The following is a 57,671-nucleotide window of genomic DNA, read 5'->3' as shown; positions in this document are numbered from 1 at the left end:
TCCAGTGCGTACACCACCCCATGCAACGCGGTGTGGAGATAACCCAACAGGCGCTCTGCACCAACCGTGCGCGGCGCTTTGGCCTTGAGGCGAAAGCCGCTGGCCGTGTCGTCAACCGTGAGCATCAGCGGGTAACTGAGGATGTCTTCACTGCTGAGCAACGCGATGCCCGGCACCAGGTTCAGGTTTGGGTCGGCGCTGGTGTGACGGTAATTGAGCAGGCTGTTGAACAACGGTGACGCGCCGCTGCAACGCTGGGCCAGCGCCAGCGAAGCCTGTTCATGGACAAGCAAGGCACTCAACTGGGCGTGGGTGTCATTCAGCGCACCGACCACCGTTTGCCCGGCCAGACGCACGCGCAGCGGCAAGGTATTGATGAACATGCCCAAAGCGCGGTCAGCGCCCTCGCCTGCCTGCAAACGGCCGAGCAGCACAGTGCCGAACACCACATCATCACGGCCGGCGACGCGGCTGAGTACCTGCGCCCAAGCCAGATGAAACAAGCTCGCGGCGCTGACCCCAAGGCCACGTGCCTGCGCGCGCAGGCGCAGGTTGAGCGCGTCGGTCAGCGGTTGTTCAAACGCCTCGATGTCGGCGCGGTCCGCCTGGCGCTCCTGCAACCCGAAGGCCAGGGTTGGCTCATCGACATCGCCCAAGCGCTCGCGGAAGAACGCTTCATGGGCCGCGTGGCGCGCGGGCGAGCGAGTTTGCGCGACCACATTGCGATAAGGCACCGGCACCGGCAGTTGCGCCTGTTCATTGAGCAAGTGGGCGCGAATTTCATCCACCAGAACGCTGGTCGAGGTAGCGTCGTTGACCAGATGGTGGAAGCGCAATCGGGCGATCCAACGCCGGTTGTGCGGCTCTTCGGCATAGTCCAGGGCCATCAGCGGCGCCTGGCGCAAGTCCAGTGGCGGTGAAGGCTCGCGCAGTGGCTCAACGCGCAATTGAGCCTTTCGCCACACCACTTGCATCGGCTGCTCAAGGGCATCCCACGCCAGGCTGGTGCGCAGAATGTCGTGGCGGTTAATCACCTGTTGCAGCGCCTGGGCAAAGGCATCGAATTGCTCGCGGCGCGCAAAGCTGAACATCGCATGTTGCTGGTACGGGTCGCGCGCGTCGGTGATGTGGTGGTAGAGCAAGCCTTCCTGCAACGGCGCCAGCGGGTAGATGTCCTGCACGTTCGCCGCGCCACCGGGGATGCCGGCGAGGATGCGTTCAAGGCTGGGTGAGTCCAGCTCGGCGAGAGTGAGCATGTCGGTGGTGATAGCGCGGCAACCTGGCGGAATCCGGTTGGCGGGCACCTCCACGTCGCTGCCGGAACTGGCCGCCGCAAGCGCCGCAAGGGTCGGCTGGCCGAACAGCACTTGCACATCGGCGCGCAAACCGGCCTGGCGCATGCGCTGCACCAATTGCACGGCTAGCAGCGAATGCCCGCCCAGTTCGAAGAAATGATCGTGACGCCCGACCTGCTGCACCTGCAACAGCTCGGTCCAAATCTGCGCCAGGGTACTTTCTGCGCCGTCACGCGGGGCTTCGAACACCCGCGTGACAAAGGCCGCCTTGGTCGGTGAAGGCAGCGCCTTGCGGTCGAGTTTGCCATTGGCGGTGAGCGGGAAAACCTCAAGCTTCACATAGGCAGCGGGCAGCATGTAGTCCGCCAGGGTGCCTTGCAAATGGGTACGCAGCGCTTCGATTTCGACGCCATAGTGTTCAACAAACCAAGCGAGCAACTGCCCTTCGCGGTACTGCACCACGGCTTCCTTGATCGCCGGGTGGGCGGCCAGCGCGGTTTCGATTTCCCCCAGCTCAATGCGCACACCCCGGATTTTCACCTGGTCGTCATTGCGGCCCAGGTATTCCAGGTTGCCGTCGGGCAGCCAGCGCGCCAAGTCGCCGCTGCGGTACATTCTGCCGCCGCTAAAGGGGTCGTCAAGAAAGCGCTCCGCCGTCAGTTCAGGGCGATTCAAATAACCGCGCGCCACGCCTTTGCCGCCGACATACAACTCCCCCGCCGCGCCAATCGGCACCGGGCGTTGTCGTTCGTCCAGCAGGTACACGCTGGCATTGGCAATGGGCGCGCCGATGTGCAACGGCTGGCCGACTTCCGCGCGCCCGGAGGTGGCGACCACCGTAGCTTCGGTGGGGCCATAGTTGTTGATCACATCAAAGGTCTGCGCGCGGTTGAACGCGCGCAGGCGGTCGCCGCCGATGAGCAAGGTGCGCAGGGTCGGATGGTCCATGCGCTGGCTGAAAGCGTACTCGGCCACCGGGGTCGGCAAAAAACACACGTCCAGCGGCTGCGCGCGCCACCAGCTCAGCAGCGCGTCGATGTCTTCGGCGCCGTCGTGTGCCGGCGGCAGGTGCAGCGTTGCGCCTACGCACAGCGCCGGCCAGACTTCCCAGGCCATCGCATCAAAACCAAACCCGGCGACACTGGCGGTGTGGCTGCCGGCATGCAGGTTGAACGTCCGGCAGTGCCAGTCCACCAGGTTCGACACAGTGTGGTGCTCAACCATCACGCCCTTGGGCAACCCGGTGGAGCCGGAGGTGTAGATGACATAGGCCAGGTTCGACGGTTTTACCGCCACGCGCGGGTTGTCGCCAAGGTCGGCGCCGGGGTGGTCGAGCAACAGCACCGGCACCTCGGACGCGGGCAGTCGATGCCGCAAGTCGTGCTGGGTGAGCACCGCCACGGGTGCGCTGTCGTGCAGCAAGTAATTCAGGCGCTCGGCGGGATGGGCCGGGTCCACCGGCACATAGCAGGCGCCAGACTTGAGAATCGCGAGCAGCCCCGCCAACGTGTCCAGGCCGCGTCGGGCGAGGATCACCACGCGGTCATCCGGTTTTACGCCCAGCGCCAACAGTTGATGAGCCAGTGCGTTGGCTTGCTGATCGAGTTGCGCGTAGGTCAGTTGCTGGCCCCGATACACCGCCGCAATCGCGTCCGGTGTGCGCGCGGCTTGCAAGGCGATACGTTCGTGCAGGGTGTGCGGTTCAGAGGTGGGCTGTGCGGTGGCATTCCAGCGTTGCAACTGCGCCTGCTCGGCAGGCGTCACCAGTGAAAATTCAGCCACGGGCAGCGCGGTATTTTCCAACCCCTGCTCCAGCAGCCAGGTAAAGCGCTGCGCCAACGCCTGCACATCGTCATGGCGGAAATAGGCCTCGTTGTACACGCAGTGCAGGCACGCGGTGTCCTGAAAACGGTTGCTGCGCAGGTGGATGGCAATCGGCAACGGTTCATGGTGGTTGGAGACTTTGACCGCGCGCGCCTGGACGCTGCCGTAACGCAGGTCGTGGTCATCCTGCTCGAAGGACACCGACAGGTCGAACAGCTGGCCGCGATCAGCACGGCGCAGGCCCAGCTCGCGGTTCATCTCGCTCAGGGGGAAACGCTGGTGACGGAAATCCTGCTTGAGCTGGTCGCGCACGCCACGCACCACGGCGCTGAACGCTAACGCCTCGTCGAACTGAAACCGCACCGCACTCACCTGGGCAAATAGCCCCACGGTGGAGCGAAAGCGCGCGTTGGAGCGGTTGAGAATCGGCAGCCCCACCACCCACTCGTCACGCTGGTGAGTGCGGGTGAAGTACACATACATTGCCGCCAATAACACATGGAACGCCGAGGCCTGGTAACGCTGGGCGACTTGCTCCATGCGGTTGAGCAACGCCAGCGGAAACGGCGCCACGAGGGTATTGCTTGGCGCCTGGGCGTTCAGCCTCGGCGTGAGCAACGGCTCGGGCAGCACCCGGTATTTATCCAGCCAATAGGCACGGTCGCGGGCGTAGCGGGCAGATTGCTGGTAGCGCTGATCGGTGTCGATAAAGTCGACATAAGACGGCGCCACCAGCTCCGGTTGCCGCCCGTGTTGCAGGGTGGTGTACAGCTGAGCCAGGGACTGCAGCATCTGGCCAAAACCCCAGCCGTCGAGGATCAGGTGATGGGCCTGGGTGCCGAGCCGGTAATGGTCGTCGGCGAGCTTGACCAGAAAAAAGCGAAACAGCGGCTCGCCCGTCATGGCATAGGGCCGAGCCATTTGCGCTTGCATCAGGGCCTGGGTCGCGCGTTGCGGGTCGGGCAAGCTGGAAAAATCGTGAAACGCCACGTCGGCCGCCAGCGTGGCCGCGAAGGTTTGGCGAGGCAAACCCTGCGCGTCGCTGTGCAGTTGGGTACGCAACGCATCGTGCCGGGCCACCAACAGCTCGACGGCGCGCCTGATCAACTCGGGCTCTACCGGGCCTGGAAACTCGACATAGCCGCCAATGTTGTACAGCGGCGAATCGCCCGCGCGCAGCTGGTCAAGCCAGATGTCCTGTTGGGCGGCGGTGAGGGGAAAGCTGGCCGTCGAGCTGCAGAGATGCGTCATAAGATCCTTCTCATGGGGGTCAGGCACTGGCCGCGCAGGTGGCCCAATACGCCGAAATTGCCGGATTTGAGCATGGGTGCATGGGGCTGTCTGACACCTGAAACCCGGACACTCAATGGGCCGGAAACGGGCTTGGCTGAAGGTTCATTACTGAAACGATTAAAAGGCTGTAGGACATTGGCTATATCTGGCCGATGCCGGGAGGTGGAAAACTTGTCGTAAGAATATTTTCTGTTTAACTATCAACTAGTTAATTCGATTTAAAGTTTATCTGTGGGTTTTCGTAGGCGAAACATCCCGTCAGAAGCGTCGAATTAATGACGTGGTTTTTATGGCAGGTTGTGTCCCTCGTTTCCGCTACATACGTAGGACATTTCGCTATGGCTAAATAAAATCTCGAACGCCGAGCTACGTTCAACGCGAGTTACGTTCAAGGAATACGGACCGCCCCACACAGACCGGGCGCACCCGTCGACGGTTTTCGACATCAAGGATGAGATGGCTATGAGTCTGACACGCAGCATTACCAACACCCACAGCCCGCAGTTTTACGCTGAAATGGGCGAGTTGATTTCAAACAGCGGCCAGGAAAACTTTGCCGCCAACATGCTGCACCTGGTGGACAAATGGGTGCCGATCGATCTAGTGGACCTGAGTGAGTGGACCCTCGATGAATTGCGCGACAACGTGCGCGACATCAAGCTGCTGGGCAGCGCCGGCCTGAAAAAGGACTTGTCAGCGCCGCAAACCCCGCACGCCCTTAAAGACCACCCGCTGCTGCGCGAAATGCTGAAAATGCAGGACCCGCTGCTGATCCAGATGAAGGCCAAGGCCGACAGCGCGCACCCACGCGGCACCTCGCACCAGTGCAATCTGGTGTCGCGCCAGGGTAATCGGCGTTGTGTGATTTCGTTGTATCGCCCGCCCACGCTGCGCGGGTTTTCCCTCGCGGAGCTGTCGTTTCTCAAGAGCCTGTCGGACACCCTGTTGCCGCTGATGGAACGTCATGCACAGATCCTGCGCCAAGCGCCCCATGCAGACGCCGAGCCCGCGCAGAACCTGTTGGAGCAATCGCAGTTGCAGCGCGAGTTCTACAAGCGTTTGTCACTCAGCGACATCACCCTGTCGGCGCGCGAGCAGGAAGTGTGCCTTGGCCTTTTGACCGGCGGCACCGTGCCGCAAATGGCGGAAAAACTCAGCGTGAAAAACAGCTCGATTGAAACCTACCTCAAACGGGCCGCCGCCAAACTGGGTGTGAGCGGCCGGCATGGCTTGGCCAAATGGATGGTTGGCGCCTGATGAACACACGGATAATCACCACCGCTGGCTTGGCATGGATGCTCGGCGGTTGTTCGCTGATCCCGGACTACCAGCGGCCCTCGGCGCCGGTGCCTGCGCAGTTTCCGCACACGGGGGTGTACAGCCAGGCGCAGGCCGGCACGGTGGCCGTCAAGCCGGACTGGCAGGTGCTGTTTCACGACCCGGCCTTGCAGCAGTTGATTGGTGACGCGTTGGTCAACAACCGCGACCTGCGGGTGGCGGCGCTGAACGTAGAGGCGTTCCAGGCGCAGTACCGCATTCAGCGTGCGGACCTGTTCCCGGCGGTGTCTGCCACCGGCCTCGGCAAGCGCCAGAAACTACCCGGCGACGTGACGGGGACCGGCCAGTCTGCGATCACGTCGAACTACTCCGCCACTCTGGGTCTCAGCGCCTACGAGCTGGATTTTTTCGGCCGTGTGCGCAGCCTCAGCGAACAGGCAATGCTCACTTATTTAGGCACCGAAGAGGCACGGCGCAGCGCGCAATTGAGCCTGGTCGCGAATGTCGCAAACGCCTACCTGACCTGGCGCGCCGATCAGGAGCTGCTGGCCCTGGCCCGGCAAACCCTGGTGGCCAACGATCACAGTTGGCAGCTGACCAACCGCAGCAAGAGCGCGGGCAAGGCCTCGGCGCTGGACGTGGTGCAGGCCCGCACGGCGGTCGAAAGCACCCGCGCCAGCGTGGCGCGGTATGAGCGCCAGGTCGCGCAGGACCTGAACAGCCTCGCCCTGCTCGTCGGCGGCCCGGTGGACGAGCACTTGCCGTCGCGCCCACTGGCGGATGACTTGGTGGCACGTGTACCCGCTGGCCTGCCGTCGGATCTGCTGCAAAGACGCCCGGATATCCTCCAGGCCGAATACCAGTTGCAGGCGGCCAACGCGAATATCGGTGCGGCCCGCGCTGCGTTTTTTCCCTCGGTGACCCTCACGGCTAACGCGGGCAGTACCAGCACGGAGCTGTCGGGGTTGTTCAAGGGTGGTTCGGGCACCTGGACCTTTCAGCCGCAGATCAACCTGCCGATCTTCAACGCCGGCAGCCTGCGCGCCAGCCTTGATTACGCCAAGCTGCAAAAAGACATCACCGTGGCGCAGTACGAAAAATCGATCCAGACCGCTTTCCAGGAAGTCGCCGACGGCCTCGCCGCCCGGCAAACCTTCACCGACCAGCTGGATGCGCAACGGGATTTCGTCGCCGCCAACCAGGCCTATTACGACCTGGCCCAACACCGCTACCGCAGCGGCGTGGACAGCAACCTGACCTTCCTCGATGCACAACGCTCGCTGTTCAGCTCGCAACAGGCGCTGATCGTGGACCGGCTGGCGCAATTGGTGGCGGAAGTGAATTTGTACACGGCGCTGGGGGGCGCGTGGGCCGACGCGCCGGTAATGACGGCGCGGCGTTGATGTGGGAGCGGGCTTGCTCGCGAATACGGAGTGTCAGCCAATACATCTGGCACTGAACCACCGCATTCGCGAGCAAGCCCGCTCCCACAGGGAATCTGCGGCACTTCAAAAATCTCCACTGGCAAAGCCATCGCGCCAGCCACTCTCTTACCAGCTACGCATCGCCAGGCTGTGGGGCGAAAACTTGGCGAACTGCCAGCGCAGTGCACCGCCCGAAACAATTACTCGCCAAACAATTCGACGATCAGGTTGAACAGCGTGGTCTTTACGGCGCTGTCCAGCTCGGTCCAGGCCAGGCCTGTGGTGGCCTGGAACGCACCCAACTCAAGATGACGCGACACGCAATTGGCCGGCAGCGCCCGCGCCGCTTGCAACGGCAGCACGCCGACGCCCAACCCGGCGGACACCAGCGCGAGCATGGTGGTGAACTCGCCCAACTCTGCAGCGATGTCCAGGGTAATGCCCACCGCCTGAATAAACTCATCATGAAAACCCGGTGCATACCGCCGCGCCAGTATGTACACCGGCACCGCCAGCAAGTCAGCGGGATGGATTGACTGGCAGGCGGCCAATGGGTGATCCATCGGCAACGCCACGCAGAAACTTTCACGCAGCACGGCGCGGGTCTGAACGCCGAGGTGGGCGGCAGGCAGGCGCATCAGGCCGAAATCCAGCAGGCCATTTTTCAGCGCGGCGGCTTGATCGGGGCCGGGCATGTCCTTGAGTTCCAGCTCGATACGCGGGTAGCGCTGGTGCACTGCGCGAATCAATTCGGGCAGCAATTGCGGCAACACCGACGACACAAAGCCCAGGCGCACGCGGCCGATCTCGCCACGGTTGGAGGCCCGCGCCGCATCGGCCGCACGGGCGGCCTGATGCAAGGTGGCTTGGGCTTCGGGCAGGAACGCGCGGCCCGCGTCAGTCAACGTGACCGAATGCCGGTTGCGGTCGAGCAGGCGCACGCCCAGGCCACTTTCGAGCAGTTTGATCTGCATGCTCAACGCCGGTTGCACGATGGATAACTGCACCGCCGCCCGGCCGAAATGCAGTTCCTGAGCGAGCACCACAAAGGCACGCAAGTGCTTGAGCTCCATCAAGCGTCTCCGGTTATCACGAACATTGATCACCCGATCACAAATGAAAATTGGACGCTGATTAGCGCCTGCGGTGAAGTAATACCCCGTCATACACGATAGGTCGGGGCTTGGCCTATAACAATGAAAACAAGGAGGCACCATGCTGGGCATGGCTAGCGACACGTATCGGCTGCGGAACGCATTGGTCACGATTATCGGATTGATAGTGTTGATCACCCACGTCAAGGCGAACCGGGTTGTCAGTGATGCATAGGAGAGGTAACCCATGAAAAGCGTTTTAGACAACTTCCGCCTGGATGGCCGGCTCGCGCTGGTCACCGGTTCCAGCGCCGGTATCGGCCTGGCGATTGCTCGCGGCCTGGCCCAGGCCGGCGCGCAGGTGGTGCTCAACGGGCGCAACCGCAGCACCTTGCGTGACGCGGCGGCGCTGCTGGCAGCGCAAGGTTTGCAGGTGCATACCCAGGCGTTTGATGTCACCGACAGCGCGGCGATTCAGGCCGCCGTCGCCGATATCGAAGAACGTCTTGGCCCGCTGGAAATCCTCGTGAACAACGCGGGCATGCAGCGCCGTGGCCCGCTCGAAGACTACAGCGAGCAGCACTGGCGCGAGTTGATAACCACCAACCTCGACAGCGCCTTCCTGGTCGGCCAGGCCGTGGCGCGTGCGATGATCCCGCGCAAGCGTGGGCGCATTATCAATATCTGTTCGGTGCAAAGTGAGTTGGGTCGCCCGGGTATTGCGCCGTATGCGGCGAGCAAGGGCGCGCTGAAGATGCTGACCAAAGGCATGGCCATCGACTGGGGCCCGCATGGCCTGACGGTCAACGGCATCGGCCCCGGCTACTTCAAGACGGAGCTGAACGCTAATTTGGTAGCCAACCCCGAATTCAGCGACTGGCTGGTGCAACGCACCCCGAGCCGGCGCTGGGGCGACGTCGAAGAACTGGCGGGCGCAGCGGTGTTTCTCGCCAGCGATGCGGCCAGTTTCGTGAACGGTCATATTCTGTACGTCGACGGTGGCATCACCGCGTCGCTGTAACTTTGGAGAACCTTATGCACGCCATTGTCTGCCACGCTTCAAAAGACCTGCGGGTCGACCCTCAGGATGAGCCGCAAACCCTCGCCCCCGATCAGTTGCGCGTGCGCATCGCCCGGGGCGGCATCTGCGGCTCGGATTTGCACTATTACCAGCACGGCGGCTTCGGCACCGTGCGCCTGCGCGAGCCGATGGTGCTGGGCCATGAAGTGTCGGCGGTGATTGATGCGGTGGGCAGTGACGCCGGTTTGTTCAAGGTTGGCCAGCGCATTGCGGTGTCGCCGTCACGCCCGTGCGGGGGTTGCCGGTATTGCCATCAGGGCCTGCCGAATCACTGCCTGAACATGCGTTTTTACGGCAGCGCGATGCCTTTCCCGCACATTCAGGGCGCGTTTCGCCAGAGCCTGGTGATCGAGACGCACCAGGCCCATCGGCTGGCCGACACCGTCAGCCTCGCTGAAGGTGCATTGGCCGAGCCGTTGTCGGTAGGTTTGCATGCGATCCAACGTGCGGGCGCCGTGTTCGGCAAACGCGTGCTGGTGACCGGCTGCGGCCCCATCGGCAACCTGCTGATCGGCAGCCTGCGCGCTGCCGGGGCGGGTGAAATTGTTGCGGTGGACTTGTCCGCCAGCGCCCTCGCCTGCGCCGAAAAAATGGGCGCCACGCGCACGCACAACATTGCCGACGGGGCCGACGCACTCAAGCGCTACGCCGCTGAAAAGGGTTATTTCGACGTGATGTTCGAAGTCTCCGGCAGTGCCCAGGCGCTGCGCAACGGCATGGAATGCATCGCCCCTCGCGGCGTGTTGGTAACCGTCGGTTTGGGCGGTGATGTGTCACTGCCGTTGAACCTGCTGGTGAGCCGCGAGATCGACCTGCGCGGAACCTTCCGCTTCCACCCGGAATTCGCCCAGGCGGTGGATTTGCTGAATCGGCGAGTGATCGATGTGCGCCCGGTGATTTCCCACACCGTGCCGTTTGGCGATGCGGTGCAGGCGTTTGAGCTGGCGGCGGACAAAACGCAGGCGATGAAGGTGGTGCTGGATTTCGGTGTGCCGGACTAGTTATCAAGCCCGATCTGCATTGCGGGCGAGCGCGTGCCCGGCGCGATGGACCTGCCAGTGGAGATGTTGAAATGCCGCTGATCCCCTGTGGGAGCTGGCTTGCCTGCGATAGCGGTGGGTCAGGCGGCATCTCTATTGGCAATGCCGCCGACATCGCAGGCAAGCCAGCTCCCACATTGGATCTCTATTGTTTTTGGGGATGTCAGCGCTCTTCCAATCGATCGCGCAAAAAACGATGGCTTGTGGAGAATAACCGCCGGTAGGTGAGCAGCACCGCACCGACGGTGCCCAGTGCCGAGGAAGCGGCGATCAGGAACATGATCACGATCTGATAGCGCACTGCGTCCACCGGGCTTTCCCCCGCCAGCACCTGGCCGGTCATCATGCCGGGCAGGCTGACGATGCCGACCACCGTCATCTGGTTCAGCGTCGGGATCATCCCGGCGCGCACCGCTTGACGTATCGCCTCTTGCGCAGCCTCCCAGCGTGAACCGCCCAGGGCCAGGATCATTTCGATGGTGTTGCGACCCGAGGTCAACTCCTGGGTCATGCGCTCAATGCCCAACGACACGCCAGTGAGGGTATTGCCGAGAATCATGCCAAGAATCGGAATCGCATACTGCGGCTCGTACCACGGGTGAATGCGGATGACCGCAAACAAGCCCACCGCCGTCACCAGCCAGGAACTGCCCCACACCGACAGGATGCTGTCGACCCGCTGCCCCTTGTACGTGCGCCGCCCGCGCCCGGCTGCCGAGATGCCGGCGATCAAGGTCATCGCGCACATCAGCGGCAGCACCACGTACCAGTAGGCGAACTCAAACACCCAGCCGAGCAGGTAACCGATCGCCAGCAACTGCACCACCGTGCGCACCGCTGCCCACAACAGTTGGCGCCCCAGGCCCAGGCGCAGCAGCAACGAGAGCGCGCCATTGATCAGGATCAGCGAGGCGGCGATGCCCATGTCCAGCGCCGTGAGGTTTTGGTAGTTCATGGCTGAGCCGCTCCGCTCAATACGCCGGCGTCCATGTGCAAATGGATGTCGCTCATGCGCTGCGCCTGCTCAAGGTCGTGAGACACCCAGATATAAGCGCGGGCCTTATCTGCGGCAAACCAGGCGTCGATCAGTGCTTCTACATCGCGTGACGACGTGGGGTCGAGGGCGGCCGTCGGTTCGTCCAGCAACAGCACTTCGGGATTGAGCTGCAGGGTGCGAATCAACGAGACCACTTGGGATTCGCCCCCCGACAGGTCGCCGGCGTTTTTTGCAAGGAAGTCCGAGGACTTGCCGGCATGCCCCAGCAGCGTGGTGACGACGTGCACATCGAAGCTGCGTGCGCGGAGTGTTTTGAGGCTGAACGGGAAACGCAGGTTGTCTTCCACCGTGCCCTCAAGCAGCGCCGGGCGTTGCGACAGGTAGCTGATATGGCTGCGGTAGTGGGGAATCTGCGCGTTGGCGATCGGCTGGTTGTTCCACAGGACCTGCCCCGAGGTGGGCGTGTCGAGCAATGCCAGCGCCCGCAGGAACACGCTTTTGCCGGAACCGGATGCGCCGGTGATCGACACGCGGTCGCAGGCCCGCAGGGTGAAATCGGTGGGTTGGAGCAAGGGCACGTGGCGGCGCTCGTCCGTGCGCGTGAGGGCGCGGGTTTCTATCAGTGCGCTCATGGACGCGGTGTTCCTCTCAAACCTGTTGGGCGCAATGGTGCGGCAGGCCCACGAAGATTTCATGAAAAAATTCAAACTATCGCCACCCCAGTCGTTCACACCCTTACGTACAACGTTAGGCAGGAGGCGACATGCAATACCGACAACTGGGCCATTCAGGTCTGCTGGTATCCGAAATCGTACTGGGCACCGTGCCATTTGGCGGTCGTGCCGAGTTCGAAAAATGCGGTTCGGTGGACGTGCCCCAGGCCAAGCGCATGTTCGACATCGCGTTCGACGCCGGGGTCAACATGATCGACACCGCCGACCTCTACTCCCACGGGCTGGCCGAAGAAGTGGTAGGCAAAGCCCTCGGCGACAAGCGCCATGACGTGCTGCTCGCCACCAAGGGCCGCAGCCCCGTGGACAAGAACCCGAACAACTCGGGTTCGTCGCGCTACCATCTGATTCGCGCCTGCGAAGCCAGTTTGAAGCGCTTGGGCACCGACCATATCGACCTCTACCAGTTGCACAACTGGGACGGCATGACGCCGATCGAGGAAACCCTCGAAGCCCTGCGGCTGTTGGTCGGTTCGGGCAAGATTCGCTACTTCGGCACCAGCAACTTTACCGCCTGGCAGATGATGAAAACCCTGGGCAAAGCCGAACTGCACGGCATGCTCAAACCCATCACCCAGCAAATTTACTACACCCCGGAATCCCGCGAGGCCGAGTACGAGTTGCTGCCGTTGGCGCTCGACCAGTCCATCGGCACGTTGGTGTGGGGCCCGATGGGCGAAGGCCTGCTGACGGGTTCGACGCGTCGCGGGCAGAAGCCTCCTGCCAACACCCGTCAGGGCAGCGACTGGCCGGAACCCTATGTACATGATTACGAGCGCGCTCTGGACATCATCGAAACCCTCGCCGCCGTCGGTGATGAACACGGGGTATCGGTGGCGCGCACCTGCCTGGCGTGGCTCAAGGACCGTCCGGGGATCACCTCGCTGATTGTCGGCGCCAGGACCGAGGAACACCTGCGCGACAACCTCGCCGCGACTGAATTGAAACTCAGCGAAGACCAGTCCTCGCGCATCGAAGCCGCCACGCGACGCCAGCCGCTGTACCCGTACTGGCATCGGTTTACCGCCGGGATTGATCGCTTTGACCCGGCTGAACAGCCATTCCTGAAAGAGCATCAAAAGACCATGGATGCCCGTAAGGACAAGTAAAAGCCCTGGCGAACACTGAACCTTTGAGGAGGGAGTTTGCTTGCGCTGGACTGCGTAGCAGTGCCATTTTTGGGGCCGCTTCGCGGCCCAGCGGGAGCAAGCTCCCTCGCCACAAGGAATTGTTGCCGCGCCTGAAAACTCAAGACCCGAACGTTGGCTGGGCGGAGTGTGTTTGAAACCTCGCCAACCCCATTGGGCAATGGACGACCGCCACCAACCCGTAAGGCGTGATCAGCGCTTGGGCACTAGGCCGATCGCGCACGCCACCACCGCCGGGTCGCCATCGCAGTGTGCTCGCGGGCTTATGGACGGCGGCACGATGCGGCCGTCAACCGCACGTAACACGGGGCGTTCGACGGTCGGCAGGCTGTGGGTGGGGTCGACAATTTCCATGCAGCGGCGCAACGAGTTGAAGTCCGGCGATTGCGAGAGAGACAAATGCAGGGTCTGGCTCACCGAAACCGACACCACCGAACTCAGCGCGCACTGGCCGTCATAGATCAGTGTGTGGCGGATTTGCGGGTTGTCATGGCAGTACTTCAGCAGGTTTACCTGCGTTGAACGCACCAGCGCCGTGTTGATGATCAACAGGTCGAACGCAACGCCCCCCGACCGCGTCAGCCCCATCAATTCATCAAACGAGCAGAGGGGGGCAATGCGGTGATAGCCCAGTTGATTGAGCATTTTCTCGATCTTGAGCCGTTGCAGGAAATCCGCATCGGCAATCAGAAGGCGTAACGCTTTATTTGACATAGGGTAAACCTGACAGTTGGGCATCAACGTCGATCATTCAACGGTGATCACGGTAACGGTCAGGTGCTAACGATGACTTTAAGGCGATTCTGAAACGGTAAGCAGGGGCACCCACCGACTTTTAAGAATCGCCTGAAAGCCTTGCCGATTTGCGCCCTCTAACATGGCTTGCGTCGCCCCACGTACCCATGGAATTCGCCTGTGTTGATGTCACTGTTCAGACTGCTGCTGCTCGCCGGCTTGATGCTCGCCCTCGCGCCTTCTGCCCGTGCGGCACTGAAGATCGAAGGCACCCGCCTGATCTATTTTGGCCAGGACAAGGCGGCGACCCTCGGCGTGGTCAACCAGGCATCCCAGGAAGTGGTGGTGCAAACCTGGATCACTGGCGAGGACGACTCGGCGGACCGCCGCGTGCCGTTTGCCGCGACCGAGCCGTTGGTGAGGCTCGGCGGCGGCGAGCATCACCAACTGCGCATCCTGTATGCCGGAGAAGGCTTGCCGACCGACCGTGAGTCGCTGTTATGGCTGAACATCATGGAAATCCCGCGCAAGCCGGAAGACCCCAACGCCGTGCAGTTTGCGATACGCCAACGCCTGAAGCTGTTCTATCGCCCGCAGCAGTTGACCGGCGGCTCCGCCGAGGCGGTGCAGCAACTGGTGTGGAGCAGCGCCGATGGGCACAGCATTACGGTGAGCAATCCGAGCGCTTATCACCTGTCACTGGTGAACCTGCACACCGACACTCAAGCGCTCAGCGACTACCTGTTGCTCAAGCCCCGGGAAAGCAAAACCCTCACGGCACCCGGCGTTCTGCCAACAGGCACCACCGTCCATTTCACCGAAATCACCGATATCGGCTTGCAGGCCCGCCACAGCGCGGCGCTCAAGTGATAGTTCGCGAGGAACTTGCACTTATGTCTCTCACCAAACGTTTTCTACCCTTGCTGCTGTGGGGCTGCGTTGCGCTGCCCGGCACCAGTTATGCATTGGCCTGCCGCGAGGATGGCACCAATTCGGTCATCACTTCCGAGGCGCTGGGTACCGCGCTGGCGGTCGCCGCCGATGCGCCCAATGGCTCTATCATCTGGGAGTCTGGCCCGCGCAGCGTGAATGTGATTTGCAAGGACGACTTCTTCCACGGGCGTGAAGAAGTGTACTTCTACGTCAACCCGGCGCGCGTCAGCATTGGCAAGGGTATCCGCGTGGGCATCCGCTACAACAACGTGCCGATCACTCAAAGCTCCGGCAAGGTCGGCACCGGGTTCTTTTCCGACCGAGGTTGCACCGCGTCCAATTGCGTGGGTTGGGACAAGGCCCGGTTCACCCTCAATTTCAGCGTATTCATAGAGAAGTACGACCCCACGCCACCGAGTGGCCAAGCCAGCCAGTTAACCTCCTACCGAGTATTTCAGCTGGATGGCGTGCTCGGGCTTAACCCTCGGCCCAACAGCAACTTTAACTACGTGGTCACCGGCATGAACGGCATCCGCTTCGTGCCGTGCACACCCGAACTGACCATCAGCCCCAGCACGGTGATTTTCCCCACCCCCTCGCGCAAGGCGTCGATCGGTGAGGTTGCCAGCACGGCGAATTTCAGTTTGAACCTGCGCAAGGGCTGCGACACGCCCTACACCGTCAGCGCACGCTTCGCGACCACGCCGGGGGGCGGAAGCGTGATCGACGGGTTGCTGGTGCCGCCCAACAACAGTTCGGTGGGCATTTTGTTGTCGCGCGCCGAGAGCGACAAGCAACTGCCGTTCAACACCTGGTTCACCCTCCAGGAGCTGATGGGGCTGGGCCAGAGCCACGATGAGTTTCGTGCCGACTTGAAATGGCGAACGCCGCCAGTGCCCGGCGCATTCGACGCCGCCGTGGTGGTGGATATGTACTACAAGTAGCGGCTTTTTAAGGATCGTCTTATGCCACCCGCACCGACGGGCGAATAATGTCTTGCGATGCGATTGAAAAGTTATCTGCTCCAGATCAACCCCGTCCTCTCCCGACCCGAAGCAGCCAGAAGGCTGCTTCGTATTTTCGCGACGGTGTTATTGATCGGCATCCTCAGCGGGGTCTATACGTTTCTGCTGTCGACCTTCAACAACGACATTTCCCAGCGACGCGGCTACATGAGCAGCGCGATTGCCGAGGCCCACACGTTTTTCACCAACCGTGAGGCCCTGCTCGAAAGCCTCAGCCTGTCAGCGGTGCGCAAGCAGTCGAGGCCCTACGCGCCCTCCCCGGAAGAACAACGCATGCTGCTGGGCGATACGCCAGGCAACCAGTGGAGCCTCTGGCTGACGGCACGCATGCGCGACTACCTCAAGGCCAAACAACTCAACTTGCTCTACGTGAACGCCGGCCCGAACCCGCAGGTCACCCGGCTGTACGACGCCACCGCGCAGGTGCTGCCGATCTCCACATACATGCTAAACCGCCTCAAGGCGCTGCAACACAGTGACCCGGCAACGCTCAACGAGCTGTGGCTCAGCGACACCACCGAGCAGCACGCACACCTGTACATTTTCATCCGCCTGGACGAACACGATGCCGAGTCAGGGTGGCTGGGCCTGGAGATGGAAAGCCGCGAGGTGTCCTCGGCGCTCAGCGATCAAAGCGCGGGCGAGTTCATGATGCTCAGCTCCCAGGGCCTGCTGGTGTTCACCAACAGCGCGGACGCGCGCCTGAGCCAGCAACGCTTCAGGCCCGGAGAAGAGAGCTTTTTCGGTTTCGTCGGCAACGGTTTCCTGCCCGATCACCTGGTGATTCGCAAACACTTGAAGTCTTCGGACTGGCAGCTGATGTACTCCATCGACTTGCGCGCCGTGATCAACGGCGTGTGGAAACAGCTGCTCGGTTCACTGCTGTTCTGCCTGCTCAGCCTGACGCTGATCTGGCTGGTGATGCGTCGGGTAGACCAGCGCTTTATCGTGCCCTCGATCCATCGGATCCAGGCGTTGATCGAAAGCGAGGCCTTCGGCCGCGACGTCATCCAGACCGCTCCCGTCGCCCTTTGCGTACTGCGCCGTACCGACGGCCAGGTGGTTCTGGAAAACACCCTGGCCCAACAATGGCTGGGCGACGGCCCCGAGCGCGAAGCGCTGCGCGCGGGCTGGATCGAGCAGGCCTTCGCTGGCGAGCCGGGCGAGCGCTCCGATTACTTTGAGACGGTCGACGGCCGTCACCTGTACCTGAGCAGCGCGCCGACCCGCTACAAAGGCGAAGACGTGCTGTTTTGCGCGTTCAGTGACATCAGCGCGAGAAAGCAAGTCGAGGCCGCGCTGGAAGAAGCACGGCACTCGGCCGATGCAGCCAACGCCGCGAAAACGCTGTTCCTGGCGACCATGAGCCACGAGATCCGCACGCCGCTGTATGGCGTGCTCGGCACCCTTGAATTGTTGGCGCGCACGCAGCTGGATGCCCAGCAAAAAGACTATCTGCACGCTATAGAGGGCTCATCTTCGACATTGCTGCAGTTGATCTGCGATGTACTCGACGTGTCAAAAATCGAGGCCGGGCAACTGGCCCTGGAACTGAGCGAGTTCTCGCCGCTGGACCTGGTGCACGAGATCATCCAGGGCCACGCCGCTGCCGCGCAGGGCAAAGGCCTGCAACTTTACGCCTGCTTTGATCCCAAGCTGCCCGAGCGGCTGATTGGCGACGTGACGCGTATTCGCCAGATTCTCAACAACCTGCTCAACAACGCAGTGAAATTCACCGACTACGGGCGCGTGGTGCTGCGGGTCAAAGTGCTCTGCCGCGAGGGCGAGCGCACCAGCCTGTTGTGGCAAGTCTCGGACACCGGCAAAGGCATTACTCAGGAAGACCAGGCGCTGATTTTCGAGCCGTTCTACCAGAGCGAAGGCAACACCCATGTGGTCGCCGGTACGGGTTTGGGGCTGCCGATTTGTCAGCGCCTTACCGAATTGATGAATGGCACTCTGCGCATGGTCAGCGAACTGGGGCTGGGCAGCAGTTTCAGCCTGACCCTGCCACTGGAAGAAGCGCCCACCGCGCCGATGACCCCGTTGCTGGCCGAGACCATTTACGTCGCCTCGCCGATCCCCGAACTGGCCCACGCCATCAGTGGCTGGTTACGCCGCTGGGGCGCCCGCGCACAGACCGGCCTGCCGACGCTGCCAGACACTCACCTGCTGCTGCAAGTGCACCCCGGCAACGTCGATCCGTTACTGGCGGCGGACTGGCCCGGCCCGGTGATCCATGTGAGCGGCAACGCCTGCAACACCCCGGAAACCGACGCGGGGGCGTGGCACGTCAACCTCAACCACTTGGGTGCGATTCATCAGGCGGTCAGCCAGGCCCAAGGGTTGTGGGTGGCCCGCAATGATGAACCGACGCGCCAGCGCAACCTGCAAAAGCTCAACCTGCACCTGCTGGTGGCCGAGGACAACATCATCAACCAACTGATTTTGCGCGACCAACTCGAAGAACTCGGCTGCACCGTGGAACTGGCGGCCGATGGTCAGGAAGCGCTGCAGCTGTACACCGCCGGCCAATTCGACGTGGTCCTGACGGACGTCAACATGCCCCACATCAACGGTTATGAACTGGCGCGCGAACTGCGGCGCCAAGGCTGCCCGTTGCCGATCATCGGGGCCACCGCCAACGCCATGCGCGGCGAGGCCGACCTGTGCCTGGCCGCCGGCATGAACCATTGCCTGGTCAAGCCCTTTGCGTTGCGAGCTCTATTCAACTCCCTGGCGCCTTATGCACGGATCACCCATGAAGCCTCTTAGTATTTTGATTGTCGAGGACCATCCCCTGCAGCACATCTACCTGCAGCACCTGCTGGGTGAGCTGGGGGATTTCATGCTCGAAACCGCCCAGGATGGCAAGGAAGCGCTGGCGCGTCTGCGCCAACGGGATTTCGACCTGGTACTGACCGACCTGCTGATGCCCGGCATGGACGGCGTGCAGTTTATCCAGTGCCTGGCCGGTCTGCGCTGCAAGCCAGCCCTGGCGATCATGAGCGCGGCCTCACGGCGCATGTTGATGGCGGCAAGCCTGGTGGCCAAGAACCTCGATGTGGAAGTGATCGGGCTGATCTCCAAACCGGTCGCCGTCGACGCGTTGCGCACGGTGGTGGACCAGCTCAAGAACAAGGCCCGCACACCCTCGCCCACGTTACCCGAGCACCTGGATATCGACCGGCACACGCTGGTGCAGGCCATGGGCAACGGCCAGTTCCAGGCGTGGTTCCAACCGAAAAAATCCCTCGCCAACGGGCGCATCGTCGCCGCCGAAGCGCTGGTGCGCTGGATGCACCCCGAGCAAGGCGTGATGCTCCCCGCTGCGTTCTTGCCGGCCATCAAGGCGTTTGAACTGGAAGAGCGCCTGTTGTGGCTGGTGCTCAAACAGGCGATCCATGCCCAGGAGCGTTGGCGCCAGCGCGGCTATGAAATTCCGGTGTCGATCAACCTGCCCACGCACCTGCTTAACAGCCATGACCTGGCCGATCGCCTGCTTGAGTTCGTGCTGCACTACGACGGTATCCCGGGGATGATCTGCTTCGAATTGATGGAGTGCTCGGTGCCGCAGGACATCAGCAACTTCTACGCCGGCGCCTGCCGCTTGCGCATTAAAGGCTTCGGGTTGTCCCAGGACGACTTCGGCAAAGGCTACAGCTCCTACCTCAATCTGGTGTCCACGCCGTTTACCGAACTCAAGATCGACCAGGCACTGGTCCAGGGCAGCCACGACAACGAAGGCATGGCCCAGGCATTGGCAAGCATCATCGCATTGGGTCGCAAGCTGGGGCTGACCGTGGTTGCCGAAGGCGTCGAGACGCCCCAGCAACTAGCGCTTTTGCGCAAGATAGACTGCAATCAAGTGCAGGGCTTTCTGATCTCCCACGCGGTTTCTTCCGATCAATTTCAACAACTTCTGAACAATGATGGCCCCGCGACATCTCACTAGCAGCTGGCGGTGGATTATCTGCCCGATTTAAGGACTAGACTCCTTCCAGTGCCGATTTTCCCTGCGCCTGCGGACCCCACTGATGAAGCACAACAACGCGGTTCTCGAAGCCTTTACTCGCAGCTCCTCTCGCTTGAACAAAGGCCTGATGGTGATGCTCGGGCTCGTGTTGCTGCTGGGCCTGAGCAACGTCTGGTCGCTGCAGCGCGCAGTGGATACTCGCTACGGCGCCATACGTTTTCATTTCGTGCGCCTGATGGAAAACCTCGAGCAGCAGGAGACGTACCTCAAGACCCTCGCGCACCCAGGCATCCAGGCCGAGTTGCTGCGGGCCACCGACGTTCAGGTCAGCCTGAAAAGCCGTATGGTCGATACCCGCCGCACGCTGTACGAAGGCCAGAAGTATTCATTCTCGGTACCGTTCAGCGTCAAGCTCGATGAACAGCTGGTGGACGCCGCCGCCAGGCCGCAGATTTTTGCCCTCGGCGCCCACCTCAGCAGTTATTACAGCGCGTTTTGGTCGTCTTCGCCGTACGAGGCGCCACAGACCTTTGTGTCTAACCGGCAGGCCCATTACTCCATCACCATTCCGTCCATCGGCTACCGCCACGGCGACAGCCCGAGCGACGCCGACAACCCGTCGGGGCTGATCAATGCGGTGCAGGACACCCTCGCGCAGGCGCCCCAGGTACTCGAGGCAGACCGTGTGTATTGGCAGGCGGGGCCTGCGCCCGAGCATCTGCTGGCGTACATCGGCATTCCCCTGGACGGCACGCACCAGGCGGTGGTTGGCACCTTGCTCGACCTGTCTCAAGCCGATGACATACAGCGCACGCTGGACCGTTCGGCGTTCGATGGCTTCACCCTGATCGCGCACGATGGCAGCACCTTCAACAGCACCGACGCCTTGGGCGCGTCACTCAGCGACGGCGTGCACTTCAGGGCGAACGGCTTTGAATTCAAGATTACCGAACCCGGTGAGCAGCCGTGGAGCGCGGTGTACACGCTCAGTTATGCGCATTTTTTCCACTATGCGCTGTGGCCGCTGAGCAGCCTGGCCCTGCTTTTTGCCAGCGTGATTGCCCTGGGCTGGGCCGGCAGCCGCTGGTACCGGCGCCAGGTCATCACGCCTGCACGCCTGGCCCACGAACGCATTGCCGAAAGCGTGGCCTTCAGCCGCGTGATCATCGACACCGCGCCCACCGGGTTGTGCGTGGTCCGGCGCAGTGACAACACTGTGCTGATCGAAAACCAGCGCGCCCAGCAATGGCCGGGGAGCGAGCGCCTGGTGGCGGCCCTGGCCGGTGTGCACGACAGCGCCGACAGCGGCGAGACCCACCTTGAAATCGAAGGCCGGCACCTGCAGATCGGCTTTGTGTCCACCCGCTATCAATCCGAAGACGTGCGCCTGTATGCCTTCAACGACATCACCCGGCACATCGACGACGCCACCGCCCTGGAAGACGCGCGCCGCGCCGCGGATGCCGCCAATGAAGCCAAAACGCTGTTCCTGGCGACCATGAGCCATGAAATCCGCACGCCGCTGTATGGCGTGCTCGGCACCCTTGAATTGCTCGGGCTGACTGAACTAGACCCGCAACAGAACACGTACCTGCACACCATCCAGCGCTCGTCGGCGACGTTGTTCCAACTGATCAGCAATGTGCTGGATGTGTCGAAAATCGAATCCGGGCAAATGGCAATCGAAGCCGTGGACTTCTGCCCGCTGGACATGCTCGAAGACACCCTGCACACCTACACGGCATTCGCGCAGCGCAAGGGTTTGCAACTCTACAGTTGCATCGATCCGCAATTGCCGGACTGCGTGATGGGCGACCCGATGCGCATTCGCCAGATCCTCAACAACCTGGTGAGCAATGCGCTTAAGTTCACCGACGTCGGGCGCGTGGTCATCCGCGCCAGGGTGACCGCGCGCGACACTGAAAGCGCCGACCTGGAATGGCAAGTCACTGACTCCGGCGTGGGTATTGCCGAGGCGCAGCAAGCCAAACTGTTCGACCTGTTTTATCAGGCGCCCGACACCTCCAGCGAAGGCGGCGCCGGCTTGGGCTTGCCCATATGCCGCTGGCTGGCGCAGATGATGGGCGGCGAAATCCGCGTCGTCAGCGAGCCAGGCCTGGGCAGCAGTTTCACCCTGAAACTGCGCTTGCCGCTGTGCTGCGGTGCACTGCCAAACCTGCCAGTGATAGAACCCAGCCTCACCCCGGTGTTTGTGCAGGCGCCGGTACGCGAGTTGGCGCAGTCGCTGTGTGACTGGCTCAATCGCCTGGGTGTTACGGCAGCCCTCGCCGCGCCCACACAGGCGCCGCACGGAGTGCTGGTGGACATGTTGCCAGACGAAAACGCTCCGACTGTGGCAGGCCAACGCGTGCTGTGTGTACCTGGCGCCCACAGTTTGCCCCTGCACACAGAAAGGGGTTGGGTGGTGGACATGCACGACGTGCGCGCGATTGCCGCCACCGTTTCACTGGCCCAGCATGGCCGGGATACGCCTGCGCCCATAGTCCGGCCGCAGAGCGCCGGGCAATTGGGCTTGCGCATCCTGGTTGCCGAGGACAACCCGGTGAACCAGGCGGTGATCAAGGAGCAACTGCAGGCGCTCGGCTGCTCGGTCACCCTGGCCGCCAACGGCGAGCAGGCGCTGCAGCTTTGGCAGCCGCAGGCCTTTGACCTGGTGCTGACCGACGTGAACATGCCGTTGATGAACGGCTATGAACTCGCCACGATTTTGCGCGAGCATGACCCCCACTTGCCGATTATTGGCGTGACCGCCAACGCCATGCGTGAAGAAGGCGTGCGTTGCCTGGCTGTGGGCATGAATGCCTGGATCGTCAAACCCCTGAGCCTGCAAACCTTGCGCGCTCATCTGATCAAGTTATGCAAAATCAGGCTACCGGCAGAGCCCCCAACCGAGCACTTCGAGGACAGCGTGCAGATGTCGGACGCGATGCGCCCGCTGTTCATCAGCAGCCTGAAGCACGACCTGCAACGCATCGACGAAGCGCTGGAGCAACGCAATGCGCACCAGCTCGCCCAATTGCTGCACGCCACTGCCGGGGCTCTGGGTGCGGTGCAGGCCCTGAGCCTGGCCAACGCGTGTATCGAGCTGGAAACCGCACTTGGCCGTGGCAGCCTCGACACCGCACTGGCGCTCAAGGTAAAGGCGCTGACACAGCGACTGTCGGCCGTTCTAGAAACACTCACGTGACGACTGAGCACTGAACTTCAGCCCGGGAACGCTTCCCTCACTTGAACCGGCATTACGGACGGCCCTTATGAAAAAATTCAACGTGGTTATCGCGGACGATCACCCGATTGTGCTGCTCGGGGTACGCGAACTGGTGGAGCGCGATACGCGCTTTCAGGTTGTGGGTGAGGCCGTCTGCTCGGCGGGCCTGATCGAGCTGTTGCAGCGCCAGGACGTCGACATTGTGATCACCGACTACAACATGCCGGGCGACTCGCCCTATGGCGATGGCCTGAAGCTGGTGGAATACCTGAAACGGCACTTCCCGCAGGTGCAGATCCTGATCCTGACGATGATTTCCAATCACCTGATCCTCACTCGCCTGCAGGAACTGGGGGTGGTCGGCATCATCCAGAAAAGTCAGCTGCACACCGAGATTCAACTCGCCCTCAAGGCGATTGCGCTACGGGGTGTCTATCGCAGCCTGGAACCGCCGAAAACCTCGGTGATCGAGACACTCACGGCCATCGACGAACGCTTTTCCACGCTGTCGCCCAAAGAGTTTGAAATCCTGCGTTTGTTTATCTCCGGCATGAGCGTGAGTGACATTGCGCGCAGCCAGCATCGCAGTTCGAAAACCATCAGCGCGCAAAAGATTTCGGCCATGCGCAAGCTTGAAGTGAGCAGTGACCAGGACCTGTTGGCGTATTGCCTGGCGCGTAATATTTTCAACTGATACACCCCTCGCAAGCCATTCCCCCGCAATGGCTTTGCCCCTCGTTTTGTGCTTTTCCTCCTGCATTTCAGGGCATTCGCCCCCTCTGCTTCGCGGCTTATAAGAATCGTCTTATTCGCCCGCCCGCCCCTGCCGCTTACTCTTTCCTGGCAGTTCAACAAAGCATTTTTTCAACCAACACTTACGGACATCATCATGAAGAAGTTTTCCCTGGCTGTTATCGCCTCGGCCATCATCGCCGCTTCCGGCAGCGCGTTTGCCGAAGACGCAGCGCCTGCTCCGACCCTGGGTGGCAGCGGTAAAATCACCTTCACCGGCATCATCAACAACGACGCCTGTTCGGTAGATGGCGCCAACTCCGACCGCAGCATTTCGGTCGACATGGGCAACGTTTCGATCAAGGACATGGGCACCGCAGAGAACCCGACTGCCGGCCGCGTGACTGCCAAGGATTTCAACCTGAACGTCAACTGCAACCAGGGCACCAAAGTCGCGATGATTTTTGATGCCAACAATGGCGGTTCGGGCCTGGTGACCGGCAAAAACGTACTGGCCCTGAACGCCGGTTCCGCGTCGGCTAAAAACGTCGGTATCGCCCTGCTCGACAGCAACGGTGGTCTGATCAACCTCAGCTCGCCAACCACCGCACGCATTGAAAGCACTATGCACGGCCAAGGCGCCGAGGGCGGCGACGCCACCCTGAGCTTCGCCGCTGCCTACGTGACCACCGGTGCAGCCGGTTCCGCTGTCGCGGGTCGTGGTGATGCCACCCTGCCGTTCATCCTGCAATACGAATAACCCGGCGCTCAGGCACCGAACGCGCGAGGCCCTGCGGCCTCGCCATTTTCTTTTGATTTCACCGGATAACCCTCATGCTGCCTCGTTCTTTTGCCGCGTGCCTGGGGCTGCTGGGCGTGCTTTTGGCGACCCCGGCAAGCGCCAGCATTTCATTGAATGCCACCCGAATTGTGTTTGATGGCGACCACAAGGAAGCCAATATCACCGTGCGCAACGGTAATCAGGATGTGTTGGTGCAGTCATGGGTCGATATGAACGACGCCAGCGGCAGCCGCGCGCCGTTTGCCGTGACCCCGCCGTTGGCACGCGTGTTTGCCAAGGAACAACAACTGCTGCGCATTCTGTACGAAGGCACGGGTATGCCCACGGACCGTGAGTCGGTGGTGTGGCTCAACGTGCAGGAAATCCCCAAGGCCAGTGCGGCCGAGAACACCTTGCAGTTGGCCATCCGCCAGCGCATCAAGATTTTTTACCGCCCTGCCGGCTTGCCCGGTTCGGCGTTGCAGGCGCCGGCGCAGCTTGCGTGGACATTGGTGCGCAGCGGCGCGCAGACCGTGTTGCAGGTGAAAAACCCGACGCTGTATCACGTGTCCATGGCCGATGTGAAAGTACACACACAACTGGCGAGTGACTCCACCATGATCGCGCCCGGCGAGCAAAAGCAGTTCCCGCTCGGCGCCCTGCCCGGCGATGGCCCGGTGCAGCTGTCGTTCTCCAGCATCAACGACTACGGCGCGCAGAATCAATACACCGCACGCCTGGCCCGTGGCGTTTCGGCCGCCGTCTACGCGACTGAGTCACGTCTGAACCCTTAAGAATTTCCGCTCACCCTCCGGCTTACTTCGCGGGCGCGTTCGCGTGCCCGCCTGTTGGCTGATCAGGGATGTCATAGGTCTTCGCATGTCTTTTCTTTCCAGCACCCGGCCCGCGCGTTGCGCACTGAAGTTGAAGACGCTGTCGCTGGCGATGTTCGCCAGCCTGCCGGCGCTGGCGTTGGCCGATGACGCTGCGGAAACCTTCAACACCACGTTCCTGCAGGGCTCGCAGTCACCCGTCGACCTGCAGCAATTGCTGTCGGCCAACAGCGTATTGCCGGGCAATTACCGCGTCGACCTGTACAGCAACGAAGTGCTGGTGGGCCGGCGCGACATCGACTTCAAGCGCAACCCGCAAAACGGCCGGGTAGAAGCCTGCCTGACCCTCGACCTGCTCAAGCAACTGGGCATCGACATGACCCGCTTGCAGGCCGAAGGTAAAGTCGACCCGCAGCACCCGCTGGAATGCTACCCCCTGGCGGACATGATCAAAGACGCCAGCGTGCGTTATGACAGCAGCCGCCTGCGCCTGATGGCGAGCATCCCGCAAGCCGCCATGCAACGTGGCCTGCGCGGCTATGTCGACCCACAGCTGTGGGATGCAGGCGTGCCGGCTGCGTTCATTAACTACCAACTCAACAGCAGCCGCACTGCCGGTGACTACAAGACGCGAATCAACAATAATCTGGGCCTGCGCAACGGCATCAACCTGGGTGCCTGGCGACTGCGCAACGAGTCCAACCTGAGCAGCGGCACCGGGCGCCCGAACACCTTCACCAGTAATCGCACGTACCTGCAACACGACGTGACGGCGATCAAGGGCCAGTTCAGCGCCGGTGAGATTTTCTCCGACACCGACCTTTTCGACAGCGTGCGCTATCGCGGCCTGAAACTGGCCTCCGACGAAGGCATGCGCGCCGACAGTGAGCGCGGTTATGCGCCGGTGATTCGTGGCGTGGCGCAGACCAACGCGACGGTGGAAATTCGCCAGAACGACTACATCCTCTACACCGCCAACGTGGCGCCTGGCCCGTTCGAGATCAACGATATCTACCCCAGCGGCTCCAACGGCGACCTGCAAATCACCGTGATCGAAGCCGACGGCAGCCGCCGCGTGACCATGCAGGCGTTTTCCAGCCTGCCGATCATGGTGCGCGAAGGCCAGGTCAAGTACAGCGTCTCGGCGGGCACCTTCAACAGCAATACCGACGGCCTGGCCACGCCGCGTTTTATCAGCAGCACTGTGGCGTACGGGTTGACCAGTAACCTCAGCGGCATCGTCGGCGTGCAAGCGAGTGAGGATTACAGCGCGCTGTCCCTTGGCGCGGGCAAAAACACCTCGCTGGGCGCGGTGTCGCTGGATGTCACTCACTCGTCGAGCAAAGCACGCGGGCAAACCACCCAAGGCAACAGCGTGCGCGCGCTGTATGCCAAAACGTTCGCCGGCACCGACACCAACTTCACCCTGGCCGCCTACCGCTACTCCACTGAGGGTTACCGCAGCCTCACCGACCATGTCGAAGACATCAGCGAAGGCGCCCGCGTGCGCACCGGCAACTCGAAAACCCGCACCGACCTGACCATCAACCAAAGCATCGGGCGCAACCGCGAATTCGGCAGCCTGTACATGAATGCCAGCGATCAGCGCTACTGGAACCGTGGCGGCTCGCAGAGTTTTTCCGCCGGTTACACCAGCAACTGGGGCGACTTGAGCTACAACCTGGGCGTGACGCGCACCAAGCAAATCGTCACCTGGGGCCAGCCGAGCAGCGACACCCAGGTGAACCTGTCCATCTCGTTCCCGCTGGGCAGCCAGGCCCGCGCGCCACGGGCATTTGTCACCACCAGCAGAACTCACGGCGACACCACCACTCAGGCCGGTGTCAACGGCTACGTCGCTGATGCCAGCGACACGTTCTACTCAGTGCAGGCCGGTCACAGCGATACCAGCGGCGACTCAGGCTCGGTCAATATCAACAGCCGCACGTCCGTGGCGGATGTGAGCCTCGGCTATAGCCAGGGCCAGGGTTACAACTCACAAAACCTCAACCTCGCCGGTTCGGTGGTGGCCCATGCGGGCGGAGTCAACCTGGGGCAGACCGTCAGCGAAACCTTTGCACTGGCCGAAGTGCCGGGCATCGCCGGGGCGAAAATCAGCAGCTACAGCGGGGTCGAGACCGGTTACAACGGCTATGCGGTGATCCCCACCGCGCAACCCTATCGGGTGAACTGGATCAGCCTGGACACCCGCGACCTGGGCGGCGACGTGGAAATCACCAACGCCTCCCAGCAACTGGTGCCACGCCGGGGCGCCATCGTCGTCGCGCGCTACAGCGGGTCCACGGGGCGACGTGTGTTGTTTGAATTGTATGACGCGCAGCATCAGCCGTTATCCTTCGGTGCCTCGCTGGAAGACACCGCGGGCAAGCAGCTGGCAATCGCTGATCCGAATGGCAATGCACTGGCGTTGGTGGAGCAGGACCAGGGCACGTTGATCATCAAATGGGGCGAGCAGCAATGCCGTGCGACGTATGCACTGCCAGCGCAGAACAAGGCGCTGAACTATGAACGCCAGGCGCTGGTGTGTGCGCCTTGATTGTGCGGCGGGTTCGCTGCCAGGTGCACCCACCCACGCTCAGATCTTCTGATTCTGGCGAATATTCCAGCCAAACTTCACCGGCCCGCCCTTCTCGTCGCGATGGGCCTCATCCCTTGATTCGCCCTTGATATCTCCCAGCATCAAAAACATATCAACTGCCATGGTTCTTCCCTGTTTATGTAGGCGTCGGTACTGACGTGGCGCGCACTTTTCGCTAATCCGGCGGGTGCTAACAAGACGCCAAAGCAGGATAAGGACGCACCTCACCTGAATTGGCGAACCTTCCGACATTCAGCCCTGCCTGCCCGTCTCTACTCTCTCGGCTCCCGCATAAAAGGAGTTTAGACATGGCGGCTTCCCTGCTGAAAGATGGATTCCCCTCAGCCCACCGCACGACACGCCAACGACTTGAAAGCAGCCTGGATCTGAGCCGGTTGTTCTCTGCCATTGACGCAGACCCGGCATTGATTGGCGCTGGAGTTGTGTACATCGACGAAGACTTCAACGTCGTGACCCTGCGTGATTTTCAGGCGATTTGCAGTGTGGTGCCCAAGAAAGTAGTTCTGCGTGAAGCGCCCCGCTACGTGGGGCCGGCAGAGTTCAAGCGGATGTTGGAGCATGAGCCGCGACAGTCGAAGTTAGTGGCAGAAGCGGTGAATACGGCGGTGACGTGTGCGGGGGCGATACTGAGCTGGGTCGTGGTTTCGAGTGGTGTGGCATTGATGCCGTTTACGGCAGGGACAAGTGCAATTATTTCAATCATCGGCAAAGCAGCTGCTGTTGCGGGCACTATTCAATGCATCGCTGGCGTTATACGGACGGGAACAGAGGCGACTTTTCCTCAAGTTAATGACTATCTGGATAACGAAGCTTGGTACCAGGCTGCGACAGCCATGCTGGACGGTGTTGCTTTACTAGGTGTTACCACATCGGCTTTGGTAACAATGAAAGTCATCAAGACAACCACTAACGTAACGGGGAAAACCACTTACCAAGCGCTCAAAGGCCTGACTCGGCAAGAGCGTACAAAGCTCAGCAATGAACTACTAAGAATCCAGCACCCGAAACTGACGCTCAAACAGCTAAAACTGGAAAAAGCTGCCGGCCGGGTTCCCAAACGTATTAGCGCCACACAAATGCAACGGGCAACCGTCATCCATATAATGGATGTCGCAGCAGCCTCGCTGAGTTTCACCAGCAGTGCAGCGAACGGAAATGTGAGGGCATTAGCGATTGGCATCTACGAGGAAGTCATACAGTGAGCAAAAAAGGCAACATAAAAAACCGTTGTTACTCAGCGGCTTTTATTGAAGATCCTTGGCAATTGCTCAAGCGGTACATGCCGTTAATCGCGGGTGACATGCTTGCCGGCTGCTGCTCGATTGCATTAACCACGATCCTCGCGATGCTCACCTATCTCTCTACTCAAACCGTAGACGTTATGGCCAAGACCGTTTTTTTGTGCAGCATCGGATTGGGTGGAGTGTTTGCCCTAGCCAAAGCAGAAGTGTTGTACGGTCGTATTCATTGGGTCTGGATAAATGTGAGCGTCTATTTTATTTGCTTAGTGGCTTCCCTCCCCACAATCGTTTACCAACCCAACACCTATCTCTACGCCGCCGCCCTCCTGAACCCCTTGATCGGCTTGCTCATCCTCAACAGCAACCGCTGCCGCGAAATGCGCCACAAAATGGTAGAAATCCGCCAGAAACGCCAAGACATCATCGCGACCCTGAAAAAACAGGGCCGCTGGAAATGGTGGACCGCCGGGAAATATTAAACTGTGGGAGCGGGCTTGCTCGCGAATGCGGTGGGTCAGTGGATGGATTTGGTGGCTGACCCACCGCATTCGCGAGCAAGCCCGCTCCCACAGTTGGATCTCCATTTTGTCTGGAGAATCGCAATCTGCTCTTAAAAAAGCGCCTTTGATTCAACCACTCAGGTCGGCTACTAGGCCGACCTGAGTGGTGTAGATCAAAAGCGGTCTGGTGTAGAAGCTGCCTTTTGTGGGAGCTGGCTTGCCTGCGATGGCATCTACTGGATGTAACTGAATGACCGAGGTGCCTGCATCGCAGCGGTGCGACGATTCGACAAGCCAGCTCCCACAGAGAAGCAGATTTGTGAAGAGATTAGAGGCTTACTCGGTCAAAAATGTGGGAGCGGGCTTGCTCGCGAATGCGGTGTGTCAGCCAATGCATCCATCAACTGACCCGCCGCATTCGCGAGCAAGCCCGCTCCCACAATTGGATTTTCATGTAGCCGTCAGAAAGTGACCTGGTCTTTTACAAGGCGTCCATCGCATTGCACAACCCGGCCTTCTCCAGGCGCTCCGGCATTCTGCCGATTTCAGTGTTCAACCGTTCCAGCGACAGCAAGCAGTTTCCACCCTCCAGCAGCATCAGCTCATAGTCCTGCCCTGCTTTGGGCGTAAACCGAAAAGTTTGCTGGCAGCTGTAGGAGTACCCGCTGGAAACACTGCCTTCGCTCTGAAAATTCATCGCAAAAGGCTGATTGGCAGGGATCTTCAGCTCGGTGCGCACGCTTTTGCCGCCCACCTGCCTTTCACTGGGCGGCATGCCCAGGCTGCGTCCATTGTTCTGGTCAGCAAAGCCTTTCTCCAGCACCGCCATCACGCCTGAGCCCGGTACGCGCCAGTCGATGCAATCACGCCCGGGCACGCCTCGGGCCATGCCGTTGGTAATGATCCGCAGGCGTGCGGTATCACCCGACGTGGGTTCGACATAAGGCGTGGAATAAGCGCGAATATTCGAGATATTCCCGCAGCCGCTTAACGTCAGGGCAATGCCTGCTACCAGCAGAGGTTTCATCGAAAAGTCCTTTTTTGAGAGGGTGTCAGCGGCAGTGATAAGGGCTCTCGCCACTCAACTCCTTACCGGTGACGGTGTCGCGAATAATCACCGTGGCACCCGGCGCATTCAGGCACATGGCATTGCGCACCGGGTAAATTAATGCGCCGCTTCACAGGCTTTGAGCGGACGGTCAGTGCCTTGGGTGCACATGTCAAAGCCGTCGCTGCGGGTATAGCCTGCGCGCTTCATGCATTCGAAACGCTCAGCCCTTTTTTCAAGAGGGGCACCAGGATCGTTCGCGTAGCCACAGGCCGCCATCGTCTGGCGCACCTCGCTGTTACCTTGACCAGCTTTCTGCCAGAGATCCACGTCCGCGGTCGGCGGCTGAAAGGGCTTGGCAAAACAAGCGCTGACGAGCGGCAGCAGGCAGACCGCGAAAACAACTAATTTGGGCTTCATGAACACTTTCTCATTTTCCCCGCTCAACCGGCATAAATGCCGGCAGTGACTTATCTTGATCTGTCCAACAGCGCGTACAAGCATCCGGCCCGGCAGGGTAGCAGCTGTGCACGGTGATCGTGCCTTTGAGCACGCTGATCACTTCCTTAACGTAGCTGAAACCTGGCGGCAACACGCCACGCATACCGGGGTTGTTGCCAATCAACGGCCAGGTAGCCACAGGCTCATTTACTGCTGCGGCCGCAACAACTGCATCTGCTGGCGATAATCATCCGTCACCTGCCGCGCCTGTCCATTACTCGTAATCACCCTAGGCGTAATCAACACAATCAACTCCGTGCGATCCTTGGATTTACTGGTGTTGCCAAACAACCACCGCAACCCCGGAATCTTCCCAAGATAAGGCACCGCACTGACACTCTCCGCGTTGTCCTGCTTGATCAACCCCCCAAGCAACACTGTCTGCCCACTCTGCACCGCCACCTGCGTGGACACCGAGCGCGTGGAAATACGCGGGTTGTTCTGCGTATCGTTATTGCCCGTCTGATCCTGCGCATCACTGACCTGCTGCTGAATATCCATATACACCAGGCCACCCGGATTAATCCGCGGCACCACATCCAGAATCACCCCGGTCTGCACATATTCGACACTGCTCAACGTCGTGTCGGACGTCCCGGTATTCACCGTGGTCTGACTGATGGGAATGTTATCGCCCACCTGAATCTGCGCCGGCTGATTGTTCATCACCACCAGCGACGGCGCCGAAAGCACCTGGGTGCGGCCGTTGGTTTCCAGGGCGTGCAGGGCCACTTGCAGGTTGGTGCTGACGAAGGAATAGAACAACGAATCCGTAGCGCCGAGGCCCGCGCCGCCACCGCCCAGGGCACCCTGGCTGCCGGACGTGTTGCCCACAGTGGTGCTGGTCGAGTTACCGGCCAGGCGGCCCAAGTACCATTGCACGCCAAGGTCGAGTTCACCGGTGAGCTTGACCTCCAGAATGCGCGTCTCGATCTGCACTTGCAGCGGTGGGTTATCGAGGCGTTTGATTGCCGACTCGATTTCCTTCCACTGCACCGGGCGGGTGCGCACCAGCAGTTGGTTACTGCTCTTTTGCGCCGTAATGCGGGTGCCGGCGTCGAGGCTTTTGGCGGGGGCATCGGCGGTCGCGCCCTGCTCCGCGCTTTCGCTGTCCGGATCGGCTTCGGGTTCCTGCTCATCCTCTTCTGCGCCAACCGGGTTGTTGCTCATGCCGGTATTGGCGCCATTGAGGCCGCCGGGCGTGCTGCCGGAGGTGCTGTTGGTGCCGGGCGACGATAAGGTCGCGGTACGCAAACCGGGAGCGACCTTGGCCGGCGCGTCGTCCTTGATCGCGCCGCTGCCGTAGATCTGCCGCAGGTATTTGGCCAAGTCGGTGGCCTTCATGTTGCGCACGTCGTAGACGTACATTTGCGGCTCATTGCCGCCGCCTTCGTCGATGGTATGGATCCAGTCGCCGACTTCGCTCAGGTACTGCGGTTGGGACGAAATTGCTACCACCGAGTTGGTCCGCTCAATCGGCAGAAAGCGCACCATGCCCGCCAGGGGCATGCCGCTGTCGGGGCCGAACATTTTTTGCAGCTCGGGCATCAGCTCGGCCACTGAGGCGCGCTGCAGGCCGAACACGCCTACCGACATGCCTTTGAGCCAGTCCACGTCGAACGTGTCGATGGTGTCCTGATAATTGGCGAGTTCCTCAGGGGTGCCGGCCAGGCTCAGCACATTGCGCGCCGGGTCCACCAACAAAAACGCATTTTCGCGGGCGAACGGCTTGAGCAGTTTCTGCATCTCGGTGGCGGAGATATAACGCAGCGGAAACAGCCGCGCCGACAAGCCGTTGGAGGGCTGGGAAACGCGCATTTCCGGCACCAGCTTGCCCGCTACCGCCTGGTTGGCAGGCAGGATGACGTAGCGGTTGCCTTGTTTGATCATCGCGTTGTCGGTCCACGACAACAGGGTTTCAAGAATCGACAGGGCCTGTTTCTTATTTACCGGTTTTGAAGTGGAAAAGCTGACGTTGCCCTTCACGCCCTGGGTGATGCTGTAGTTCTCGTGCAGCAGGTCGCCCATCACGCTGTTGATCACTGCCTCGATGGGCTGGTCGGCAAAGTTGAACACGATGTCGCCGCTGGCCTCATCTTTAGCCGCCGGCGCGCCCACGGATTGGCGCACAAACTGCTGATTGCCGCGAATCAACTGGCGCTGCGGCGGTGTCGCAGCCTGGGGCTGGCGGTTATCCGGCGGTGCCTGTTCGCTGGCCGGGTCCACGGCTGGCCGTTGCGAGCCGGTGCCCTGCATGGCTTCGTGCAACAGGGCATCGTCCGGGTCAAGGCGGTTGGGGAAGGTCCCACAGCCGCCGAGGGAGACGGCGGTGGCCAGGCAAAACACGGTGGTGCGCAAGGCGCCAGGGAATGTATCGATCAAGGGTTTGACTCGTGAGGAAGGGAAATCGGGGGTGTGGTGGACGGCGGCGGCAAACGCAAGGCGCGCAGGCTCAGGGTTTGCGTGCGGCCGTCCTGCGCAAAGCGCGCGTCACGCGGTGTCAGGTGTTCCAGCCGCCAGCCGTTGGGCAGGGTCTGGCCTTGGTGGACTTTGAGCGGCGGTGCGTCGGCACGCTTGAGCATCGCGACCCGCAGGTCGCCGTCGATCAGGATGCCGGTCAGCGTCAGGCTCGACAGGCTGGAAACCTGGGCTTGCCCGACCGCATCATCGGGGCTGCGGTCCGGACTGAACAACGGTGCCTGCCAGGTACCGGCCAGGCTTTCAAGGCTCGCTTGCGGTGCAACCTGGACCTTGGCCGCCGCGCGGGTGCTAGCGCTCGGCGCCGGTTCCGGCAGCCACTGCGGGGCATCGCCGATGCTGCTCAGAATGCCGACCATCAACAGGCCCAACAGCGCAGACAAACCGAGCAAGCCCCATTCGATAGGGCGCAATGCGTTGATCATCGGGCCACCTGCCTGGCGCCAGCCGGTTGCAGATAACCGCGCACCAGCAAGTGCACGACCAATTGGCCCGCGCCGCCACTGGCGGGGGCATCCGGGCGACGACGGATACTCATTTCATCGACAAACAGAAACGGCTGCTGGTATTCCAGTTCGTGCAGGATCGCGGTCAAGGGCTCGATGGCGCAGTTAAGCGTCAGGCTGACCTTGACCTGCCGATAGGGCTCGGTGTCGTCCTGCTCCGGGGTGATCGGCATGCGCTGAGTCAAGCTGCAACCGCCGCCGACCTCGGCACGGCTGTTGATCAGGTCGGCGATGCGCTGCATCAAATCCGCCGCTACAGCGCTGGGGTCTTCTCCCGGCAGCAGGCTGTTGCTGCTGGCCGGGTCCTGGCGGGCTTGCTCCAACTGCTCGCGCAGCGATTCGCCCTGATGCAGCACGCGGGCATAGCGTTGCTGCTGCTCGCGCAACTGTTCAGCGCGCTCGCCCATGGTGCGCAGCGGCCCGGCGAACCAGCTGTCGATCAACAGCCAGTAAGCCGCGCCCAGCAACAGTGCCAGCACCAGCAGCGCTGCGCCACGGCGTTCACGGGGTGTCAGTGGTCGGCGCATCGGCGGCCTCCTGGTGCAGGTGGGCACGCAAGGAAAACTGATCCTTGCCGGTTTGCGCATCCGGTTGGATGACCCCTTCGAACTGGGCGTTTTCCAGGCTGTGACACGCCTTGATCCGGGTGATCAGCGCACTGGCCTTGGCGCTTTGCCCGGAGAACGACACGTCGGCGCCATCGTTGATTTCCAATTGATCGATCCAGGTGTCGGCGGGCAGGCAGGTGGTCAACTCGTTGAGCAACGCGGCCAAAGGTGGCTGGGCCGATTTGCGGCGGATCAAGTACTGCGCGGCGCCACGGGTGTTGAGCAATTGCTGGCGCAGACGCTGCACCTCGGCCACCTGGGCTTTTTGTTGCTGGACGCTGGCCTGCATCGTGTCGAGCACCCGTTGACGATCGTTGAGCCACAGCAGCATCGCCGCAATCAGCAAAGCACCGCACAACCACGGCAGACTGCGCTGCAAGCCTTTGCCCCTGGCCCGTTGGCGCGGACGCAACGGCGCCGGCAGCAGGTCGATTCCCAGGTTCTGCACATCCACTTGATGCGGGCGCAGGCCAAGGGCGGCGCAGTCGAGCAGGATCTGGTCGAGGCGTTCGCGCAGGATCGCCACCAACGTTACGTCCAGATGGTTGGGCGTGCGCCGCTCCTGGCGCGCCACGAAATACAGCTGCTGGGCTTCAAACGGGGTAAACCGGTCGAGTTCATAACCCACCACCGCGTGCAGGTTGCGCGCCGCTGCCAACGGCAGTTGCAGCCGCTGCACCAGCACCGCCGAGGGGGCGAGCATCAGCACCTGACGCACGTTATCGGGCGTTGTCGCGACCGGCTCGGTCAGCGGCCAGTGGTAGGTCTGCTCCGGCGGTTCGTGGTGCTTCAACCAGGCCGGCAGGCAGCCGCGCAGCTCCTTGAGCCACAACCGCCAACCCAGTTGCAGCAGGCTGCCGCGCCACTGTCGGACGATAGGCTCGGCCAACTGCTCAAGCTGGGCCAGGGATTTGGATAACGATCGATTCATTCCTGCCAACGCAGCACCCGATAAGGTTGTGCGCTTCCCTCCGATGGGCTCAATAAAACGGTGACGTGCAACCGCGCGTGATAACCGCCGGGGCGGTTTGCTCGACTGCTGATCACCAACACTTCGCCAGGATCGGCGCCCACCGCGCTTTGCTGCGGCAGGTTCAAGGCCTTGCGCATCAGCGCGCCGACAAACGCCGGATCGGGTCGATCCAGGCCACTCCACAAGGTGATTTGCGGCACCAACCGGCTGTACAGCGCCTGGCTCATGCCCGGCAGTTGGCGCAACTCTTCCACCACGCGAAACGGTGCCAGGCCTTTGTTGCGCCGGTTTTCCAGGTCTTTGGCCAACTGTGTGGCCTGAGCCTGAGTCGCCCCGCAGGCCAGGGCCAGGCGGGAGAAATCAGCAGGCTCGGCACTGTTTAAATACAACTTGCCGCGCTCGCTGCGCAGGCTCACGTGCAACTGCGCGTCGTCAAACACCAGAGGCATTTCGCGCCCATCGGCGACCCACTGTTTACGCTGCACCGGGTCGGCCAGGGCCTGCATCACCAGCGCCACGCCCGCCTCCGCCGCCAGCACGGCCTGGGTGTGCTGGCGATGCCACAGGGCCTGGCGCGTTTCCAGTTGCACCCAACCGGCCAGGCCGCCCAGCAACAGGCTGAGCAGGGCCAGTACCCACAGCACCAGCAACAGGGCGACGCCACGCTGATGCTTCATTGATCCGATGCTCCGCCCGACAGGTTCAAGCGCAAGGCCACCACCTGAGTGACCCAAGGCACCGGCCCCTTCACCGTGGCGTCGATGCGCACGGCATAGGGCAAGCGTTTGGTCCAGGGCCAGTCGCTGAGCCAGCCGGTGGGCTGGCCTTTAGGCGACACGCCGCGATAACTGAATTGCACATCTTCAAGGTTTTTCAACAGCACCTGAGGTTCGCTGCGCAACGCCGGCACGCTGGCGTGGGCGGCAGATTCAAACTGCGCGAACGCCACTTGCAAATCGCGCTGGCCCTCGGCTCCGACGAGTTGCAAGGTGAAGCGCTGGATGCCGCCACCGAGCACGCCAGGCAAGGTCGCGACAAACTGCAGACGCTGCGCGGAACCCGCAAAAAAGCCATCGGTCTGGCTGTCGTCTTCAGTCACGTCCAACGGCAGCGCCTCGCTGATGGATGTGCGCAAAAACTGCTGAGCGGCGCGCATTTCGTCGAGGCTGCCCGTGTAGCGCTGGGCCTTGAGCACCGCACGGTTTGCCCCCAGTAATGCGCCGCCAACCAGGGTCAGCAGCACCCCGAGCAGGCTGAGCACAATCATGATTTCGAGCAGCGTAAAGCCGTGTTGGCGTCTATTCACAACGGCGCCCTGTCGCTTGCGGCGCGCAATTTCAGGGTGCTGAAATGCGCCTGTCGCGGGCCTTCGCTGACGTTCAAGTCGAGGCGAAACAGGCGCGGCTGGCCCATTCGGGTCGGCTGCTGGGTAATGCTCAACTGCCAGCGAATGCCGTCCAGGTTGCCCTGGCGGACCTCGTTGGCCAGCGGCCCCGTGCCTTCCTGATCCATCACGCTCAGCGCCGCATGGGTCAGGCGATCACTGTGATTGACCTGCAATAACGAGCGTGCGCTTTGGCCGAAGGCGACCAGCAGCACGGTGCTGCACATCGCCATAAGCATCAGCGCCGCGAGCATCTCCAGTAAGGTGAAACCCGATTGGCGCTTCATGGCAACGCCTTGGACTGCACGCTGCCGGTCAGCCAGCCAATATCGATGCGCCAGCGGCGCGCGCCATTGGCCAACAACAGGTTGCCGCCGGTGGAACTGCCGTCGGGGTAAAACTCCACCGCCGAGCCCGCCTGTTCGGCGGTGTGCAGGGTCAATTGCAAATCCGCCGGCCAATGCCTGGTCGGTCGACCCGGCGCCTGGAAGCTGAGTGTTTGCAGATCAAACTCGGTCTTGGCCGACTGCCCGCTGACAATCGCCCGGGCTCGCGTATTGCGCAGGGCATCGACGATCTGCCCGACCGTCTGGCGCTCCTTGGCAGCCTTGAGCCCTTGTTGCAGACCAAACCCCACCAACCCGGCCGCGATGCTGATCAGGACGATCACCACCAGCATTTCCAGCAGGGTAAATCCGGCTTGGGGCTTGGACATGGCCAGGGGTTATTCCCAATTGCCCAGGTCGGCGCTGTAACCTTCGCCGCCCGGCTGGCCGTCCTGGCCGTAAAAGATCAGGTCGAAGGCGCCATGTTCACCGGGGAAGCGATAGCCGAAGGCATGGCCGAACGGGTCCTTGAGGTCTGACGGTTTGGCGTACGGGCCTGCCCAGCCGGCCGCGTTAGCAGGTTTTTCGACCAACTGCTGCAGGTTCTTCGGCGGGGAGCCGAGGTCCAGGCCGTAGCTTTCGATCTTCATGCTCAGGCTGGCCAGTTGCGCCTTGCCGGCGCCGTACTTGCCCTTGTCGACGTTGCCGCCGACCTGGCGCACCACGATGGTCGCGACAATGCCCAGCAGCACGATCACGGCGAGCATTTCCAGCAGGGTGAAACCGCTTTGGCGGCGTGCAGCATTGAATCGGGTCGGGCGCATCGGGTTGGATCCTCGAGGGTTCATATATTGCTGGTCAGGCTCATCAGCGGCAGCATGATCGCGAGCATGATCACCGCCACCAGCACGGCCATGACCACGGTCAGCGACGGCACCAGGGCCGCGAGCATGCGGTCGATACCGCGTTTGGCTTCAACGTCGAACACATCGGCGACCTTGAGCAGCATGCTGTCGAGTTCACCGGCCTGTTCGCCGACTTCAATCATTTGCAGGGCCAGGTCGGGCAACAGCGGTTGGCTGCCGAACGCGCTGGCCAGGGTGCCGCCGCCCTTGACCGACTCGGCGGCCTGCGCGACCTGGGCCTGCAAGGCGCGGTTGGTGCAGACTTGGCGGGCGATCACCAACGCTTGCAGCAAGGCCACGCCATTGCTGAGCAAGGTGCCAAGGGTACGTGCCAATCGCGCCGCTTCAACTCGCTGCAACAGCGGGCCGATGATGCGAATGCCGAGCACGCGCCGGTCGTATTTTTCACGGTGCCTGGGGTTACGCAGGCGCGCGGCCAAGGCCCAGACCGTCACGATCAGCCCGGCCAACACCGCCAGCCCGTAGGCGCCGAGGAATTGGCCAAGGCCGAGAATGACTTCGGTGATCAGCGGGATCGGCACGCCAAGGTCTTTAAAAATCGGCACGAACTGAGGGACTACATACGCGAGCAACAAGGCCAGGGAGCCGAGTACGCCGACCACCAGAAACGCCGGGTAGATCAGCGCGTTGATCACTTCACCGCGCAGCAACTGGCTGCGCTCCAGGTAGTCGCTGAGCTGACGCAGGGTATTTTCCAGCGCGCCGCCTGCCTCGCCGGCGCGCACCATGCTCAGGTACAGCGGCGAGAACTGGCTGCCCTCCTCCTCCAGCGCGGCGGACAATGGCTTACCGGCCTTGACGTGTTCGCGGATGCGCTCGATCAGCGCGCGGGTGTGTGGCTGGCCGGGCTGCTTGAGCAGGATGTTCAACGAGCGCTCCAGCGGCTGGCCGGCGCCGAGCAGCGTGGCCAGTTGCTGAGTGAAACTGACCAGCGCCGCACCGTTCAACTGGCCGCGACCCAAGGCATTGCGCAAGCCCTGGCTGCCGGCGGGGTCAATCTGCAACAGCATCAGGCCGCGCTTGTGCAGCGCGGCGACGGCGGCGGCCTGATCCCTGGCTTCCAGGGTGCCGTTTTGGGTCACCCCCTGGCTGTCGAGGGCGCGGTATTTGAACAGGCTCATGCGCCGTCGCCCCGGGTCACGCGCAGCACTTCTTCCAGCGACGTCACGCCGGCCACGGCCTGGCGCAAACCCTCTTCATGCAAGGTGCGCAAGCCACCACGGCGTGCGGCCTGTTCGAGAGTGGCGGCGTCGGCCTGGCGCATCAGCAGGCCGCGCAGTTCTTCGTTCATTACCAGCAACTCGGTGATTGCACTGCGGCCGTGATAACCGCCGCCAGGGGCATCGGCGCGCGGTCGATAAAGCAGGATCGGGCGCTGGTCGGTGAAGCGATCCAGGCCGTGTTCGGCGATCAATTCGGGCGGTGCTTCAAAGGCTTCGCGCGTGGCCGGATCGAGGCGTCTGACCAAGCGCTGGGCCAGAATGCCGTTGACCGTTGAGGCGATCAGGTAACTCTCGACGCCCATGTCCAGCAGGCGCGTGATACTCGCTGCCGCGCTGTTGGTGTGCAGTGTCGACAGCACCAGGTGGCCGGTCAGCGAGGACTGGATGGCGATGCGGCAGGTTTCCAGGTCGCGGATTTCACCGATCATGATCACGTCCGGGTCCTGACGCACGATGGAGCGCAGCGCCCCGGCGAAATCCAGGCCGATGGCCGGCTTGACCTGGATCTGGTTGATCCCTTCCAGCTGGTATTCCACCGGATCTTCGACGGTGATGATCTTGCGCTCGGCAGTGTTGAGCCGCGACAGCGCGGTATACAGCGTGGTGGTTTTACCGGAGCCGGTGGGCCCGGTGACCAGCAGAATGCCGTGGGGCCGTTCCAGCACATCGAGAAACGCATCCAGACGCTCGCCGTCAAAACCCAGGCTTTGGAAATCGAACTGCACGGTTTGGCGGTCGAGCAAACGCATGACCACCGATTCGCCAAAACTGGTGGGCACCGTGGACACCCGCAAGTCCAGCTCCTTGCCCTGGATGCGCAGCATGATCCGCCCATCCTGGGGCAGACGGCGCTCGGCGATGTCCAGGCGCGCCATGATCTTCACCCGCGAGATCACCGCCGCCGAAGAGCTGGACGGCGGCGCTTCGGCTTCGTGCAGCACACCGTCGATGCGGTAACGCACCTGCAGCTGGTTTTCGAAGGGCTCGATATGGATATCCGACGCCCGGTTTTCCACGGCGCGTTGCAGGATCAAATTGACCAGGCGAATCACTGGCGCTTCGGAGGCCATGTCCTTCAGATGCTCGATGTCTTCCAGGGCGCCGCCCTGCTCGTCGAGGTTTTCGATCAGCGTGCCCATGGCCGAGCGGCCCTGGCCGTAGTAGCGCTCGATCAGGGTTTCGACTTCGTTGCGCGGGCCGATGGCCAACCAGATCGGCACATCGCAGGCATACGCCAGGGCCTGAAACGGGTACAGCTGCGCCGGGTTGGCCGCCAGCACGCGCAAGCCACCCTGGCTCCAGCCCACCGGAACCACTTGGTGTTGGCGCATGAAGCGTTCGGTCAATGCTGGCAGCGGGTCAAGCAGCGGTGGTGCGGCGTCGGCCAGCAGCAACGGCGCGCCGAGCAGGTCAGCCCAGGCGCGGGCCAGTTCAACTTCGGAGACCAACCCCAGTCGCGTCAGCAGGCCGAGCAATTCGGTGTCGTCGGACTCTTGCGACAAACGCCGGGCACGCTCCAGATCGACGGTTTTCAAACCGGCCTGCTGCATCAGCCACGCGCACACCTGTTCGGTGTCGGGGATGTGCATCTGGCAGGCGTCGATGGGCGTTAAGGGGCTGGACTGGGGCATGGGTAAAAATCTGAGGGGCCATTGTTAAAAAACCCGTTCGCGGCACACCTCGGGGCAAGGCGTGCCGGGAACAGGCGCATCCAACCTTAGTTGGACGTCTTGGGCGCCGTCGTCTGGCTGCTGCTCAGCGGGCGGCCACCCTTGGTGGTTTCGGCTTTCTGTTTTTTCGCCGCCTTGGCGTCGTGCGCCTGGGTCATCACGGTGGAATCGGCAGCGCCCGACGTCGCATCGGCGTCGGTGGATTCAGCAGCCATGGCTGCGCCACTCAATGCAACGCCCAACACGACACAAGCACCCATCAGGGAAATTTTCATCACAACAGTCTCCAATTTAAAAACAGCAGATAGCCCTAGTGGCGCCTTGAACTCGATCAAGACCCTACACCAAAGCGTTGGTTATTACAGCCCGCTTGAAACATGGCACTTTAGAACTACCGAGCAAAGCTACTAGTTCGCCACATCACAAAAATTATCTTAAACCAATCGACCAGTAGGTTTAGCGTTTGTTCCCGAACGTAAGAAAATATGTCTAATTTCACGCAAAAATTAGCTTTCGTTTGACATAGAAGCGCAAGAATTGCCTTAATTATGCGGTTTTTGCGATTCAAAATGCCATCAAGTGATGTCGCATAGACACTACTCACAATAACAATTCATATAATTATTACATTAATAAAACTGCGAAATTCGCCCAGTAGTTGCAATGAGCCATCGGCCAAATATTGCGATCTCGGCGAACTAATGCCTTTGAAAAAGTGACGAGCGTGCGCTGTAAAGCGCCGTTTCGATGCCATACGTTTACTAAAACAGTTGTCGGAGAGACTCATGAATAAACGCAAGATGATCGGTGCGCAGTCGGCGTTTGCCCTGCTGGCCCTGGCCGTATCCCAAGTGCATGCCGCCACCAACCCTGCCCTCGACGAAGGCCGGGTAAACCGCGCCGAAAAAGCCGCGGACAAGACCCTGGCCAAGATGACCATGGAAGAAAAGCTTGCCTACATCGGCGGCACCGGCGGCTGGGACGTCAAGCCACTGGCCCAATACGGCATCCCGCAAATTCATGGTGCTGACGGCGGCGTCGGCGTGCGTTACACCAGCGAAGGCAATGCACAAGGCGTAGTTTATCCGTCCGGCCCGAACCTGGCCGCCAGCTGGAACCCGCGTCGCGCCATCGACCTGGGCCGCGCGCTGGGCTACGACACCGCCAGCGGCGGTTATCAATTCGTCACCGGGCCAGGGGTGAACCTGTACCGCATGCCGTACAGCGGCCGTGCTTTCGAATACTTGTCCGGTGAAGACCCGTTCCTTGGCGCCAGCCTGGGCCCGGCGGTAATCAACGGTATTCAGTCGCGCGGGGTGTGGGCCAACGCCAAGCATTTCGCCGCCAATGATCAGGAAAGCAACCGCTTCCACCTCAACGAAACCATCAGCGAACGCGTGCTGCGCGAGATGACGTTGCCGCCTTTCGAGTCGGCTTCGAAGAACAGCAAAGTGGCGATGATGATGTGCTCGTTCCAGAAGGTGAACGGCGAGTTCGCCTGCCAGAACAAGCACCTGATGCGCGACATTCTGAAAACCGAATGGGGCTATCCGGGCTTTGTTCAGAGCGACTACAACGCAGTGGTCGACGGGTTGCCGGCGGCGCAGGCGGGTACCGACCTGGACATGATGGGCTACCAGATGAACAGCACCGTCCTCAAGCCGTTCCTGGACAGCGGCGAGCTGAGCAGCGCGACCATCGATGACAAGGTGCGCCGCATCCTCAAGCAGATCTACCTGTACAAGTTCGACAGCAAAGCACCGCTGACCAGCCACAACATGAACAGCGCCACCAGCAACCGCGTCGCGCTCAATGCTGCCCGCGAAGGCATCGTGCTGCTGAAAAACCAGAACAATGTGCTGCCGCTGGATGCCAAGAAGGTCAAGCGCATCGCCGTGGTCGGCACGCTGGCCAAGTACGCGCCACCGACCGGTTTCGGCAGCGCCAACGTGATGGCGGCCAACTACATCAGTGAGCTGAGCGGCCTGCAGCAATTGGCACCGGGTGCCAAGGTTGAGTTTATCGAGGGGCTGTCCCTGGACCCGTCCACTTCGAACTGGACCCATACCGATAGCAATGGCAACAGCGTCAAAGGTGTGAAGACCGAGTTCTTCAGCAACACCAACTGGTCCGGCGACCCGGCCGCCACGCGCACCGACAACCATGTCGACCTGGACTGGTCCACCGACAGCCTGCCGGTGAACGGCGATACCGCCGCCACCTCGATTCGCTACAGCGGCCAGATCACCCCGACCGTCAGCGGCGAACAGGTGTTCAAGGTCCGCGCCGACGGTGCCGTGCGTCTGTACGTGAATGGCCAGAAGGTGCTCGATAACGGTGACGGCAAGCCGCTGCCGAACAACAGCATTCCGCCGACCATTCCGGTGTTTGCCAAGGTCAACCTGGAAGCGGGCAAGCCGGTTGATATCAAGCTTGAATACTCGCGCCGCAACGGCTACCTGTCGACCATGGGCGGCCTGGTGGGCGTGCAGATGAGCTGGGCTTCGCTGGTTGCTCCACAGGACCTGGCGAACTACGACGCTGTGCTGGTGGCAGCCGGTAACAGCAACGAATACGAAGGCGAAGGCTTTGACCACAGCTTCGATTTGCCGGAATTCCAGAACCAGTTGATCCAGAGCATTGCCAAGGTCAACCCCAATACCGTGGTGACCCTGCACGGCGGCACCGGCCTGAAAATGAGCGACTGGATCGATCAGGTGCCGGCTGCATTGCATGCGTTCTACCCTGGGCAGAACGGCGGCCAGGCGTTGGCGGAGATCCTGCTGGGCAAGGTCAACCCGTCGGCCAAGCTGCCGATCAGTATCGAACGCAACATCGAAGACAACCCGATCTACGCGACTTTCCCGAAATTCGACAACCAGGAAACCCTGGCCGAAATGAGCTACAAGGACGACTTGTTCCTGGGCTATCGCGGTTATGAGAAAAAAGGCATCAAGCCGCTTTACCCATTCGGCTACGGCTTGTCGTACACCACCTTCGGTTACAGCAACATCAGCGTGAGCCCAGGGGTCGCAGTGGCCGGTGCACCGATCAAGGTCTCGTTCGACCTGGCCAACACTGGCAAGGTGGCGGGCGCTGAAGTCGCCGAGTTGTATGTGGGCCAGAACAACCCGAAAGTCGAACGCGCCATCAAGGAGCTCAAGGGCTACAAGAAGGTGTTCCTCAAGCCGGGCGAGAGCAAGCGTGTGACCATCGAACTCAACGATCGCTCGCTGGCTTACTACGACGTCAACAGCAAGCAATGGGTGGTGGACGCTGACAGCTTCAACCTGTCGGTGGGCGCGTCGTCTCAGGATATTCGCCTGAACGCCAAGCTGGTCAACCCGTTCCGCCAGGAACTATCGACCACCACCAGCAACCCGCTGCCGCGCTCGGCGCTGAAATCGACGTTGCGTGAGTCGACGGTCAAGACCGGCGGCGTGCTGCACCAGAACGAAGGTGACAGCGGCACCAGCGACGGTGACGGCTACGACACCACCGATGACAGCAGCCAGGGCAGTGCTGCGGGTAACTGATCCAAGGCAGTAGGAGACTGCTGTGTGTGTGGGGGCGGGGTTGCTCGCGAGGGCGGGGTTTCAGTCGATATCTTTATGGCTGACCCGCCGCTTTCGCGAGCAAGCCCGCTCCCACATTTGGATCTTCATACAGCAATTGCCTGGGTGTTTGGCCTCAGGCTCTGATCGCCGCATCGACCCGCGCGATGTAGGTGTCGAAACGCTCTACAAGGTCCACCTGCTCTGGAAAGCGCAGCCACTGGATCTGCAGGCCATCCATCATGGCCAGGATTTCCTCCACCAGCCCGGCGATATCCACGTCGCTGCGCACCTCCCCCGCCGCCACCAGGTCGGCAAACTGCGCGTACAGGCGCTGATGAATCCCCGCGTAGCGCGCCTGAAACCAGGACCATGCCGGGTGGGTATCGAGCAGGCTCTCTGCATTCAAAATAGTGAACGCGCGCACCACGCCAGGCGCGGTGGCATTTGAACGGTTGATCGCGCGCAGGCTGCCGAGCAACCCGGACAACGACTTCTCGGCGCGCACTTCATCGGCAATGCGTTGATTGACCTCGTCACGGCGCTGCAAAACGCCCATCAACAATGAAATCTTGCTCGGGAAATGATGCAGCACACCGGCCACCGAAATGCCGACGATTGCCGCGACTTTCGCCACCGACGCGCCGCTGTAGCCCTCCAGGGAAAACACCTGCAAAGCGGCGTCCAGCAGCTCCTCGCGACGTTTCTCACCCTTGGGGGCGCGGCGGGTTTTGGGTGAAGCGGGCGAATGCGATTCGGTCATGTTGCAGTCCATGCAGGTCAGGCCTGCACCCTATCCAAATTGACTGGGCGCCGCAAATAAAGCGCAGGTGCTCTCGCGCTCAATCAAGCTTCAAACGCTAGAGAAGCCCACTGAGGCGATTAATGTGAGCGCTGGCTTGCCTGCAATGAGCATAGGTATCTACACAACTTTTAGAGGCTGGCGAATCTCTCTGTGGCGAGCGGGCTTGCCCCGCGTTGGGCTGCGTAGCAGCCCCAGAACCGGCCACCCACATTTGAACGGTGTCAGGCGTGAGAGCGGGTGCTTTTTTCGACGATGCACATCGGCGTGCCGGACACGGGTTCATTGATGACCTGCACCTGCACATCAAATACCTGGCGCATCAGTTCGGCGCTGATCACCGCGGCGGGCGTGCCATCGGCAACCAGCTTGCCGCCGTGCATCACTGCCAGATGGTCGGCATACCGGCAGGCCTGGTTGATGTCGTGGAGCACGGTGATCACGGTCTTGCCTTCAGCGGCCAACTCGCCCATCAAGTCCATCAGTTCAACCTGATGGCTGATATCGAGGTAAGTGGTCGGCTCATCCAGCAACACCACCGGTGCATTCTGCGCCAACACCATGGCGAGCCAGGCGCGCTGACGTTGGCCGCCGGACAAGTCGGCCAACGCGCGATCAGCCAGGCTGTCCAGTTCCAGACGCTGCATCGCTTGCGCCACATGGCTCTGATCACTGCCGCTGAGGCGCCCCCACAGCGAGTTATGCGGGCTGCGGCCATAGGCAACCAACTGGCGCACGCTGACGCCCTCGGGCACCGGCAATACCTGGGGTAAAAACGCAATGTGCTGTGCCAATTGGCGTGCGGACAAGCTGGCGTAGGCTTGGCCATCCAGCGTCAGCTCACCCTTGGTTGGCTTGAGAATGCGCGCGAAGGCTTTGAGCAAAGTGGACTTGCCGCAACCATTCGGCCCGATCAACGCCGTGACCTTCCCCGCCGGTGGCGCAAACGAAAGCCCCTGCACGATGCGCGTGGTGCCGTAGCCGATATCGAGCTGCTGCGCGTGGAGAATACTCATGTGATCAGCCCTTGAACCGTGCCAGCAACCAAAGAAAATACGGCGCGCCAATCACCGCCGTGAGCACGCCTGCCGGGATTTCGCTGGGCGCGATCAGCGTGCGCCCGAGGGTGTCGGCCAGCACCAGCAATAACGCGCCAATCAGCATCGCCGCCGGTAACAGAAATGCGTGATGCCCGCCCACCAGCCGCCGCGCCATGTGCGGCGCGACCAGCCCGATAAAACCAATCGGTCCGATCACCCCCACCCCCAAACTGGTCAGCACCACCGCGCACGCCATCGCCAGCCAGCGCGTGCGGCTCAACGCAGTGCCGAGGCTGTGCGCCGCTTCATCGCCGAGGGCGATCAGGTTCAAAGGTTTGGCCAGGCACAGGCCCAGCGGGATCAGCACCAGAAACGGCAGCACCAGCGCAACATGGTGCCAATTGCGACTCCACAGGCTACCGGTCAGAGCGAGCAACGCGGTGTTGATATCCAGCGGGTGGGACAGGATCAAAAACTCGGTGACGCTCGACAAGGTCACCGCAATCGCCACGCCTGAAAGTGCAAAGCGCACCCCGGAAAAACTCACGCCAGTGTTGTACAGCGCCAGCAGCAAGGCGCCGCCGGCACCTCCCAGCAACGCCACCAGCGGCAGCCAGGCGATCGGCATGTGTGGCCAACTGATGATCGCAACCGTCAGCGCCAGACCGGCACCTTGGGTGACACCGAGGATTTCCGGCGAGGCCAGCGGGTTGCGGATCACACCCTGCACAATCGCCCCGGCGAGGCCGAACGCACAGCCGGCGAGGATCGCGATCAGGCTGCGCGGCAGGCGGTGGTTCCACACTTCAAAGTCGAGGGCATCATGGGCCAGCAAGCGTTCCAGCACAGTCGCCGGGTTGAGCCATAGAGTGCCGGCGCTGAGGCTGACAAAGGTCGCCGCCAGCAACAGGCCGAGCAGCAGCCACAGGCGCACGCGTGGCCGGATCATAGGGCGCGCCTGGCGAGAAAGAGGAAGAACGGTGCGCCGATCAGCGCGGTGACTACCCCCGCCGGGGTTTCCACCGGAAAGGCCACTGCGCGACTGAGCAAGTCGGCGCCCAATACGATCACCGCGCCCAATGCCGCGCTCAGCGGGATCAGCCAGCGGTAGTCGTTACCCAGAAACTGACGAATGATATTCGGCGCAATCAGCCCGACGAAACCGATGGGGCCGACCGCGCAGACACTCGCACCCACCAGCAGCAGGCTGGCGATAAACACCTGCAAGCGCAGGCTGGAGATGCCCACGCCCAGCGAACGCGCGGCGTCTTCGCCGAGGTTGATCAGGTTCAAGCGCGGCGCGCACCACAAGGCCCACAGGCCGCCGACGAGGGTGCACGGCCAGAGCAGTTGCACTTGCGCCGCACCGACGTTGGCCAACGAACCGGCCAACCAATTCAACACGCTTTGCGCCTGGGCCTCGACCAGAATCACCGTGAGCCGTGTCAACGCCGCGCACAACGCCGCGACGGCCACACCGGCCAGCACCAACCGACCCTGCGCGGCGGTCGGCGACCACGCGCCGCCCAGGCTGAACACCGTGACCCAGGCCAGCGCGCCGCCCACACAGGTCATCAACAGGGCACCGCCGGCAAAGGGTGGCGCCACCAACCCGGTCGAAAACAAGGCCAGCCCCAACGCCGCGCCCGCTGTCACGCCGAACAACGATGGCGACGCCAGACGGTTGCGCGTGATGCCTTGCATGAGCGCGCCGGCCAGGCCCAGGCAGGCGCCCACCAGCGCGGCGCACACGGCACGTGGCACGCGCAACTGAGCGACGATGTAGGCCATATTGCCGCCCACGCTGCCCTGATGGACCAGGCCATTCCACGCGTCCGCCGGGGTGATGGTGAATGGTGACCAGCTGTAGAGCGAGAGCCAGAACAACCCTGCGCCCAGCAGCACGATGCCCACGGCGGCGACACTGCGTTGCATGTTTATTGGCTCAGTACGGCTTTGCCGCCTTTGAGAATGGCCAGGGCGTCTTCGGCGATTTGCTCGGACGCGAGTACGCCACGGTTACGCGCCCAGCTGTCGCCATCGACTTCAGCGACGTGATGATTGCGCACCGCACCGAGCACTTGCCACAGCGGTTGTTTGCTCCAGGTGTCGACGATGCTGGGGCGACGGTAATGCCCGACCAGCAACCAACCCGGATCCAGCGCGAGCAGTTGCTCCAGGCTGACGAATTCGGTGGGGGCGGCCTTTGCGCGTACCGACGGCACCTTCAGGCCGATGGCTTCGAGCACACTACCGGCGTAGGAGTCGGGGCCGTGTACGGAAAAACTGTCTTCGCGGGCAACGCCGAACAGCACGCTGGCACCGGCGGGAATCTGCTGCGCAATCGCTTTCAGGTGTTCACGGTTCTGGGTGATGCGCGCTTCCATCTGCGGGCTTTTGCCGAGGGCTTTGCCGATCAATTCGGCGGATTTCAGGCTGCCCTGGTAATCCTCGCCGCGCGAAGGCAGCAGCAAGGTCGGCGCAATGCTCGCCAGGTCGCTGTACAGCGCCTGATGGCGGTTGAGGTCGGCAATGATCAGGTCGGGTTTGAGCCGCGCGATTTCCTCGATGCTGGGCTGCGAGCGCAGGCCGACGGATTTCCACTGGCCGATGGCTTGGCGCACACGGGGCAACACGCGGTTGGCGTCGCCATCATCGGCGGCGCCTACGGGCGTCACGTCAACAGCGGCCAGGCTGTCGAGAAAGGAAAACTCCAGCACCACCACGCGCTTGGGCGCATCCGGCAGATGCACCGCGTGCTGGCCGTCGTTGAGGTCGATGGGGGCGGCGCTTAATACGCTGGAAGACAACGCCAGGAGGCAGGCGGCAAGAGTCGGGATAGAGCGCAGCATTCGCATGAAGAGTACCTCGGCGTTAACACACCCCGGCTAGACAGGCTGGGGAAAACGGCGGGTACTATTCCATATCGGCGCGTCGCAATCAAAAAACATTCTTATTAACGCGATTTTTGGCGAGTATCGGACCCCTTTGTGGCGAGCGGGCTTGCCCCGCGTTGGGGCGCGAAGCGGCCCCACTGAAATCGCCGCGTCGTATCAGGTAAAACATGGCCTGAGGTTTTGGGGCCGCTTCGCAGCCCAACGCGGGGCAAGCCCGCTCGCCACAGGAATCAGGAATCAGAAATCGACTGTGGCGGACAGCAGATACGTACGCGGGGTCGAAAGGGTCAGGCCCGGCTCGCTGTCATCCGAAGCACCGGCCGAGCTCCAGTAGCGTTTATCGGCGACGTTCTCGACATTCGCGCGCAAGGTGATGTGTTTGTCATCCAGCTTGAAGGCGTAGCGCGCGCCCACATCGATGCGGTTCCACGCGTCAATTTGCTTGACGTTGGACTGGTCCAGGTACTGCGAGCTGGAATAGATGCCACGGCTGGTCAGGGTCAGCCCTTGCAGTGTGGGTACATCCCATTCAGCGCCGAGGTTGACGTTGTACTTGGGCGTGGCCGGTGCGCGGTTGCCGTCGAAGGTGCCGTTGGTGGTATGTGTCAGCTCACTGTCGATGACCATCACCCCACCCAGCAAACGAACACCCTTGAGCGGCTCGCCGAAAACACTGAGCTCTACGCCGTCGTTCTGGCGCTTGCCGTTGGGGCCAAACACGCGCGTCGTGGCGTTCGTCTCATAGGCTGGTTGTTTGATGCGAAACACTGCGGCGGTCACCGCGAAGGCGCCCGCATCGTACTTGGCGCCGACTTCAACCTGGCGGCTGACAAAGGGTGGAAAGATTTCATCTTCGTTGATCGACGTAGACGGCGCGATCTTGCCCTGGCTCAGGCCTTCCATGTAATTGGCGTACAGCGACAGTTTGTCGGTGGCCTTGAACAGGAGGCCGCCCGAGGGCGAGACTTTTTCTTCATCGTAGGCGGTGTCGCCTTTGACATTGTCGGTCCAGTCATCGACCTTCACCCGCTGCCAGCGTGCGCCGAGGGTCAGCAACAAGCGGTCGTCGAAAAAGCCCAGAGTGTCGGAGAGTGCCACGCCGCTGAAACGGTTTTCGGTGTAGACCCTGGAGTCCGTGCGCGTTGGCCGTGACGGCGTCGGCGTTTGCACGGGGTTGTACAGGTTGCTCGGCGCGGCGGCGTAGCGCGCGCCGCCGTTTTCGAAGTCCATGTAGAAATAGCTGGCCGCCAGGTTCAGCTCATGGCTGACCGGCCCAGTGTGGAACCAACTGCGCACACCCGCCGTGGCGGTGCGCACATTTTCGTCGCGGGTGAAATCCCGGGGCAGCACGCTGAAATTTCCGGCGTTATCTGTGACCGATACCGCATGACGCAGGAAGTCGTGGTTACTTTTACGCGCGCCCACGCCGCCGTAGAGCATCACGCTGTCGCTGAGGTCGAACTCGCCGTTGAGCGCGCCGAAGGTGTCGTTGGTGCTGGCTTTGCTCCAGGACTGCGCATAGTTGCGACGCACATCGTTGGCACTCGGCACCCTGGCATTGGGGCCGACCTGAACGCGCTCCTGCGGCGCGTCGGTGTCACGCTCGGTATGGCCGATATCGGTGGAGAGGCGCAAGCGCTCGCCGCGAAAATCCAGGCCAAGCACCGCCATTTCACGATCGACACTCTGGTGGTCACAGTCGGTATCCCCCGACTGTTTGACGCCGTTGAAGCGGATGCCGAATTTATTATCCTCACCAAAGCGCCGCCCCACATCCACCGCGCCACCGGCCTGGCTGCCCGAGGCCCAGGTGCCGGTAAACGAGTTGATGTCCTTGTCAGTGGCGCGCTTGGGCACCACGTTGATGCCGCCGCCCACGCTGCCGCGCGGCGAAATGCCATTGATCAACTGGCTCGGGCCTTTGACGATGTCGACGCGGTCGGCCATTTCCATGTCGATGGTGTAGGTGGGCAGCACGCCGTACAGGCCGTTATAGGCCACATCACTGTTGAACAGGCTGAAGCCGCGAATGGTGAATTGCTCATACCGTCCGCCGGCTGGGTTGGTGGCGCGTACCGACGGGTCGCTGGCAATCAAGTCACCGAGGGTGCGCGCTTGCTGGTTCTTGACCGCTGCCTCGGTGTAGGTGGTCATGCTGAACGGCGTTTCCATGAAGTCCCGGGAACCGAGCAGGCCCTGAGAGCCTCGCCGCGCGACTTGCCCACCGGCATAGGCATCGCCGTCAGCCACGGCAGTAGCACCGAGAATAGACGTCGGTGCCAGCTGCACACTTCCATCCTTCGGCGCGGGCACCAACATAAAGGCTTGCGCGCCAACCGGTTGCAATTGCAGACCCGAGCCCTGGAGCAAACGGGTGAAGCCCTCCTCCACGCCATATTCACCGGACAAACCACTGCTGCTGCGGCCACTGACCAGCGCAGGGTCCACGGACAGATTGACCCCTGCCAACCCGGCAAAGCGGGTCAAGGCTGCACTCAGGCTACCGGCCGGCACCTGATAACTGCGGCGGGCCGAGGCGTCTTCGGCATAGCTGACGGCGACGAATAACGGGCTGGCACTGAGGCTCAGCAGCAGGCTCAGGTTAAGCAACGGGCGCAAGCGCAAAGGTGGGACTGCGGGCATTGGAGGAAGCTCTCGATTTGTTCACTTGCCTGAAATGACAGGCGAGGTGAAAAAAGGGGACAGGCTTTCGCTAATTATTTTCATTCTGTGCCGGGCGAGGTGAGGGTTGCCGGTGTCGACGCAGTCGCGTCGGCGGCGACATTCGAGGCATATTTTCGACTTGCATAGCGTGCACCCATTGCTCAGGATGGCGACCTGATTTCAATCTTTGCAAGAAGGCTCGACGCATGAAGCTATTGCGTAAATGGCGCGAACATCAAGCACGCAAGGCGTTGCGCGCACTCTCCCCGCTGGAGCGCTCTACGCAAAAACTGCGCAACCGCTACCCCGCGTACAGTTTTGGCTTGGGCACCTACGGCGACTTGAAGGTTCACGACTGGCATGAAGGCACGACCCTGCGCGTCGGCGCCTACACCTCCATTGCCGGCAATGTCGAAGTCTTTCTGGGCGGCCACCACCGCACCGACTGGCTCAGTTGCTACCCCTTCCCGGCCAAGGTCGCCAGCGTCGCGCACATCACCGACTTTGGTGGCAGCAAAGGCGACGTGACCATTGGCAACGACTGCTGGATCAGCTCTCACGCGAAAATCCTGTCGGGCGTCTCGATTGGCAATGGCGCGGTCGTAGCAGCGGGCGCACTGGTGACCAAGGATGTAGCGCCTTACTCCATCGTCGGCGGCAACCCGGCCAAGCATATCCGCTGGCGTTTTGACGAGCCGACGCGAGTGGTGCTGGAACAGTCGGCGTGGTGGGATTGGCCGGAGGCGGAAGTACGCAGGATTGCGCATTTACTGTGCAGTACAGACCTTGCGCCGTTTGTGGAGTATGTGCAGCAGCGTCCTCGGGACTGAAGCGTGTATAAAAACCGGGCACGAAAAAGCCCAGCCTTTTCGGGCTGGGCTTTTTTGGAATATGGTCGGGACGGAGTGATTCGAACACTCGACCCCTAGCACCCCATGCTAGTGCGCTACCGGACTGCGCTACGCCCCGACTAGGCGTGTTACTTGGTTCGCTTCTTAACGAAGCGATCCGGAATATACCGCAAGCTTTTGAAATGTGGAAGTATTTTAAAAGCCGGAATTACTTCTTCAAAACCACGAGCACATCTTCGAGTTCGGAGATCATCTGGCGGATCATTTGCTTGTATTGGGTGGTGTCGTCTTTGGCTTCATCACCGGACATACGCTGGCGCGCGCCGCTGATGGTGAACCCCTGGTCGTACAGCAACGCACGGATCTGCCGGATCATCAGCACATCCTGGCGCTGATAATACCGGCGGTTCCCGGTGCGTTTGACGGGGTTGAGTTGAGGAAACTCCTGCTCCCAATAGCGCAGCACGTGCGGTTTTACCGCACACAGCTCGCTGACTTCACCGATGGTGAAGTAGCGCTTGCCTGGGATGACGGGTAGCTCGTCGTTATGACTTGGTTCCAGCATAAGCCTCAACTCGGGCCTTCAACTTCTGCCCTGGACGAAAGGTGACCACACGGCGAGCCGTGATCGGGATTTCTTCTCCCGTTTTTGGATTGCGGCCAGGCCGCTGGCGTTTGTCCCGCAGGTCAAAATTGCCGAAACCGGACAATTTGACCTGTTCGTTGTCTTCCAGAGCGTGCCGAATTTCTTCAAAGAACAGCTCGACCAATTCCTTGGCTTCGCGTTTGTTCAGACCCAGCTCTTCGTACAGACGTTCCGCCATCTCAGCTTTCGTCAAAGCCCCCATACGTCACTTCCTTAACGTGGCGTTCAACCTTTGTTCGAGCGAGGTGAGGATATTTTGTGTCGTGGTATTCACCTCATCGTCGTTAAGAGTGCGCGATGGATGCTGCCAGGTCAAGCCGACGGCAAGGCTTTTTCTATGCGGATCAATGCCTTTACCCTGATAAACGTCAAATAGCCTGAGGTCTGTCAGCCATTCCCCTGCATTTTCACGGATTACATCCAGAACGGCAGTGGCGGCGACTTCACGGTCGGCGATCAGGGCCAGGTCGCGACGCACTTCAGGGAAGCGCGACAACTCACTGAATTTAGGCATTTTGCCCGACGCGACTTCAGCCAGAACCAGCTCAAAAACGAAGACTGGACGGTCAAGGCCCAGGGTTTTCGACAGTTCAGGGTGAATCGCGCCGACGAAGCCCACGAGGCGACCTTCACGTTCGATACGCGCTGTCTGACCCGGGTGCAGCGCAGGGTGGCTACCCGGCACAAACGTGAAGTCATTCAGTGCACCGGCGAAGCCCAAGACTGCTTCCACGTCAGCCTTGACGTCGAAGAAGTCCACGCTGTCGCGGCCCTGTGCCCAGCCTTCCGGCAGGCGGCTACCGCACACAACGCCGGCCAGCATCGGCTCTTGCTTGAGGCCATCGAGCTGGCCGACGAAACGCAAGCCGCTTTCGAACATGCGCACGCGGTCTTGTTGACGGTTCAGGTTGTGCGACAGCGCTTTTACCAAGCCCGGCCACAACGACGAACGCATGGCAGCCATGTCGTTGGAGATCGGGTTGGCCAACAGCAACGGCTCGACACCCGGGTTGAACAGTTCAAACTGCTTGGGATCGATGAAGCTGTAAGTTACGGCTTCCTGGTAACCACGGGCCACCAGCAGACGACGCAGCTCAGGCAGGTGCGCACGCGCTTCGGCCTTGGGTTGCGGCGCCAGGCGCGCTTGCGGGTAACGAACCGGCAGGCGGTTGTAGCCGTACAAGCGCGCCAGCTCTTCAATCAGATCAACTTCCAGGCTGATATCGAAGCGATGGCTTGGCACTTCGACGTGCCACTGCCCTTCGCCACTGGAGGAGATCACCAGGCCGAGGGCCGACAGCAACTGCTCGATTTCGGCAGGTGCAATCACGAGACCGAGCATTTGCTCGACGCTCTTGGCGCGCAAGGTGATCGGTGCAACGGACGGCAGGTACTGCTCGTTAACGGTCTCGGTGATCGGGCCCGCTTCGCCGCCGGTGATTTCCAGCAGCAGGCCGGTGGCGCGCTCGATGGCTTCACGGGCGAGCTGCCAGTCCACGCCACGCTCGTAGCGGTGCGAGGCATCGGTGTGCAGGCCGTAGGAACGGGCCTTGCCAGCGATGGCGATCTGGTCGAAGAACGCGCTTTCGAGGAAAACATCGCGAGTCGTGTCCGACACACCGCTGTGCTCGCCACCCATCACGCCGGCAATCGCCAGGGCGCGGGAATGGTCGGCGATTACCAGGGTGTCTGCACGCAGGCTGACTTCCTGGCCGTCGAGCAGTACAAGCTTCTCGCCTTCTTCAGCCATGCGCACGCGGATGCCGCCATTGATTTCAGCGAGATCGAACGCGTGCAGCGGTTGGCCCAGCTCCAGCATCACGTAGTTGGTGATGTCGACAGCGGCGTCGATGCTGCGCACGTCAGCACGACGCAGACGCTCAACCATCCACAGCGGAGTTGGCCTGGACAGGTCAACGTTACGGATCACGCGACCCAGGTAACGTGGGCAGGCGTTTGGCGCCAGCACTTCGATCGGGCGCACTTCATCGTGCACTGCAGGCACAGCGGCAACCACTGGACGGGTGACAGGCGCGTTATACAGCGCGCCGACTTCACGGGCCAAGCCGGCCAGGGACAAGCAGTCGCCGCGGTTCGGGGTCAGGTCGACCTCGATGCTCGCGTCTTCCAGTTCCAGGTAAACACGGATGTCCTGGCCCACTGGCGCGTCGGCCGGCAGCTCCATCAAACCGTCGTTGCCCTCGCCTACCTGCAGCTCAGCCTGAGAGCAGAGCATGCCGTTGGACTCAACACCACGAAGCTTGGCCTTCTTGATCTTGAAGTCGCCCGGCAGTTCGGCACCGATCATGGCAAACGGGATTTTCAGGCCCGGGCGCACGTTTGGCGCTCCGCACACGACCTGGAAAGTTTCCGCGCCATTGCTGACCTGGCACACACGCAATTTGTCGGCATCAGGGTGCTGCTCGGTGCTCAGCACCTCGCCCACTACCACGCCACTGAAAACACCGGCGGCCGGCGTAACGCTATCGACCTCAAGACCGGCCATCGACAGACGGGCAACCAGCTCGTCGCGACCTACATGCGGGCTTACCCAGCCACGCAGCCATTGTTCACTGAATTTCATCCTGCTCTCCTAAAGATTCGTTACGACTAGCGAAATTGCGCGAGGAACCGCAAGTCGTTGTCGAAGAACAGACGCAAGTCATTCACGCCGTAACGCAGCATGGCCAGACGCTCAACGCCCATGCCGAAGGCAAAGCCCGAGAACTCTTCCGGGTCGATCCCGGACATGCGCAGCACGTTGGGGTGAACCATGCCGCAGCCCATCACTTCCAGCCAACCGGTCTGTTTGCAGACACGGCAGCCTTTACCGCTGCACATCACGCATTCCATGTCGACTTCAGCGGAAGGCTCGGTGAACGGGAAGAACGATGGACGGAAACGCACCGCCAGCTCTTTCTCGAAGAACACCCGCAGAAATTCTTCGATGGTGCCTTTAAGGTCGGCGAAATTGATATCGCGATCAACCAGCAGGCCTTCAACCTGGTGGAACATCGGCGAGTGGGTGATATCCGAGTCGCTACGGTACACACGGCCTGGGCAGACAATGCGGATCGGCGGCTTGTTCGCTTCCATGGTGCGGACCTGTACCGGCGAGGTATGGGTGCGCAACAGCATGTTTGCGTTGAAATAGAAGGTGTCGTGCATCGACCGGGCCGGGTGATGGCCTGGGATGTTGAGCGCCTCGAAGTTGTGGTAGTCGTCTTCGACCTCAGGGCCTTCGGCGATGCCGTAGCCAATGTGGGTGAAGAACTGCTCGATACGTTCCAGAGTCCGGGTGATCGGATGCAGACCGCCCGAGGCCTGGCCACGGCCAGGCAGGGTTACGTCAATGGACTCGGCGGCGAGCTTGGCCGCAAGATCGGCCTCCTCGAGCGACGCCTTGCGCGCATTGAGAACCTCTGTGACACGCTCCTTGGCGACGTTGATCAGCGCGCCGACTTGCGGACGCTCTTCAGCCGGCAAATTCCCCAGGGTCTTCATCACCTGAGTCAATTCACCCTTTTTGCCAAGGTAGTGAACCCGGATTTGCTCCAGGGCATTGATATCTTCAGCGCTTTGCACAGCCTCAAGAGCTTGAGCGACGAGCGCGTCCAGGTTTTCCATGTACAGACTCCAGATACAAAATAGGGGAAGAGCTTGAAGGCTCTTCCCCTATTTATGACGTTTACCACCGTGGACTACAGGCGTAGCCCAGGGTGACTGTCGGGGGTACTTAAGCCAAGGTGGCTTTAGCTTTCTCG

The 57,671-nt window shown here is 61.5% G+C and carries 48 protein-coding genes, 1 tRNA gene and 1 pseudogene (2 of these 50 only partly in view); 18 read left to right on the top strand and 32 right to left on the bottom strand.

Annotation, left to right across the window (positions count from 1 at the left end):
* On the bottom strand, positions 1–4,370 hold the 5' portion of the coding sequence (locus tag Q7C20_RS12085) for an amino acid adenylation domain-containing protein (RefSeq protein ID WP_375067588.1). Its footprint begins 1,900 nt before the window's first position; 4,370 of the gene's 6,270 nt are visible here — the first part of the coding sequence; the start codon lies at positions 4,368–4,370; the stop codon falls past the left edge of the window.
* 504 nt (positions 4,371–4,874) lie between these two features.
* Here Q7C20_RS12085 and Q7C20_RS12080 point away from each other — a divergent pair.
* The gene (locus Q7C20_RS12080; RefSeq protein WP_348059779.1) at positions 4,875–5,669 is read left to right on the top strand and encodes a helix-turn-helix transcriptional regulator; all 795 of its coding nucleotides are present in this window, start codon (positions 4,875–4,877) and stop codon (positions 5,667–5,669) included.
* The gene (gene adeC, locus Q7C20_RS12075) at positions 5,669–7,093 is read left to right on the top strand and encodes an AdeC/AdeK/OprM family multidrug efflux complex outer membrane factor (RefSeq protein ID WP_375067586.1); all 1,425 of its coding nucleotides are present in this window, start codon (positions 5,669–5,671) and stop codon (positions 7,091–7,093) included. The genes Q7C20_RS12080 and adeC overlap by 1 nt, the downstream gene beginning before the upstream one ends.
* 221 nt (positions 7,094–7,314) lie before the next feature.
* Here the strand turns inward: adeC and Q7C20_RS12070 are convergent, their stop codons facing one another.
* Positions 7,315–8,187 (bottom strand): LysR family transcriptional regulator, encoded by an 873-nt coding sequence (locus Q7C20_RS12070; RefSeq protein ID WP_375067584.1) that lies wholly within the window; start codon positions 8,185–8,187, stop codon positions 7,315–7,317.
* A 268-nt stretch (positions 8,188–8,455) separates the two neighbouring features.
* Between Q7C20_RS12070 and Q7C20_RS12065 the strand changes: the two genes are divergently transcribed.
* Together Q7C20_RS12065 and Q7C20_RS12060 are read left to right on the top strand one after the other, a co-directional pair.
* Positions 8,456–9,229 carry a glucose 1-dehydrogenase gene (locus Q7C20_RS12065; protein WP_375067581.1) on the top strand — a complete coding sequence of 258 codons (774 nt, stop codon included), beginning with the start codon at positions 8,456–8,458 and terminating at the stop codon, positions 9,227–9,229.
* 14 nt (positions 9,230–9,243) lie between these two features.
* On the top strand, positions 9,244–10,290 hold the full coding sequence (locus tag Q7C20_RS12060; protein WP_375067579.1) for an L-idonate 5-dehydrogenase: 1,047 nt from the start codon (positions 9,244–9,246) through the stop codon (positions 10,288–10,290).
* A gap of 202 nt (positions 10,291–10,492) precedes the next feature.
* Here Q7C20_RS12060 and fetB read toward each other — a convergent pair whose 3' ends face one another.
* Together fetB and Q7C20_RS12050 are read right to left on the bottom strand one after the other, a co-directional pair.
* Entirely contained in the window at positions 10,493–11,284 is a 792-nt protein-coding gene (fetB, locus tag Q7C20_RS12055) for an iron export ABC transporter permease subunit FetB (RefSeq protein WP_375067577.1), read from the bottom strand.
* Positions 11,281–11,958: an ATP-binding cassette domain-containing protein gene (locus tag Q7C20_RS12050; RefSeq protein ID WP_375067575.1), complete on the bottom strand. Its 678-nt coding sequence runs from the start codon at positions 11,956–11,958 to the stop codon at positions 11,281–11,283. The genes fetB and Q7C20_RS12050 overlap by 4 nt, the downstream gene beginning before the upstream one ends.
* Positions 11,959–12,089: 131 nt before the next feature.
* Between Q7C20_RS12050 and Q7C20_RS12045 the strand changes: the two genes are divergently transcribed.
* Entirely contained in the window at positions 12,090–13,166 is a 1,077-nt protein-coding gene (locus Q7C20_RS12045; protein ID WP_375067573.1) for an aldo/keto reductase, read from the top strand.
* A 231-nt stretch (positions 13,167–13,397) separates the two neighbouring features.
* Here Q7C20_RS12045 and Q7C20_RS12040 read toward each other — a convergent pair whose 3' ends face one another.
* Positions 13,398–13,919 carry a chemotaxis protein CheY gene (locus Q7C20_RS12040; RefSeq protein WP_375067571.1) on the bottom strand — a complete coding sequence of 174 codons (522 nt, stop codon included), beginning with the start codon at positions 13,917–13,919 and terminating at the stop codon, positions 13,398–13,400.
* 207 nt (positions 13,920–14,126) lie between these two features.
* On the opposite strand from Q7C20_RS12040, the gene Q7C20_RS12035 reads away from it, so the two are divergent.
* The 9 genes from Q7C20_RS12035 to Q7C20_RS11995 all read left to right on the top strand — a co-directional run bounded on the left by Q7C20_RS12035 (position 14,127) and on the right by Q7C20_RS11995 (position 28,006).
* Positions 14,127–14,810: a molecular chaperone gene (locus Q7C20_RS12035; RefSeq protein ID WP_375067569.1), complete on the top strand. Its 684-nt coding sequence runs from the start codon at positions 14,127–14,129 to the stop codon at positions 14,808–14,810.
* A 23-nt stretch (positions 14,811–14,833) separates the two neighbouring features.
* Entirely contained in the window at positions 14,834–15,817 is a 984-nt protein-coding gene (locus Q7C20_RS12030) for a fimbrial protein (RefSeq protein ID WP_375067567.1), read from the top strand.
* Positions 15,818–15,874: 57 nt separating this feature from the next.
* Complete coding sequence (locus Q7C20_RS12025) at positions 15,875–18,673, top strand: ATP-binding protein (protein WP_375067565.1); 2,799 nt, start codon at positions 15,875–15,877, stop codon at positions 18,671–18,673.
* The gene (locus tag Q7C20_RS12020; protein ID WP_375067563.1) at positions 18,660–19,853 is read left to right on the top strand and encodes an EAL domain-containing protein; all 1,194 of its coding nucleotides are present in this window, start codon (positions 18,660–18,662) and stop codon (positions 19,851–19,853) included. Before Q7C20_RS12025 ends, Q7C20_RS12020 begins: the two co-directional genes overlap by 14 nt.
* Positions 19,854–19,935: 82 nt before the next feature.
* Positions 19,936–23,082, top strand: a complete 3,147-nt coding sequence (locus tag Q7C20_RS12015) for a response regulator (RefSeq protein WP_375067562.1) — start codon at positions 19,936–19,938, stop codon at positions 23,080–23,082.
* A 67-nt stretch (positions 23,083–23,149) separates the two neighbouring features.
* Entirely contained in the window at positions 23,150–23,797 is a 648-nt protein-coding gene (locus Q7C20_RS12010) for a response regulator (RefSeq protein ID WP_348057558.1), read from the top strand.
* 195 nt (positions 23,798–23,992) lie between these two features.
* The gene (locus Q7C20_RS12005) at positions 23,993–24,595 is read left to right on the top strand and encodes a fimbrial protein (RefSeq protein ID WP_348057560.1); all 603 of its coding nucleotides are present in this window, start codon (positions 23,993–23,995) and stop codon (positions 24,593–24,595) included.
* A 74-nt stretch (positions 24,596–24,669) separates the two neighbouring features.
* Positions 24,670–25,410: a molecular chaperone gene (locus Q7C20_RS12000; RefSeq protein ID WP_375067559.1), complete on the top strand. Its 741-nt coding sequence runs from the start codon at positions 24,670–24,672 to the stop codon at positions 25,408–25,410.
* An 85-nt stretch (positions 25,411–25,495) separates the two neighbouring features.
* On the top strand, positions 25,496–28,006 hold the full coding sequence (locus tag Q7C20_RS11995) for a fimbria/pilus outer membrane usher protein (protein ID WP_375067557.1): 2,511 nt from the start codon (positions 25,496–25,498) through the stop codon (positions 28,004–28,006).
* 93 nt (positions 28,007–28,099) lie between these two features.
* On the opposite strand, the pseudogene Q7C20_RS11990 reads toward Q7C20_RS11995, so the two are convergent.
* Positions 28,100–28,171 (bottom strand): annotated as a pseudogene (locus tag Q7C20_RS11990) (type VI secretion system tube protein Hcp); the annotation flags it as partial.
* A gap of 185 nt (positions 28,172–28,356) precedes the next feature.
* On the opposite strand from Q7C20_RS11990, the gene Q7C20_RS11985 reads away from it, so the two are divergent.
* Entirely contained in the window at positions 28,357–29,271 is a 915-nt protein-coding gene (locus Q7C20_RS11985; RefSeq protein ID WP_375067556.1) for an NAD synthetase, read from the top strand.
* Positions 29,268–29,789, top strand: coding sequence for a hypothetical protein (locus Q7C20_RS11980; protein ID WP_375067554.1), 522 nt, complete (start codon positions 29,268–29,270; stop codon positions 29,787–29,789). The genes Q7C20_RS11985 and Q7C20_RS11980 overlap by 4 nt, the downstream gene beginning before the upstream one ends.
* 502 nt (positions 29,790–30,291) lie before the next feature.
* Here Q7C20_RS11980 and Q7C20_RS11975 read toward each other — a convergent pair.
* From Q7C20_RS11975 to Q7C20_RS11910, 14 genes are all read right to left on the bottom strand, one after another.
* A complete protein-coding gene (locus Q7C20_RS11975; RefSeq protein WP_375067552.1) occupies positions 30,292–30,837 on the bottom strand; it encodes a hypothetical protein in 546 nt (181 codons plus the stop codon).
* Between the two features lie 138 nt (positions 30,838–30,975).
* On the bottom strand, positions 30,976–31,278 hold the full coding sequence (locus Q7C20_RS11970; RefSeq protein ID WP_348057572.1) for a hypothetical protein: 303 nt from the start codon (positions 31,276–31,278) through the stop codon (positions 30,976–30,978).
* A 228-nt stretch (positions 31,279–31,506) separates the two neighbouring features.
* Positions 31,507–33,741, bottom strand: coding sequence for a type II secretion system secretin GspD (gene gspD / locus Q7C20_RS11965; RefSeq protein ID WP_375067550.1), 2,235 nt, complete (start codon positions 33,739–33,741; stop codon positions 31,507–31,509).
* Positions 33,738–34,262, bottom strand: a complete 525-nt coding sequence (locus Q7C20_RS11960; protein WP_375067549.1) for a hypothetical protein — start codon at positions 34,260–34,262, stop codon at positions 33,738–33,740. Before Q7C20_RS11960 ends, gspD begins: the two co-directional genes overlap by 4 nt.
* Positions 34,259–34,870: a type II secretion system protein GspM gene (gene gspM / locus Q7C20_RS11955; RefSeq protein ID WP_375067547.1), complete on the bottom strand. Its 612-nt coding sequence runs from the start codon at positions 34,868–34,870 to the stop codon at positions 34,259–34,261. The genes Q7C20_RS11960 and gspM overlap by 4 nt, the downstream gene beginning before the upstream one ends.
* Positions 34,845–35,882, bottom strand: coding sequence for a PilN domain-containing protein (locus Q7C20_RS11950; protein ID WP_348057580.1), 1,038 nt, complete (start codon positions 35,880–35,882; stop codon positions 34,845–34,847). The genes gspM and Q7C20_RS11950 overlap by 26 nt, the downstream gene beginning before the upstream one ends.
* On the bottom strand, positions 35,879–36,601 hold the full coding sequence (locus Q7C20_RS11945; protein ID WP_375067545.1) for a type II secretion system minor pseudopilin GspK: 723 nt from the start codon (positions 36,599–36,601) through the stop codon (positions 35,879–35,881). Before Q7C20_RS11945 ends, Q7C20_RS11950 begins: the two co-directional genes overlap by 4 nt.
* The gene (locus tag Q7C20_RS11940) at positions 36,598–37,230 is read right to left on the bottom strand and encodes a prepilin-type N-terminal cleavage/methylation domain-containing protein (RefSeq protein ID WP_375067543.1); all 633 of its coding nucleotides are present in this window, start codon (positions 37,228–37,230) and stop codon (positions 36,598–36,600) included. Before Q7C20_RS11940 ends, Q7C20_RS11945 begins: the two co-directional genes overlap by 4 nt.
* Positions 37,227–37,595: a prepilin-type N-terminal cleavage/methylation domain-containing protein gene (locus Q7C20_RS11935; protein WP_375067541.1), complete on the bottom strand. Its 369-nt coding sequence runs from the start codon at positions 37,593–37,595 to the stop codon at positions 37,227–37,229. Before Q7C20_RS11935 ends, Q7C20_RS11940 begins: the two co-directional genes overlap by 4 nt.
* Entirely contained in the window at positions 37,592–38,023 is a 432-nt protein-coding gene (locus Q7C20_RS11930) for a Tfp pilus assembly protein FimT/FimU (RefSeq protein ID WP_375067539.1), read from the bottom strand. The genes Q7C20_RS11935 and Q7C20_RS11930 overlap by 4 nt, the downstream gene beginning before the upstream one ends.
* 9 nt (positions 38,024–38,032) lie before the next feature.
* Positions 38,033–38,458 carry a type II secretion system major pseudopilin GspG gene (gene gspG, locus Q7C20_RS11925; protein ID WP_348057589.1) on the bottom strand — a complete coding sequence of 142 codons (426 nt, stop codon included), beginning with the start codon at positions 38,456–38,458 and terminating at the stop codon, positions 38,033–38,035.
* A 20-nt stretch (positions 38,459–38,478) separates the two neighbouring features.
* The gene (gene gspF, locus Q7C20_RS11920) at positions 38,479–39,681 is read right to left on the bottom strand and encodes a type II secretion system inner membrane protein GspF (protein WP_375067537.1); all 1,203 of its coding nucleotides are present in this window, start codon (positions 39,679–39,681) and stop codon (positions 38,479–38,481) included.
* Complete coding sequence (gspE, locus tag Q7C20_RS11915) at positions 39,678–41,414, bottom strand: type II secretion system ATPase GspE (protein WP_375067535.1); 1,737 nt, start codon at positions 41,412–41,414, stop codon at positions 39,678–39,680. Before gspE ends, gspF begins: the two co-directional genes overlap by 4 nt.
* A gap of 86 nt (positions 41,415–41,500) precedes the next feature.
* Positions 41,501–41,728, bottom strand: coding sequence for a hypothetical protein (locus tag Q7C20_RS11910; RefSeq protein WP_375067533.1), 228 nt, complete (start codon positions 41,726–41,728; stop codon positions 41,501–41,503).
* 510 nt (positions 41,729–42,238) lie between these two features.
* On the opposite strand from Q7C20_RS11910, the gene Q7C20_RS11905 reads away from it, so the two are divergent.
* A complete protein-coding gene (locus tag Q7C20_RS11905; RefSeq protein ID WP_375067531.1) occupies positions 42,239–44,989 on the top strand; it encodes a glycoside hydrolase family 3 C-terminal domain-containing protein in 2,751 nt (916 codons plus the stop codon).
* Between the two features lie 154 nt (positions 44,990–45,143).
* On the opposite strand, the gene Q7C20_RS11900 is transcribed toward Q7C20_RS11905, so the two are convergent.
* From Q7C20_RS11900 to Q7C20_RS11875, 6 genes are all read right to left on the bottom strand, one after another.
* Positions 45,144–45,770 carry a TetR/AcrR family transcriptional regulator gene (locus tag Q7C20_RS11900; protein WP_348057307.1) on the bottom strand — a complete coding sequence of 209 codons (627 nt, stop codon included), beginning with the start codon at positions 45,768–45,770 and terminating at the stop codon, positions 45,144–45,146.
* 263 nt (positions 45,771–46,033) lie between these two features.
* The gene (fecE, locus tag Q7C20_RS11895) at positions 46,034–46,825 is read right to left on the bottom strand and encodes a Fe(3+) dicitrate ABC transporter ATP-binding protein FecE (RefSeq protein WP_375067529.1); all 792 of its coding nucleotides are present in this window, start codon (positions 46,823–46,825) and stop codon (positions 46,034–46,036) included.
* 4 nt (positions 46,826–46,829) lie between these two features.
* The gene (locus Q7C20_RS11890) at positions 46,830–47,798 is read right to left on the bottom strand and encodes an iron chelate uptake ABC transporter family permease subunit (protein ID WP_375067527.1); all 969 of its coding nucleotides are present in this window, start codon (positions 47,796–47,798) and stop codon (positions 46,830–46,832) included.
* Positions 47,795–48,784 carry an iron-dicitrate ABC transporter permease FecC gene (gene fecC, locus Q7C20_RS11885; RefSeq protein WP_375067525.1) on the bottom strand — a complete coding sequence of 330 codons (990 nt, stop codon included), beginning with the start codon at positions 48,782–48,784 and terminating at the stop codon, positions 47,795–47,797. Before fecC ends, Q7C20_RS11890 begins: the two co-directional genes overlap by 4 nt.
* A gap of 2 nt (positions 48,785–48,786) precedes the next feature.
* On the bottom strand, positions 48,787–49,701 hold the full coding sequence (locus Q7C20_RS11880; protein WP_375067675.1) for a Fe(3+) dicitrate ABC transporter substrate-binding protein: 915 nt from the start codon (positions 49,699–49,701) through the stop codon (positions 48,787–48,789).
* 282 nt (positions 49,702–49,983) lie between these two features.
* Positions 49,984–52,389, bottom strand: a complete 2,406-nt coding sequence (locus tag Q7C20_RS11875; RefSeq protein ID WP_375067523.1) for a TonB-dependent siderophore receptor — start codon at positions 52,387–52,389, stop codon at positions 49,984–49,986.
* 227 nt (positions 52,390–52,616) lie between these two features.
* On the opposite strand from Q7C20_RS11875, the gene Q7C20_RS11870 reads away from it, so the two are divergent.
* Positions 52,617–53,240, top strand: coding sequence for a CatB-related O-acetyltransferase (locus Q7C20_RS11870; protein ID WP_375067521.1), 624 nt, complete (start codon positions 52,617–52,619; stop codon positions 53,238–53,240).
* Positions 53,241–53,302: 62 nt separating this feature from the next.
* Here Q7C20_RS11870 and Q7C20_RS11865 read toward each other — a convergent pair.
* From Q7C20_RS11865 to rplT, 6 genes are all read right to left on the bottom strand, one after another.
* Positions 53,303–53,379, bottom strand: a tRNA-Pro gene (locus Q7C20_RS11865).
* Positions 53,380–53,469: 90 nt separating this feature from the next.
* Positions 53,470–53,826, bottom strand: coding sequence for a MerR family transcriptional regulator (locus Q7C20_RS11860; protein ID WP_003219935.1), 357 nt, complete (start codon positions 53,824–53,826; stop codon positions 53,470–53,472).
* Positions 53,807–54,109 carry an integration host factor subunit alpha gene (gene ihfA / locus Q7C20_RS11855; RefSeq protein WP_002553164.1) on the bottom strand — a complete coding sequence of 101 codons (303 nt, stop codon included), beginning with the start codon at positions 54,107–54,109 and terminating at the stop codon, positions 53,807–53,809. The genes Q7C20_RS11860 and ihfA overlap by 20 nt, the downstream gene beginning before the upstream one ends.
* A 3-nt stretch (positions 54,110–54,112) precedes the next feature.
* On the bottom strand, positions 54,113–56,491 hold the full coding sequence (gene pheT / locus Q7C20_RS11850) for a phenylalanine--tRNA ligase subunit beta (protein ID WP_375067514.1): 2,379 nt from the start codon (positions 56,489–56,491) through the stop codon (positions 54,113–54,115).
* Between the two features lie 26 nt (positions 56,492–56,517).
* Positions 56,518–57,534 (bottom strand): phenylalanine--tRNA ligase subunit alpha, encoded by a 1,017-nt coding sequence (pheS, locus tag Q7C20_RS11845; RefSeq protein WP_034099107.1) that lies wholly within the window; start codon positions 57,532–57,534, stop codon positions 56,518–56,520.
* Positions 57,535–57,643: 109 nt separating this feature from the next.
* Positions 57,644–57,671, bottom strand: the 3' portion of a protein-coding gene (gene rplT / locus Q7C20_RS11840; RefSeq protein WP_003174975.1) for a 50S ribosomal protein L20. Its footprint extends 329 nt past the window's final position; the window shows 28 of its 357 coding nt (coding positions 330–357); the start codon falls outside the window, past its right edge; its stop codon occupies positions 57,644–57,646.

It is taken from the genome of Pseudomonas sp. AMR01 (genome assembly GCF_041946035.1).
In the GTDB taxonomy this organism is placed as follows: Bacteria; Pseudomonadota; Gammaproteobacteria; order Pseudomonadales; family Pseudomonadaceae; genus Aquipseudomonas; species Aquipseudomonas antarctica_B.
Note: the sequence above shows the minus strand (reverse complement) of the source record. Positions and strands in the feature narration are given on the sequence as shown.

Bases quoted from the DNA above. Each gene is read 5' to 3' on its own strand.
- Q7C20_RS12080 (WP_348059779.1), top strand. From the start codon at position 4,875: ATGAGTCTGACACGCAGCATTACCAACACCCACAGCCCGCAGTTTTAC.
- adeC (WP_375067586.1), top strand. From the start codon at position 5,669: ATGAACACACGGATAATCACCACCGCTGGCTTGGCATGGATGCTCGGC.
- Q7C20_RS12070 (WP_375067584.1), bottom strand. From the start codon at position 8,187: ATGGAGCTCAAGCACTTGCGTGCCTTTGTGGTGCTCGCTCAGGAACTG.
- Q7C20_RS12065 (WP_375067581.1), top strand. From the start codon at position 8,456: ATGAAAAGCGTTTTAGACAACTTCCGCCTGGATGGCCGGCTCGCGCTG.
- Q7C20_RS12060 (WP_375067579.1), top strand. From the start codon at position 9,244: ATGCACGCCATTGTCTGCCACGCTTCAAAAGACCTGCGGGTCGACCCT.
- fetB (WP_375067577.1), bottom strand. From the start codon at position 11,284: ATGAACTACCAAAACCTCACGGCGCTGGACATGGGCATCGCCGCCTCG.
- Q7C20_RS12050 (WP_375067575.1), bottom strand. From the start codon at position 11,958: ATGAGCGCACTGATAGAAACCCGCGCCCTCACGCGCACGGACGAGCGC.
- Q7C20_RS12045 (WP_375067573.1), top strand. From the start codon at position 12,090: ATGCAATACCGACAACTGGGCCATTCAGGTCTGCTGGTATCCGAAATC.
- Q7C20_RS12040 (WP_375067571.1), bottom strand. From the start codon at position 13,919: ATGTCAAATAAAGCGTTACGCCTTCTGATTGCCGATGCGGATTTCCTG.
- Q7C20_RS12035 (WP_375067569.1), top strand. From the start codon at position 14,127: ATGTCACTGTTCAGACTGCTGCTGCTCGCCGGCTTGATGCTCGCCCTC.
- Q7C20_RS12030 (WP_375067567.1), top strand. From the start codon at position 14,834: ATGTCTCTCACCAAACGTTTTCTACCCTTGCTGCTGTGGGGCTGCGTT.
- Q7C20_RS12025 (WP_375067565.1), top strand. From the start codon at position 15,875: ATGCGATTGAAAAGTTATCTGCTCCAGATCAACCCCGTCCTCTCCCGA.
- Q7C20_RS12020 (WP_375067563.1), top strand. From the start codon at position 18,660: ATGAAGCCTCTTAGTATTTTGATTGTCGAGGACCATCCCCTGCAGCAC.
- Q7C20_RS12015 (WP_375067562.1), top strand. From the start codon at position 19,936: ATGAAGCACAACAACGCGGTTCTCGAAGCCTTTACTCGCAGCTCCTCT.
- Q7C20_RS12010 (WP_348057558.1), top strand. From the start codon at position 23,150: ATGAAAAAATTCAACGTGGTTATCGCGGACGATCACCCGATTGTGCTG.
- Q7C20_RS12005 (WP_348057560.1), top strand. From the start codon at position 23,993: ATGAAGAAGTTTTCCCTGGCTGTTATCGCCTCGGCCATCATCGCCGCT.
- Q7C20_RS12000 (WP_375067559.1), top strand. From the start codon at position 24,670: ATGCTGCCTCGTTCTTTTGCCGCGTGCCTGGGGCTGCTGGGCGTGCTT.
- Q7C20_RS11995 (WP_375067557.1), top strand. From the start codon at position 25,496: ATGTCTTTTCTTTCCAGCACCCGGCCCGCGCGTTGCGCACTGAAGTTG.
- Q7C20_RS11985 (WP_375067556.1), top strand. From the start codon at position 28,357: ATGGCGGCTTCCCTGCTGAAAGATGGATTCCCCTCAGCCCACCGCACG.
- Q7C20_RS11975 (WP_375067552.1), bottom strand. From the start codon at position 30,837: ATGAAACCTCTGCTGGTAGCAGGCATTGCCCTGACGTTAAGCGGCTGC.
- Q7C20_RS11970 (WP_348057572.1), bottom strand. From the start codon at position 31,278: ATGAAGCCCAAATTAGTTGTTTTCGCGGTCTGCCTGCTGCCGCTCGTC.
- Q7C20_RS11960 (WP_375067549.1), bottom strand. From the start codon at position 34,262: ATGATCAACGCATTGCGCCCTATCGAATGGGGCTTGCTCGGTTTGTCT.
- gspM (WP_375067547.1), bottom strand. From the start codon at position 34,870: ATGCGCCGACCACTGACACCCCGTGAACGCCGTGGCGCAGCGCTGCTG.
- Q7C20_RS11950 (WP_348057580.1), bottom strand. From the start codon at position 35,882: ATGAATCGATCGTTATCCAAATCCCTGGCCCAGCTTGAGCAGTTGGCC.
- Q7C20_RS11945 (WP_375067545.1), bottom strand. From the start codon at position 36,601: ATGAAGCATCAGCGTGGCGTCGCCCTGTTGCTGGTGCTGTGGGTACTG.
- Q7C20_RS11935 (WP_375067541.1), bottom strand. From the start codon at position 37,595: ATGAAGCGCCAATCGGGTTTCACCTTACTGGAGATGCTCGCGGCGCTG.
- Q7C20_RS11930 (WP_375067539.1), bottom strand. From the start codon at position 38,023: ATGTCCAAGCCCCAAGCCGGATTTACCCTGCTGGAAATGCTGGTGGTG.
- gspG (WP_348057589.1), bottom strand. From the start codon at position 38,458: ATGCGCCCGACCCGATTCAATGCTGCACGCCGCCAAAGCGGTTTCACC.
- gspF (WP_375067537.1), bottom strand. From the start codon at position 39,681: ATGAGCCTGTTCAAATACCGCGCCCTCGACAGCCAGGGGGTGACCCAA.
- gspE (WP_375067535.1), bottom strand. From the start codon at position 41,414: ATGCCCCAGTCCAGCCCCTTAACGCCCATCGACGCCTGCCAGATGCAC.
- Q7C20_RS11910 (WP_375067533.1), bottom strand. From the start codon at position 41,728: ATGAAAATTTCCCTGATGGGTGCTTGTGTCGTGTTGGGCGTTGCATTG.
- Q7C20_RS11905 (WP_375067531.1), top strand. From the start codon at position 42,239: ATGAATAAACGCAAGATGATCGGTGCGCAGTCGGCGTTTGCCCTGCTG.
- Q7C20_RS11900 (WP_348057307.1), bottom strand. From the start codon at position 45,770: ATGACCGAATCGCATTCGCCCGCTTCACCCAAAACCCGCCGCGCCCCC.
- fecE (WP_375067529.1), bottom strand. From the start codon at position 46,825: ATGAGTATTCTCCACGCGCAGCAGCTCGATATCGGCTACGGCACCACG.
- Q7C20_RS11890 (WP_375067527.1), bottom strand. From the start codon at position 47,798: ATGATCCGGCCACGCGTGCGCCTGTGGCTGCTGCTCGGCCTGTTGCTG.
- fecC (WP_375067525.1), bottom strand. From the start codon at position 48,784: ATGCAACGCAGTGTCGCCGCCGTGGGCATCGTGCTGCTGGGCGCAGGG.
- Q7C20_RS11880 (WP_375067675.1), bottom strand. From the start codon at position 49,701: ATGCTGCGCTCTATCCCGACTCTTGCCGCCTGCCTCCTGGCGTTGTCT.
- Q7C20_RS11875 (WP_375067523.1), bottom strand. From the start codon at position 52,389: ATGCCCGCAGTCCCACCTTTGCGCTTGCGCCCGTTGCTTAACCTGAGC.
- Q7C20_RS11870 (WP_375067521.1), top strand. From the start codon at position 52,617: ATGAAGCTATTGCGTAAATGGCGCGAACATCAAGCACGCAAGGCGTTG.
- Q7C20_RS11860 (WP_003219935.1), bottom strand. From the start codon at position 53,826: ATGCTGGAACCAAGTCATAACGACGAGCTACCCGTCATCCCAGGCAAG.
- ihfA (WP_002553164.1), bottom strand. From the start codon at position 54,109: ATGGGGGCTTTGACGAAAGCTGAGATGGCGGAACGTCTGTACGAAGAG.
- pheT (WP_375067514.1), bottom strand. From the start codon at position 56,491: ATGAAATTCAGTGAACAATGGCTGCGTGGCTGGGTAAGCCCGCATGTA.
- pheS (WP_034099107.1), bottom strand. From the start codon at position 57,534: ATGGAAAACCTGGACGCGCTCGTCGCTCAAGCTCTTGAGGCTGTGCAA.